The sequence below is a fragment of the Variovorax sp. P2_H12 genome (assembly GCF_056403395.1).
This window is the reverse complement of the sequence record NZ_JBFUFO010000013.1, coordinates 56,733-111,811: the sequence shown is the minus strand read 5'-3', so window position 1 is coordinate 111,811 and position 55,079 is coordinate 56,733. Positions and strand designations below refer to the sequence as shown.

Below are 55,079 nucleotides of genomic sequence, written 5' to 3'. Positions count from 1 at the left end.
CAGCGTCGTCGGCCACGGTGGCGGCGCCCTGGGCACGCTCAACGTGACCCCGCAGGCCGGCGCTCCGGTCGTCGTGCCGTCGGGCGGCCGCGGCTTCGACCAGGACGGCAACGGCGCGATCGACTCCACCGAAGGGGTCAGTGCGGTCGGGTCGTCGACGATCGTGTCCAGCCGCGACGGCCTGCGCCAGACCGTGATCGACCTGATGCAGCTGGTGCGGCAGATCCAGGTCGGCATCGATGTCGACGGCGATGGCTCGATCGACATCGACAAGAGCCGCATCTACTACGCCGGGCAATCCTTCGGCGGCATCTACGGCACGATCTTCCTCGGCGTGGAAGGTGCCGTCAGGGCCGGTGTTCCCAACGTGCCGGGCGGCTCGATCCCCGAGGTCGCGCGCCTGGGCGGGTTCCGGGTGCTGACCGCGATCGCGTTGGCAACGCGCCAGCCGCAACTGCTCAACCTGCCGCCGACGCCGAACGTGCCGCCGCCTTTCAATCTGAACTTCAACGAGAACATCCCGCTGCGCGATGTTCCGCCACTGGTGAACGATGTCGCAGGCGCCAGCGCGATCCAGCAGGTGCTCGAACACAATACGTGGGTACAGCAGTCGGGCAACCCGGTGTCCTATGCCCCGTACATCCGCCGGCAACCCCTGCGCGGCAACGGGGCCAAGCCGGTGATCGTGCAGTTCGCCAAGGGCGACACCACGGTTCCGAATCCGACGACCACCGCGATCCTTCGCGCGGGACAGCTGGCGGACCGCGCCATGTACTTCCGCAACGACCTGGCCCGGGCCGCGACCGGCGGGGCCATTCCCAAGAACCCGCACACCTTTCTCACCAACATCGGCAACCCGGCGGCCGCGCCGATGGCTGTCGCGGCCCAGGCGCAGATCGCGGTGTTCTTCGCGACGGACGGCGCGCAGGTCATCGACCCCGACGGTGCCGGCCCGCTGTTCGAGATGCCGGCCGGCTTGCCGTTGCCCGAAACGCTCAACTACCTGCCCTGAGCCGGTCGGGCCGCGGCGCATCGACTCGCCGGCGATCAGCCGAGCGTGACCTCGATGCTGTACAGCCCCCAGGGGCACAGGGCGAAGCGTTCCTTGAGCGGCTTGTCCTTGAACGCGGCGAGCGTGTCGGCCTCGTAGACGGCCCACTGCGGGCCCAAGCCGCCCAGCGCGAGCGGCGCCCCGTCCATCTCGGTGGCCACGATCATGCGGTAGCTGCGCGCATCGGCCATGCGCAGCGGCACGACATAGCCGTCCACCGCGCGAAGTCCGAGCATCACTTCGCCGGCCGGCGCCACGCCCGCCGACTCGAGCACGCTGGTCAGCAACGGACCCGCGAGCGAATGCATCTTGGCGTCGTACTCGAGTGTCGCCTTGATTCGAACCACCGGCAGGCGGCGCAAGGCCTCGGCATCGAGCACGTACGCCTTGTCGAACTTGACGCCATGCTTGACCAGCAACTGATCGAGCGCCGGATCGACGGGGCCGCGGTTGGTCTTGCCTACCGCTCCGCTGACGGTCAGGAGACCGGGACCCTGGCGCGGCGGGTCGGCGGCCCATGCGCGCGTCGCGGGCACCAGTCCGGCGAGGGTCGCGGTTCCGAGAAAGCGTCGTTTGTTCATCGCGCGATTGTGGAGCGCTACGCTTGCATCCGTCCACCGCCGCCTGCGGCGCCGCCTTCATACTGGCGATGTCGCCAAGCCAACGCCATGTCACTCATCGAGAACTTCTTGCCCGCCTATCAATTTCGAGAGCGCCACACACTGGTCGTGGACTCGCCGCCGGCGGCCCTGCTCGATTCGGTATCGCTGCCCGGCGCAACCGAAGACCCATGGGCCAAGCAGTTCATTCGGCTGCGCGAGCTGCCGGATCGTTTGCTGGGCCATCTCGGCGCCGGCAGCAGGCTGCGACATCGCGCCGGCTTCGGCATCGACGAATTCATGCCGTTGGGACGAGACGGTGATCGCGAGATTGCGTTCGGATTGATCGGCCGGTTCTGGCAACGCGACTACGGCTTGGTGAGACTGGAACAGCCACCGATTCAGTTCGCCAGCTTCTCCGAGCCGGGCTTGGCCAAGCTGGTATTGAACTTCAGCACCGAGGTGCTGCCGGATGGACGCACTCGGCTGGCGACGGAAACGCGCGTGCATTGCGTGGACCGCGCGGCGCAGCGACGCTTCACGCCCTATTGGTGGTTGATCCGCCCGGTCAGTGGGTTGATCCGCCAACGGCTCTTGGCTCGACTTCGCGATGTATCTGCGCGAGAGCAGCGCCCAGGGACCCGATGACTCGATCCGCCCGCCGCCGCGCATGGAGCGGCAAGACGACCTAGCCCAGGAGACCGAACCCCATGAGCCCCATCCTCGTCGGCCTGATCGTATTTGGCTGCACCTTCTGCGGTGCGCTCGCAGGCATCGCGCTCCATCGCAAGCTGCCCTTGCACCACAAGGAAGCCGACTCCAACGACGTCATCAAGCTGGTGCTGGGCCTGATCGCGACCATCTCCGCGCTGGTCATGAGCCTGCTCATCGCCTCGGCCCATACCGCGTATGCCACACAGGAGTCCGAGGTGCAGGCGCTCGGTGTTCACATCGTGCAGCTCGATCGCGTTTTCGCCAGCTATGGCCCGGACGCAGGACAAGCGCGCAAGATCTTTCGCCATCTTGTTGCGGCCAGACTCGAACAAGCGTGGCCGGACAGGGGTGGCGCGAAGCTGGCCTCCAGCACCCTGCGCGTGACGCGCGAATCGGACGAGGAACTGATCGAGCAGGTCGTCAACCTGCAGCCGACGACAGACAGCCAGCGCTTCGCGAAGAGCCGCGCCTTGCAGCTCCTCACCGAAATAGGGGACGCGCGCCAACTCCTGTACGAACAGGCCGGCGGCTCCATTTCCTGGCCGTTCCTCGTGGTGCTGGTGTTCTGGCTGGTCGTGCTCTTCGTCGGGTTCGGCTTTCTCACCCGCAGCAACGGGACCGTCCTGGTGGCACTCTTCATCGGCTCGCTCTCGGTCGCGGGCGCGATCTTCCTCGTCCTGGACATGAATCAACCCTTCAGCGGCCTGATGCACATCTCCAATGCCCCGATTCGCCTGGCCCTGGAGGCGATCAGCCAATAACCGGCTGGCTGCCGGAGCAGGCGGAAGCCGCGAAGTAGGACACTGCTGACATACAGCGCGCGGCAGCGGTGCAAAGTGATGCCTGCGTCTGTCCCAGGGAGTTGCGACCATGTCGGTTGTTTGCCAAGTCTGCGGAAAGTCGAACCGCGCCAAGTCCAAGTACTGCACGGGCTGCGCCCACCCGTTGCCCGGGTCCGGCCTTTCCCGGGTCGACCCGGTGATGGCGTTCCGCCCGTCCTCCGGTGGCCCTCCACGCGCCGACGATGGCCCGCGTGGAGACACTTCCATCGTCGCCCTGCCGGCCGAAGCGGCCTCCTTCTGGTTGCGGGCCGGCTGCGTCGGCCTGGCGATGATTCTCGGCTTCACGCTGTGGTGGATGGAAGTCACGCGCAAGCCGGGGGTGCCGCCGCTGCACACGCGGCTCCTGGCCATGCTGGCGCCGGCGCCGAGCAGGCCGCCGATCCCCTCGGCAGCTCCGGAGCGGCCCACTGAATCGATGCAGGCGGACTCGCCGGATCAGGCACCTCCGACCCCGGCGGCCCCGGCCGCCGTCGCGCAAAGGCCCTCCACGGAGGCACCGACGACGCCCGCCGAGACCCAGGCTTCGCCGACGCCGGGCCCTGAAGCCAAGGTCCGGGCCACGGCCCGACCGGCGGCCCGGCCATCCTCTGCACGCCGACCATGGGTCGAGCCCTCGACCACGGCGGAAGAACGCGCGGCCGCACGGACCGGGCCCGACCTGGGCCCCCCCATCGCGCCCGGACCCGGGCCGCAGTACGGCAGCGCGCACTCGGCCGCGCCGCCCGTCGCCGATCTGGGGCCGCCCATCGCCCCCGGGCCGGGGCCGCGGTACGACTTCTCGCGCGCTCCGGTGCGAGCGCCCTCATCGAGGGCTGCGGAGCCGCCGCCGCCGCGTTGACTCGCGACTTTCAGGCGCCTACGACGCCTTGGCCTGGCCGTCGAGGCGACGGTTGGCGTCCATCGCATAGACGACGTGCTTGTCATCCGCCGACTTCTGATGGCCCCCGCTGTCTCCCGAAGGCAGGGATGCCGAACCGTAGACCTCGCGCTCGAGCCTCTTCGCGCGCTCCGCGTACATGCGGGCCAGAGCGCCGTGGTGCTCGGCGGCGGCCTGATGCTCGATGCGCGCCATCTGCGCTTCCTCGAGCAATGTCATGACACGCCGCAGGTGGCCGTTTCGGCTGGGCTGAAAGATGCTGAACATCCGACCCTCCTTCATTGGAAGCCATTGAAGAACATGCTTTGTACTTCAATCGTGCCGGTTGCGCATGCGCCTTGGGCCAAAGAGGTAGGCTGTCCGGATGACCAGGGCGCGGCGGACGCCCTCGTTCAGAAGCGGTCCGCCAACCCCATCGCCGGATCGCTCACCGAGTGCCGGCCGGTCTCGATCCGGCCGGCGAAGCGCCGGTAGAAGGCGGGATCGGCATCGCAGGTCACCACGAAGTCGTACCACTGGCCGCTGGCGTCCAGGCTCCAGCGCATGCTCTTCTGGTCGCCCCCCTTGACCCGAATGCCCGACGCGCCGTTGCGATCCATGCCGCGGCCCTCGTGGTCGTCGCGATCCTCATGGTCACCGGCCCCATGGGCATCGGGGCGCGCGTAGACCTTGTTGGACTGGACGGTGAAGCGGCAGTCGCGCCGGCCGTCATTGCGCAACTGAAGGTAGAGGTCGCCGCGGCGCTTCTCGTAGCCCACGCGGATTTCGGGCAGCGCCACACCCCCCGCGCGCAACCGGTTCAGGTCGCCCTTGAACTGGCGGTGGAAGCCGTTCGGCCCGAGCACCCACAGGTCGTACAGGCCGGCGTTGTCGGCCATGGCGGCCCAGTGGCCGTCGAGCTGCTTGCCGGGCTCGACCACGTAGCGGCGCGGCAGGCGGTCCGCCAGGTTCAGCTTGTCGTAGACGTGGAACACGGCGGCGGCCTGGCCGCTGTTGGCGAACAGCAGCTGCACGCGGCCGTTGACCGAGTCCGTGCGCGCGCTGGTGTGGAGCTCGTAGGGCAGCGCGCGCGAGGGACGCACGCCGGTGGCCTGCGCCGGCAGCGGGAGGTCGGCCGTCGGGATGATCTTCGGCAGCGCCTGTTGGGCGGCGGTCAGCGCATCGACCTCGCCCTTGGTCCTGTGTCCGGCCAGGGTGGGCAGCGGCTCGTTGTTCGGGCGCTCGAAGTTGAAGGCGCTGGTGAGGTCGCCGCAGACGGCGCGGCGGTACTTGCTGATCTGCGGCTCGGCCACGCCGAAGCACTTTTCGAGGAACAGCAGCGTCGAGGTGTGGTCGCAGACCTGCGAGTTGACCCAGCCGCCGCGGCTCCAGGGCGAGACCACCCACATCGGCACGCGCGGGCCGGGGCCGTAGGGCCGGCCGTCGATCGCGGGCTGGTTCGAGGTCGCCGGCGCGTAGTTGTGGTATTCGACGGCCACGTCGGCGTCGGCCAGCGTGCAGCCGCCGGCCAGCGTCCCGTCGGCATTGCGCGACGGCACCGCCGGCGACGGCAGGTGGTCGAAGAAGCCGTCGTTCTCGTCGAAGTTGATCAGCAGCACCGTCTTGCTCCAGACCTCCGGGTTGGAGGTCAGCGCGTCCAGCACTTCCTGCACGTACCAGCCGCCCTTGGCCGGACTCGACGGTCCGGGGTGCTCGCTGTAGGCGGACGGAGAAATGATCCACGACACCGCGGGCAGGTTGCCGTTCTTGATGTCTTCGCGGAATGTTTCCAGGAAGCCTTGCGGCATGGTGTTGCCGAAACCCTTGGCCAGCGGGCTGAGCGCGTCGTCGATGACCGGGTCGTAGAGCGGGCCGGCGGCAGTGACCGGCTGCGTGATGTCCGTGGCCGCGACATAGACCGGACGCCGGGCCACCGGCATCTGCTCGATGGCAGCGCGCCAATGGCGGAAGCCCATCATCTCGTTGCAGCCGAAGTTGTCGATCAGGCTCTGGTAGACCTTCCACTTCACGCCGGCCTGCTCCAGCCGGTCGGCATAGGTGGTCCAGGTCCAGCCCTGGGTGGACGGGCCGATGTCGTTGCCGCCGTTGAACTGATTGTTCAAGCCCGCCACCTCGACCCTGCTGCCGTCGACCGGGCTGATGCCGTTCGGCCCGTTGGTGCCGCTCCAGTAGAACAGGCGGTTCGCGATGGTGCCCGTGTGCATGCCGCAGTGGTAGTGGTCGCACAGCGTGAAGGCGTCGGCCAGCGCGCGCTGGAACGGGACTTCCGCGGTGTCGTAGTAGCCCATCGACAGCAGGTTCTTGGCGTCCGGCCACTTGAACATGCGGCCGTGATCCCACGCCGCCTGCGAATCGGACCAGCTGTGGGGCGTGCTGCCGGCGCGTTGCGCGTTGCCCTTGCTCTCGTCGAGGCGGTAAGGCACGTAGGTGCTGGGCGGCGTCGTCTTGGTGTAGGTCTGATGGAAGATGTTCTTGCCGTTGGGCGCGGGTACGGTGAAACGGTCGCCATAGCCGCGCACGCCCCTGAAGGTGCCGAAATAGCTGTCGAAGGAGCGGTTCTCCTGCATCAGCAGCACCACGTGCTTGACGTCCTTGATGGTGCCGGTGTCGTGGTGGGCGGGGATGGCCAGCGCGCGGCGGATGCTGGGGGGAAAGGCGGCCAGCGTGGCGGCGGCGATGCCGGTGCCGGTGGAGCTCTGGAGAAACTTGCGACGTGTGGTCATGGCAGGGTCGGTTTCGAGGATTGGAACAGGCGTCAGGGGGCGTAGCTCACGCTGGGCTCGCCGCTCGCGTCGGACGCGGCCGGGGCGGGCTGGGTGGTCTTGCTGGCCGTGCCGGCACCGGCGGTGCCGGTGGCAGCGTTGGCTCCACCAAGGCCGCCGCCTTCGCCGCCACCACAGGCGGCCAAGGCGCAGGCCAGGATCGACAGCGCGACCGGCGCGCGCAGGATGGACCAGGAATACATGGGGGCAACACTCCGTTTCTTGGAATCGTGGGTGCTCGACGAACGGCGGTGTCGCCGGCGCGTCGAGGCATTCCAAGACTAGGCAGTCGCCGTGACGTCGCGATGAAGCGACGATGACATCGCGCGCGAGGCGCGCGTGCATGGGCTGCCGTACGAGCGGTCGGCAGGGTGAGCCCGGTGCGCCGACCTATGGGTGCGCAAGGCTGGCGTCAGGACGGCCAGCGGCCGTCGCGCGACAGCTCCCGAGCAGGCGAGGCACTCCGAGGTCCGAGAGAAAAGCACATTTCGGCGTGGTCGACTTCGCCCTGGATGACGCGGCAGCGCGTTCCGGGCGACAGGATCTTCGCGTCCTTGAGTGCTTGCACTTCGGCCCGCAATTCGGCTTCGAGCCGTGACAGAAAGCTCTGGATCCGCGCCAGTTGTTCATCGGACAAGCGGGTCACGCGTGGCTCCTGCGGCACTGCCTCAAGGGGTTGTCACGGCACGCGCCAGCTTGTGTTCGCAGCCGGCCCGCATGGTGATGCGCTCCATGTCCTGCTCGAAAGGCTCGCCCGTGCACGCGACCAAGGCCAGCACCGAGCCCGCCAATGCGACCAGCAGGCAGGCTCCGACGAGGGATTTCTCTCGCCGCAGTGCCTTGGCCTGCGCGGGCGTCTGCTCGGGAAAGGCAGCCGGCAACTCCGGGGCGTTCCCGGTTCGCGACGCATCGAACCACTCGCTGTCGAGCCACTGCGCCTCGCCCGACGAGCGCTCGAAGTCCATCCTGGATGGCATCTCGCAGTTCCTCCCTGAAAGGCTCGGCAGCCGTCACCCCACGACCTGCGACACCTGCGCCTGGAGACTGCTGGCTTCCACGCGCGCGGTCGATGGACCGGACCTTAAAAGCCCAAGGACTTTCGGTCTGTTCGATACCGCACTTAGCAGCCTGGCGCGCGGGCGCGAGGCGGACTGCGAGGAAGCAGCCGGTCGTATTCCTTCCTGACCACCTCGTAGCATTCGCAGGATCGCTTCTCCAGGCCAGGCCGGTCGAGCACCGTGATGCGGCCACGCGCGTAGCGAATCAGTCCCGCGGCCTGCAGCTGAACCGCGGCTCCGGTCACCCCTTCGCGACGAACCCCAAGCATGTTGGAGATCAGTTCCTGGGTCATCGCCAGAACGTCACCCGGCAGACGATCCAGGCTCAGCAGCAGCCAGCGGCACAGCTGCTGGTCGAGGGAATGGTGGCGGTTGCAAACGGCCGTCTGCGACATCTGCGTGATGAGTGCCTGCGTATAGCGCAGCAGCAGGTGCAGCACGGAGCCGCCCCGATTGAACTCGTCCTGCAGCGCCTTGGCGCCGAGCCGCAAGCCCTTGCCGGCACTCTGGACGACGGCGCGGCTCGGCGTGGAGCCGCCCCCCATGAAGAGCGATATCCCGACGATGCCATCCTTCCCCACGACGGCGAGCTCCGCGGAGGCGCCATTCTCCAGCACGTACAACAGGGAGATGATGGCGCTGGTCGGAAAGTACACATGGCTGAGCTTCGCCCCGGGCTCGTAAAGCACGTGGCCGAGCGGCAAGTCGATGAATTCGATCAATGGCAGCCAGCGCGCCAATTCGGCGTCGGGCAGCGCCGCGAGCAAGTCGTTCAATCGCGCATCGGTGGCGGTCACCATGGCAAGACTCCCGCGCTTCGACCACCGGAGAACACCTGAAAACGGCCCCGCGACAGGCGCGAGTTTCAGCACCGGCGTCCGTACGGTATTGAACATAAAACGCCTGCGGCGCGAGAGTCAAGAGGCAGTTCCCCCTAGGCCGCCACGCCCCTCTGCACATCTGCCTTGGCACCCGATTCCTCGCTGTGAGCGCCGGGCGGCGGCGCCGGCGCGAGATGCAGGCTTGTCGAACGAGCCCGACATTTCCGGGGCCGGCCGAGGTCATTTGTCCCCTGCATCCCGGGCTTTGGGGGGCGTCAATAGAATCCGTGCCGACGCGCCCCCGCCAAGACTTTCCCAGTTCGCCCAACCCGTGATCCCCTATGCCCGAGCTTGAATATTCCGCGCAGACAGCAGCGGTTCACAACGTTCTTGCCACCCATGGGATTCGCCCTGCGTTGGCGCTGCTCAATGACAGGACGGACTACAGATACACGGCCATCTACAAGTTGAGCGGCGACGCGATGCGCGCGGAGCACGTCTTCGACCGCAATTCCGAATACCGCACCTGGTTGAAAGCGGTTCCTCTGGACAAGAGCTTTTGCAAGCACGCGATGGAACAGGGCGAATTCGTGACCGGCCACGTCTCCAAGGACGAGGCCCTGATGAGCTACCGCCCCTATGTCGGTCTCGTCGAGTCGTACTACGGGCGGCTGCTGACGCGCGAGTGCGGGACGCCCTATGGCACGTTCATTCATTTCGACCTGGAACCCCGAAGCATCGCCGCGACGGAGATTTCTTTTCTCCAGGAAGTGACGCCGCTGTTTCTCGACTACCTGGACTGACTTGCGAATTCACGGGGGCCATGCGCTCTTTGGCTCCGCAGCGGAATGCCGCAGCAGGATCATTTCATCGGTTGGCGAATGACCGTTTTCCATTTCGCGGGATCGGCTCGCCGGATGTCGCTCAGGTAGATCTCGTGATGCTTGCCGGCCCGGCCACTTCGCGCATCGATGAAATCGTGCAGTCGCTCCACCGTGGGGCCTTCATCCGAGAAGGGTCCAAGATGCAGCACCTGGGCGCACGGCCCCTCCGGGAAGCGCTCCAGCCGTAGCTTGTCGATGGCCGGCAGTGCCTTCTTCCGTCGCACTTCGGCCATCGCCGCTTCGATGACTTCGTCGGCGACGAAGTCCGGCTGCATGATCATCATCGTCCAGTTCCATTGCTCCCTGTCGTTGGCGACGAAGGCGGACATGTCATCGGCCCACCAGAGCCCTTCGAGCGGCATGACGGCATAGTCGGTCGCCTGCGGCCCCTTCTTGACCATGAACTTGGCGGTGTAGGCAACGGAGAACAGGGCCTCGACGGCCTGCGCATAGGCCTGCGACGTGCCGGGATCGCCCCGCCCGTCGACCATGAGGAACCTGAAGCTCGGCACATCGACCTGCACCACCGCCTTGGCGGAAGGTTGATAGAGATGCTTCAGTTGTTTCTTGAGATCGATCTTTTCCATGGGGGCTCCAGGCGACGGCCGGCCATGATGCCGGATTGCAGCGGCTTCGACGCCAGGTCAAGCCGCCGCAGAGTCATCAGACGGGCGTACCGAACAGGCGGCCAACGCCTGCGGTAACCCCCATCGCCAGCGCTCCCCAAAAGGCAACGCGCCAAGCCCCCCGGAGAACGCCTGCCCCGCCTGCACGCGCGGCAATGGCGCCCAGCAACGCGAGGAAGGCCATCGAAGTGCCCGCCGCCCAGGGAATCAGGCTGCGTTCGGGCGCCAGCATCGCGACGACCAGCGGCAGCGCGGCACCCACCGCGAAGCTGGCGGCCGAGGCCAAGGCAGCCTGCACCGGATTCGCCCCGAGACCCGAGGAGATGCCGAGTTCGTCCCGTGCATGGGCACCCAGGGCATCATGGTTCATCAGATCGACGGCCACCTGCCGCGCCAGGGCAGGCTCGAGCCCTCGCTTGACGTAGATGGCAGTCAGTTCGCGCTGCTCGGCGGCAGGGTCCGTATCCAGCTCCATGCGTTCGCGGGCCAGATCGGCCCGCTCGGTATCAGCCTGCGAGTAGACCGACACATATTCGCCCGCAGCCATCGACATGGCGCCAGCCACGAGGCCCGCCACACCGGTCATCACGACAGTGGCATGGCTCGCGCCGGCCGCCCCTACGCCGACGACGAGACTGGCCGTCGAAACGATGCCGTCGTTGGCACCGAGCACGGCGGCGCGCAGCCAGCCGATCCGATGATTGCGGTGACGTTCTGAATGGCGCGGCATGGATCAAGTCTAAGCGAGTGAACTCGCCTCGGCGCGTTGGACGTCGGCGCTGCCATCAGCCCAGCGCGAAGCCTTCGTAGCCCCGACCGGCCACCGCCGCGCAGCGTTCCGCATAGGCCGGAAATCCGCCGGCCAGCGGCATGAACATGCGCGGCTTGCCCGGGATGTTCGCGCCCAGGTACCAGGAGTTGCAGCTCAGGAACACCGTGTGGGCAGCGATCGCGTTGACCTGCGCGACCCAGGCGCCCTCGGCCTCGCCGGTGGCCTCGATCGTGGCGTGGCCCTGTGCGTCGAGCCAGGCGATGCACTCGGCGATCCAGTCCACGTGGTGCTCGATCGAGAGGATGACGCTCGTGAAGGCCGCGGGGCTGCCCGCGCCGGCGATGTTGAAGAGATTCGGGAAGCCGGCCACCGTCAGGCCCAGGTAGTTCAGCGGCCCGTCGCGCCACTTGTCCTGGATGCGCAGGCCGCCGCGGCCGCGCAGGTCCATCCGCATCAGCGTGCCGGTGACGGCGTCGAAGCCGGTGGCCAGCACCAGCGTGTCGAAGGCGTGCTCGCGCCCGCCGGTGCGCAGTCCGCCCGGCGTGATGGCCTCGATCGGCTGCGCGCCGACGTCCACCAGGTGCACGTTCGGCCGGTTGAAGGTCTCGTAGTAATCGTCGGCCACGCACATGCGCTTGCAGCCGATGGGCTGCTGCGGCGAGAGCAGCGCCGCCGTCGCCGGGTCGCGGACCTTCTCGCGGATCTTGCCGCGCACGAACTCGGCCGCCAGTGCGTTGGCCCGCAGATCCGTCATCAGGTCGGCGAAGGCACTGAGCATGGAGAACCCGCCGAAGCGCCAGCGGGCCTCGAACGCCGCTGCGCGCTCTTCGGGGCTCGCCGCCAGCGCCGAGTCCGGGTTCGAGGGCAGCTCGCAGCCGAAGCCGGTGCGCATCTGGCGATTGCGGGCCCGGAAGCCCGGGTAGTCGGCTTTCACGCGGGCCTCGTGCGCCGGATCGAGCGGTCCGTTGTGGGCCGGCACCACGTAGGCGGCGGTACGCTGGAACACGGTCACCGACGCCGCCTGTTGCGCGATGCGCGGGATCACCTGGACCGCCGAGGAACCCGTGCCGATCACGCCCACACGGCGGCCGCCGAAATCGACCGGCGCATGCGGCCAGTCGGCCGTGTGCAGGACCGGCCCGGCGAAGCTCTCCAGGCCGGGAAAGGCCGGCGTGTTCGGTGTCGACAGCGGCCCGCTGGCCAGCACGACGAAGCGCGCGTGCCAGGCCTGCGCCGAGCCATCCGCGTCCGTGCCGCCGATCTGCCAGCGCTGCCCGTCGTCGTCGAAGCGGGCCGACGTCACGCGCGTGTTCAGGCGGATGTCGTCGCGCAGCTCGAAGCGGTCCGCCACGTGGTTGGCGTAGCGCAGCAGTTCGGGCTGCGAGGCATAGCGCTCGCTCCACTGCCATTCCTGCTGCAGGGCCTCGCTGAACGAGAACGAGTACTCCAGACTCTGGATGTCGACGCGGGCACCGGGGTAGCGGTTGGCGTACCAGGTGCCGCCCACGCTGGGCGCGGCCTCGAGCACCAGCGCCGACAGGCCCATCGCGCGCGCCTTGCGCAGCATGCAGAGGCCACCGAAGCCGGCACCGACGATCAGCAGGTCCAGCGCCTGCGGCGCATGCGATTCGGTGAAGCCTTGCGTGGTCATGCGGATCTCCAGTACCGTGGGGCGTTGACGACTCCGGTGCCACCGGAACGAACTCCCCCTGAGGCGATGGCCAGGCCCGCGCCAGTATGCTGCGCGGCCCAACGGCTGTCGAGGTCCGCCGGCCCCGCGACCGAAGCGATCGACGTCAGCCGTCACAATCGCCATCCGGCGGCGGCAACCCTTGGCCCGCGAAGCCAGTCGAATTTCTTTCAGCGATCCATGTTCACCCTGACCCGCCTGACATTCCAACGCGCCAGGAAAGAGCGCCTGCCCCAGGTCGCCGGCAGCCTGACCTTCACGACCCTGCTGTCCATCGTGCCCTTGCTGGCCGCGAGCTTCGCGCTGTTCACGCACTTTCCGATCTTCAGGCGCTTCAAGGACGCGCTTCAGGAGATCCTGTTGAGCCGGCTGCTTCCGGCGGACATCGCGCGCACGGTGTTGAAGTACCTGAACCAGTTCGCCGCCAACGCCAGCGGCCTGACCTGGGTCGGCTCCCTCTTCCTGCTGGGCGCGGCCATCGCGATGCTGCTGACCGTGGAGAACGCACTGAACCAGATGTGGCAGGTCCGCAAGAATCGGCCGTTGTTCAGGCGGGTCGGCCTGTACCTGCTGATGCTGGCGGTCGGGCCGCCCGTGCTGGGTCTGAGCCTCTGGGCCACGTCTTACTTGCTGGGCAGCTCCATGGGGCTGATCGGCGCGCTGCCGCGATCGCTCGCCTTCGTGCTCGACCTCGGGCCGTTCATGCTCGGCGTGATCGCACTGACCAGCATGTTCTACCTCGTTCCGAACACCCAGGTACGGCTGCGCGACGCCATCGCGGGCGGCCTGATCGCCAGCGTGGCCTTCGAGCTGGGCAAGCGCGGCTTCACCGCCTACCTCGCCAAGGTACCCACGTACAAGGCGCTGTATGGGGCGTTCGCCGCGCTCCCCATGTTTTTGCTGTGGGTGTACTTCTCGTGGCTGGTCACGCTGATCGCGGCCATGATGACGGCCAACCTGGCGCTCACCCGAAGGCGAACAGGCGGCAAGGCCGCTCGGGCCTAGGCATTCATCACAGTGCGCGCAATGAGCCCCAGCTGAACCTCCGCCGCCCCGCCGAAGATGGTGTAGGCGCGGCTGTTGCAGTACTCCGGCACCAGCGTCGCCGCGGCGTTGCGGCCATCGGCGGGGTCGCTGCGCCAGCGCAGGCTGTCACTGCCGAGGGCTTCCACGCCCAGTTCGCCGATCGCCTGCTTGAGCCGGCTGGCCCGCAGCTTGAGGATCGACGACACCGGTCCGGGGTTGGCGCCCGGCGCCAGGCCGCCCATGGTGCGCAGCTCCAGCCACTCGAAGGTGTCGACATCGGACGCCACCTCGCCGAAGCGGCGCAGCAATTCGTCGTTCGCAGCGCCGGGCACGCGCAGCGCCTCGGCCACGCGCTTCAACTGCGAACGCAGCCGCGGGCTGAAGATGCCGGCGCCGCGCTCGAACTCGAGCAGGTACTTGGCGCAATCCCAGCCCGCGTTCTCCTCCCCGATGCGGTCGGCCTGCGACACCCGGACGCCGTCGAAGTGCACCTCGTTCACCTCGTGGTCGCCACCGATCGTGGCGATCGGCCGCACCGAGATGCCCGGCAGGTTCATGTCGACCAGCAGGAAACTGATGCCCTGCTGCTTCTTGCCTTCGGTGCTGGTGCGCACCAGCGCGAACATGCGGTTGGCCTTGTGCGCGTAGCTGGTCCAGATCTTGGTGCCGTCGAGCACATAGTCGCTGCCGTCCGCCCGCGCACTCAGCGACAGCGACGCGAGGTCCGACCCGGCATTCGGCTCCGAGAAGCCCTGGCACCAGTAGTCCTCGCTCGACAGGATGCGCGGCAGGTAGCGGCGCTTCTGCGCCTCGGTGCCGTAGCGCAGGATCACCGGCCCCACCAGGCGCACGCCCATCGGATGCACCAGCGGCGCGCCGGCCAGTGCGCATTCGGTCTCGAAGATGAAGCGCTGCAGTGCGCTCCAGCCGGTGCCGCCCCACGCCACGGGCCAGAGCGGCACGAGCCAGCCCTTGGCCTGCAGCGCCTTCTGCCACGGCGTCGAGACTTCGGGCGCCGGGTACATCGACGTGGTGCTGCGCTGTCCGTCCCGCAGGGCAGCCGTCAGGTTGGCGGCGAGAAAGTCGCGCACTTCTTCGCGAAAGGCCCGGTCGGCGGGTTCGAGTTCGAGATTCATGCGCTGTGTCCTTCCATCGTCGTCGCGCGATCGTGGAGCGTCTGGCTGCAGCCGAAGGCACCGTTGGCCATGAGTTCCCGACCGTGCCGCAACGCATGCGACGCCGCATCGCCGCCCTGCTGCCCGAAGGCCAGCAGCAGCCGGAAGGTCGCGGCGATCGGCAGCTCCTCGCACACGCCCATCGCGCCGTGCAACTGCACCGCCTCCTGCGCGACGAAGCGTGCGGCGCGGCCGACCTTGTTCTTCACCAGGGCCGCCAGCTCGGGGCCCGCGTCGGGCGACAGCGCGAGCCGCATCGATGCCAGCTCGCAGACCGCTTGCGCCTCCGCACAGTGCACCGCCATCTCTGCCAGCCGATGCTGCACCACCTGGAACTGCGACAGGCTCTGGCCGAACTGCCTGCGTTGCTGCGTGTGCGCGGTGGTCTGCGCCAGCGCCGCCTGCATGGCGCCCGTGGCCTCCCACCCGAGCGCGACCAGGCCTTCGGCCAGCACCCGGTTCAGCCGTGCATCCATGTCGCTGTCGCCTTCGTCGCCCAGCAGGATCGCCGGCGTGCCGGCGAAGACGATGTCGGCCGCGCGTCCGCCCGCGCTGGTGTCGTAGGCGTCTGCCTGCACCCCGTCCGCAGACGGCTCGACCATGAACAGCCGCGTGCCGCCGTCGACCGTGGCCGAGACGATCCAAGCCGCAGCGCCGGGCGCAGCCATCGATGGGCGCTTCGCACCGTCGAGGCGCCAGCCGGACGAGGTCCGCGCCGCCGTCGTGCGCCGCTGCGCCCATGGCAGCCGATCGCCGGGCTCGGCGTGCGCCAGGGCCAGCCGCCGCTCGCCCGCCATGAGCGACGGCAGCCATTCGGCTTGCTGTGCCGCCGTGCCCGCGAGGGCCAGGAGCCGCGCGGCCTGCAGCACGCACGCATGCCACGGCTCGACCACCAGGTGCCTGCCGAAGGCCTGCATCAGCAAGCCCGCCTCGAGCGGCCCCAGGCCCAGCCCGCCGGCGTCTTCCGGAATCGGCAGGCCCAGCCAGCCCATCTCCGCGAACGCAGCCCAGGCCACGGGCGAGCCGCCGTCGCGATGCAGGCCGGCCTCGCGCTGGCGGAAGTCATATCGGCCCGCCAGCCAGTCGAGCGCGCTGGACTGGATCAGCGTCTGTTCTTCGGTGAGCGCGAGCCTCATGTGCGGCGCTCCGCTTCGCAAGACTCCTGCATCAGTCGGCCTTGATCCTGGCGCTGGCGATCACGCGCGCCCACTGGTCGATGTCGCGGCGCAGGAAGCTGGCGAATTCGGCGGGCGTGTTGCCGATGATGTCCAGGCCCCAGCCCTTGAAGCGCTCGCGCAGCTCGGGCTCTTTCAGGACTTCGACGATCTCGCGATGGAGGCGGTCGATCACCGGCTGGGGCGTGCCGGCCGGCGCCACCAGGCCCAGCCAGGGCATCGCCTCGTAGCCGGGCAGGCCGGATTCGGCGACGGTCGGCAGTTCGGGAATCGACTGCGAGCGCTTGGCCGTCGTCACCGCCAGCGCACGCAGCTTGCCGGACTTGATGAACGGCCCCGAGGAGCCGAGCGCATCGATCATGACGCCGACCTGGCCGCCCACCACATCGGTCAACGCCGGGCCGCTGCCCTTGTACGGAATGTGCACCATGAAAGTCTTGGCCATGCTCTTGAAGAGCTCGCCTTCGAGATGGGTGGAGGTGCCCATGCCCGTCGAAGCGTAGTTGAGCTTGCCGGGGTTCTGCTTCGCGTACGCCACGAGCTCGGCCACCGACTTGACCGGAAGCTGCGGGTTGACGACGAGCACGTGCACCACGGACGCGACCTGCGTCACCGGCGCGAAGCTCTTGATGGCGTCGTAGCCGACCTTGTCGTAGAGCAGCGGCGCGGTGCCGAGCGACGAGGCGGCCAGCAGCAGCGTGTACCCGTCGGCCGGCGCACGCGCGACGAAGTCGGACGCCAGCACCGTGCCGGCGCCCGGCTTGTTGTCGACGATGACCGGCTGGCCCAGGCGCGGCGAGAGCTTCTCGGCGAGCGCGCGCGCCAGGAGGTCGGTCACGCCGCCGGGCGGGAACGGCAGCACCATGCGGATCGGCTTGTCGGGATAGGCCTGCGCGAGCGCGGCCGCCGGCGCCAGCAGCGATGCCGCGACAGCCAGCACCGCGGCGGACACGGTCTTCATCAAGGACGTTTTCATCGGGGGTCTCCTGGAGTGATTTTCAAAGAGCGGGGCGAACCAGAACCAGCGCATCGAGCGCCACTGCACCGGCGCCACGCGCGCGCACCTGCAGCGGATTGATCTCGACGTCCTCGGCCTGCGCACCGAGCGCCGTGGCGGCATCGGACAGCGCGGCGATGCCGGCGCAGGCGGCCTCGACGTCGGCCAGCGGCCGACCGCGAAAGCCGTCGAGCAGCGGCCAGGCCTTCAGCGCGCGCAGCATGTCGCCGACCATGCCCGCGTCGACCGGCAGCAGCCGGTGGCTGGCGTCGCGGTAGAGCTCGGTCAGCACGCCGCCGAGCCCGACGGTGAGCGCGGGGCCGAAGACCGGATCGTGCGTGACGCCCGCGATCAGCTCGGCCACGCCGCCGCGCGCCATCGGCTGCACCAGCAGGCCATCGATGCGCGCGGACGGGTCGTACGCTTGCGCGGCGGCGAGCACCTCGGCGCAGGCCGTGCGCAGCGAGGCCGCATCGCCGATGTCCAGGCGCACGCCGCCGGCCTCGGTCTTGTGCGCGATGTCGGCACTGAGGATCTTCAGGGCCACCGGCCAGCCGATCTGCCCGGCCGCCCGCACGGCAGCGTCGGCATCGGCGCAGACATGCTCCGGCAGCGAAGGCACGCCGTAGCGCGCGAGCAGCGCCTTCGTGTCGTGTTCGTTGAGCCGGGCGGGCAGCGCCGGCGCGGCGTCGTGCCGCGGCGGTGCGGCGCGCAAGGCGGCCCAGCGCGCCACGGCCGAACGGCGCGCCAGCCAGAGGCAGTACGGCGCCAGCGCCTGCGTGGCGCGGCCGAGGTCGTCGAACACCGGCACGCCGGCATCGGCCAGCCGCGCGCGGCACTGTGCGGCGCCCGTGTCGATGGCCACGAACAGCCGCGGGAAGCGCGCGCAGACGTCGACCAGCGTGTCGGCCATGCGGTCGAGCAGGTAGCCCGGCGCATAGACGATCACGGTGTCGATCGCGTCGCTTTCCGCCAGCGCGGTGAAGATGGTCCGCACGAAGTCGGGCTGGTTCACCACGTTGCCGGTCACGTCGACCGGGTTCGACACCATGCCGTAGTCGGGGATGCCGTCGCGCAGCGCCTGCTGCAGCGCGGGCGGCAGCGTCGGCACGTCCAGGCCCGCGCCGATCAGCTTGTCGGCCAGGATGGCGCCCAGCGCGCCCGACATCGTCACGATGGCGACGCGGCGGCCACCCTCGCGCCGGCGGAAGCCGCTGAGGTAGGCCAGGTCGGCCATCTGCGCGAAGTCGGTGCCGCGGATCACGTTGAGCTGCTCGAAGCCCGCCTGGTAGAGCGCCAGGTCGCCGGCCAGCGCCGAGGTGTGCGAGCGCACGGCCTCCGAGCCCTTCTCGGTTTCGCCCGCCTTGTAGATCACCAGCGGTTTGCCCTGCGCGGCGAGAGACAGCGCGGCGTCGATGAAGCGCCGGCCGTTGCGCAGCTGCTCGACGTAGCCGATCACGCAATCGGTCTCCTCGTCCTGCGCCAGGAACTCGAGGTACTCGGCAAACTCCAGCGTCGCCTCGTTGCCGGTGTTGATGAACTGGCTGACCGGCACGCCGAGCCGCCGGATCAGCGCGAACACCGCCGAGCAGACATTGCCGCTCTGCGTGAGCACGCTCACCCGGCCGGGCTGCGTTTGCGGCGGCACGTTGCGGAACACCGAGGCGAAGGCCGTGTGCGCCTGCAGGTTCAGGTTGGCGAAGCCCATGCAGTTGGGCCCGGCCACCACCATCCCGCTGCGCGCGACGAAGTCCTCCAGCGTGCGCTGCAGGGCTTCGCCGGCCGCGCCCGCCTCGGCGAAGCCGGCCGCGTAGACGATGGCGGCCGGAATGCCCTTGGCGTGGCAGCGCTCGAGCATGGCGGTGACGTCTTCCGCGCCGATGGCCAGCACGACCAGGTCGGGCGCCTCGGGCAGCGATTCGATGTCGGGATAGCAGGTGTAGCCGAAGACCTCCTGGTACTTGGGGTTGACCGGGAACACCTGGCCCGCATAGCCGAAATGACGCAGCAGATCGAGCGGCATGCCGCCGATCCGGCCGGCCTGGTTGCTGGCGCCGACCATGGCGATCGAGCGCGGCTGAAGCAGCGGGCCGAGGCGGTGACGCGCGGAAACGCTCATGCCCGCGCTCCCTTGATGATCGCGTTGGCCAGGCCCGCTTCCTTGGTCTGCCGGTACTCCTCGCTCACATGGCTCAGCTGGTGCACGTCGAAATGCGCCGACAGCGCGTGGCGCATGCCCTGCACGTCCACCGAGCGGTTGAGCGACTTCTTCAGGATCTGCAGCGCGAAGGGCGGCGCCTTGGCAATGCGCTGCGCCAGCGCCATCGTCTCCTCGTCCAGGCGGTCGTTGGCAGCCACCCGGTTCACCATGCCGAGCGCCTTGGCCTCCGCCGCCGACAGGCGCTCGCCGGTGAAGAGCAGCTCCTTCGCCTGGCGCAAGCCCAGGACCCAGGGATGGATCAGCACTTCCGTCGCCGCCGCGCCCATGGTGTGCGTCACCGGGTCCGAGAAGAAGGCGTCTTCCGACGCGACCAGCAGGTCGCACATGTTGGCCAGCATGAAGCCCGCCGCCACGCAGGCGCCCTGCACCTGCGCGATGGTCGGCTTGGGGAAGTCCCAGATGCGCATGCAGTAGTTGAAGTAGCGCTGCTCCTCATAGGCCCAGCGTTCCTCCACCGTGAACTCGGCGCGCTCCGCCTGCGCCTGCTTCAGGTCGTGCCCGGCCGAGAAGTGCGCGCCCCTGGCGGCGAGCACCACCACGCGGGTTGCCTCGTCGGTGCGCGCGGACTCGAAGGCAGCGTCGAGTTCGTCGAGCATCTGCTGGCTCTGGGCATTGCGCGCCTGCGGGCGATTGAGCCAGATGCGGCGCACCGCGCCGGTCTGCTCGATCAGGAGAAGGGGTTCAGTCATCGAAGTTCCTGCATACGGGGAAGCGCCGATGGTCGGACGGGTATGCTCATCCTGCGATCAACAACTGCGAGAAATCCCACATCGTGAGCAAACCTATGGAAACCCCGGGGGCCCAGAACATGCGGCGTTCGCTCCAGGTCCTGCGGGTGCTGGGCGCGCACCACGAGGAAGGCCTGGCGGTGAACGAAGTGGTCGCCCTCACCCAGCTCGAGCGATCGACGGCGCACCGCCTGCTCACCTGCCTGGTCGAGGAACAGTTCGCCGAGCGCGACGCCGCCACGCGCCGCTATCGGCTCGGCCTCGAAGCGATGCGACTGGGCTTTGCGTCGCTCAAGCGCGCGCCGCTGCTGGGGTCGTACCAGCCGATGCTGCAGCGCCTGGCACGCATCTCCGAAGACACCGTGTTCCTGCTGGCGCGCCAGGGCGACTACACCGTCTGCCTCGCGCGCGAAGACGGCGCCTTCCCGGTGAAGATCTTCAGCACCCGCGTCGGCGACATCCGCCCCCTGGGCATCGGCGTGGGCGGACTGGCGATGCTGTCGGCCGCGCCCGACGACGAGATCGCGCGAATCCGCACCCAGCACGCGCCGGCCTTCGATGCCGCGGGGCTGACCCCGTCGCAGATCAGCAAGGTGATCGCGCGCACGCGCCGGACCGGCTACGCGGAGCTGGTGGACACCGTGACGCAGGGCGTGGGCGGCGTCGGCGCAGTGATTCCGAATGCGGGCGCGCCGTTCGCCGCCATCTCGATTGCGGCGATCAAGCCGCGCATGGGAGCGGCGCGGCGCGCCGAATTGGGGCAGCTGCTGGTGAACACCCTCGACGGCGGCGGCTGAACGCACTGCCGGCGAACCCCGTCAATCTGCGAACCGGTCCGAGCGCGGCAGGCCTCTCGCCAGCGGGTAATCTCCGTCTCGATGAGCCCCTCAGAACCTCGCCCCGCATCCGTCTGGAATCGCTTCTGGTCCCCGAAAAGTTTCCTTGAGCAGGTGGCGCCCGAGGCGTCTGCAGAAGAGGCCGAAGCCATCGCACGGAGGAACGACGTCTGGCTCAAGACCTACATGGACCTGTACATCCTCAGGTGGGGCGGGCTGTGGGCGGCTTCGCTGGCGGTGGCGCTTCTCATGGCGGATGTGGCGGGCCTCCTGTTCGCGCTCGCCCTGGCGGCGAACCTGGCGGCTCTCGTCGGCCTGGTCGCCATGGTCCTGATCTATCGCCGGGCGTCCCGGGCGCTTCGAGATCAGCCCCGGAACAATGGCAGGCGATGACGCGTTGGCGCGACGCTTGAGGGATCGACTGGCGCTCAGGGCAGTGCAGGGGCCACCCAGCGCATCGCCACCCCGTAGGCCAGGGCACCCACCAGCGTGGGCCATGCGATGCCACCGATCCAGCGCTTGCTCGCGGCGACCGCCGCCAGCGCAAGGATCAGCCCGGCGGCTCGCGCCGGTGCCAGCGCCTGCGGGAAATAGCCAGCCAGCGAGACCGCGAGCAATGCGGCGATGGCCGCCGGCCCCACCCCTTCGAAGAGCCGGCGCCATCTCCCGGCGCGGGTCGACGCACGGTCGGCCGCGCGACGCGCATGCCATAGCGGCAGCCAGCGCAGCAGGAAGGTGCCCAGGCCACACAGAAGAATGATCGAGACGACGGACTTGTTCATGCCCTTGGCCTTGCAATGGCATGGGCCAGCGCGCCGGCCACGATGCCCAGCGCGAGGGCATGGTGGGCCGGCAACACCGCCAGCAAGACTGCGGCCGACGCTGCGGCGACGAGGATCGGCATCTTCCAGCGCGCGACGCCGATTTCGAGCAGCAGCGAAAGGAACAAGGCCGGCAGCACGAAGCCGAGCGCATCACGCGCAAAGTCGGGCAACAGGTCGATCCGGCCCGACAGGCGCGTCCCCAGCCAGGTGCCGAGCAACCAGGCGCTGTAGGCCCCCAGTTGCAGCCCGACCAGCCACGTCTCGCGCTCCGCCGCAGGCACGCGGTCGACCTTGCTCAAGGCGGTCGCGAAGACTTCGTCGGTCAACCCGAATGCCAGCAATGGAGCAGGCAGCGGCGCCGTCCGCGCCGGCAATCGATTCACCAGTGCGGGTCCATAGAACAGATGGCGCGCATTCATCAACAGCACCGTGGGAACCGCGGTCCACCACGCGGCGCCCGAGACCAGCAGCGCGATCAACAGGAACTGGCTGGCCCCCGCGAACACGGCCGCCGAGATCAGTAGCGTGGCATTCGGCGACAGGCCGGCCTCGACCGCAGCCAGACCGAATGAGAAGGCGATGGGCAGATAGCCGACGGCGATGGAGAGGCTGGCGACGAGGCCTCGCAGAAGGGCGCGGATCACATCAGGCATCAAAGAGGAAGTGGCCGGCGAAACGCGAGCACATGGGTGCCCCCACCCCAGTGATCGGCTCGCACGGTGGCGAACACACGGCGATGTCGCAGCAACTCCAATCCGGCCAGGCGCCCCAGTTCCACGAACCGGCGAGCGAATGTCTTGCGCTCGACCTCGTAGTCGAAGCCAGCGACCATCGCCTGCAATTCCAGCCAGAAGAAGCGCGTGAACGCGCCGACGGCATGTGCAGGCTGTTTGTCCAGCGCAGACTGCCGCAACTCCGCATACAGACTTCTGCAGCGCTTGGCGGCCCTCGTCGCTTGGCCGCACTCGGCGTCGATCACTGCCATTGCAAGCGCATGGCGGAAGGCGTGGAAGATGCTGCCATCGTCGTCTTCGGGAACCCGAACTCCGGTACGTTCGATCGATGCCACTGCCGAAAGAATGTAGGCACTGTGGTGACGCACCAGCGCGCCGTCTCGTTCGCTCGCGCTGCCGAACTCGGGCAGGAATTCATCGGCGATGCAGAGAATTCCGCCGGGTCGCAACAGCCGCATGGCTTTCTGCAGCATGAGCCCGGTATTGAAATGGTGGGATGCACCCACCGAGGTCAACAGCGCCGCGTGTCCCTGCGGGGCGCAAAACTCGAGAAAGCCACCGTGATGGAGCGCAATGCTTGCGACGCCTCGCACGTTCTCCTGCAAGCAAGCGAAGGCCACGTCGTCGGGCTCGATTGCCAGGGTGCGCTGCATCGGAAGCAGTTCATGCAGCATCAGCAGTGGGATTCCCGGTCCGGTACCGATGTCGATCGCATTCCGCGTTGCCTCCCCTTCGCCAAAGGTCAGGATGTCCTGCGCCATGGCGACCACCTGACGCGCATAAGCCGGATGCAGCAGTTCGAAGGCGTCGTAGTGGTCGACGTCGATACGGCTCGAAAAAGACTCATCCTCAGTGTCTGCAGCCGCCTTGCGGTTCTCGCGCCCTGCGAGCGACGCCAGCTGTCGAGGCAAGCGCAACTCGCCTCGCTGCAGCGCGACCTCGCATGCCAAGGCTTCCATCGTCCAGCCCGGCGCGCCGGCCGATGGGTCGTCCCCGGCCGCAATGGCCGCCGGGGACTCCGCGAGGCGGCACAAACGCACCGCCTGAGACATGAAACCGCGCGGGTCATCGACGTCAAGGCGCATGTCGAAAGCATCAGTGAACTGCGAAGACAGTACTGCCAAGTAAGGGCCATGTCGATCCACGCCGACAAACGCGTGAACAGGCCACGTGCCCTGCTGAAGCTCTGCAAGCGCGTGCGCCCGCAGATCGAGCAAGGCGGCTTCCTCGTCTGAATCGCAGTTGCGAAATCGAAGAAGTCGGACCCGGACGCCATTGGCTACTTCGATGAGAAGACGAGAGGCGAGGCTCCTCACGCCCTCCCAGTCCGTGTCGGATCCCGGCCAATCGAGCACGATGGCGTCGCCGCCCTCCGTCGCCGACGACGGAGGGTAGTGCACGAAGACCATCATCTGGGCGCGCCTGTCAATGGCGCCGTACACATGAGGCAGGTCGGCAGCGAATGCGTAGGTTTCACCTGCGCTGAAGCGTTTGGGATGACGCGCATCGCCAACCAGCGCTGCGCCTTCGGTGACGACCACGGTCTCCTTGACGCCAACGGGGTGCGCTGCCGACGACTTGATGCTCCCCGGCTCGATCGACATGCGGTAGGTCTCGATGACCGAACCGTCTTCGCCGATCGATCGCTCCAGGAAACGGGCGCTCGCGCCTGCATGCTTCATCTCGACCGAAGGAGGTGCATCGCCGAGCAACTGGCTGAATGGCACATCGAGGGCGTTGGCGATCGCCCACAACGTCTCGAGCGTTGGATTGCCTTGTCCCAACTCAAGTTGGGACAAGGCAGATCTGGCAATTCCGCAATTTTGTGACAAGCCTGACAACGTCAGACCGCAGATACGGCGGTGGGTGCCGATACTCCGGCCCACGGCATCGATTGCACTCATGACACTCCCTTCGAGAGCTGCGCCCTTGTTTGTTCTCTTATAGAACGGCCGTGTTCGCCATGCAATCCGGCACGACGAGGCAGCGGCTTCCACGAATTTTTCGCGGATGGTTCTGACGCGCGAATTGGCGCATTCACGCGCAAGGGGAGGCGGTTCTTCGATTCGATGTCGTCATCGGCATCCAATCGCTCGGGTGCGCCGGACATGTCGCCCCAGTCTGAGCGAGGCGCTCGGCGTTGGCATTGACAGCGTCGCCGACTTGCCGCGATCCATTCATAAGATTGCACAGCGCCATGGCGACGATCAGACCGTCGCCTGTTCGAAGCGTCGATGACGCTATCGCATCAATTGACGGGAGCGAGCTCGATCACCTGCCAGGCCCCGTTCGGCTGCCCCTTGCTCCGGCAGAAGACATAGCTGCCGGACCTCGCAGCGTCATGATGCCGATGGTTGCGGCGGGGCCGTTCGGTGTGTGAACTCCGCGCCGCAACTCGAGGTCATGGGAAGTCCGCGCTGATAGAACCTCGAGGGCGCGCGTCAGCCGTTGGGGTACGCCTGGGAGATCAGCTTCGCGCGCAGGGTGGCCCACTGAGCGTACAGACTTGGGTCTTGGGCAACATCGAGAAGCGAAGTAGAGGGCTTGTCGATAGACCGAACGGAAGCCGCGGGCTCAGCCGTCCAACGGCACACCGCCCCCGAAACGGGCCACCCATTGGTCCCACAGTTCCTGGTTGGCTGCGACAAAAGGCTGCTGACAGACGCCCAGCATCTGGAGCTGGAAGCTCTGCGCCTTCAGCAAGGTCTCTGCGCAGGCCGCCTGCCAATCGAGGAGCGGCTGCATGTCGCCGTAGAGGGTCGGAATCGGACCTGCAATGGTCATGGTGGTCTCCCTGCTGTTGTGGAGCAAGCCCGGGTGCGGGCGCTCGAGAGATTTCGTCTTCAAGGCAATCGGAGGACGGCTACTTCGCGGCCGCCTGCCGAGCGGCCGTGTCCGCGGTGCCGATCCAGCGGCTGATCTTTCCGCCCTTCAGCGTGAACACGTGGACCCACTCGCTGTCGAACACCGTCCCGTTCGGAAGCGCCCTCGCGCGATTCCAGCCGAGCACCGTCACGTGATCCGGTCCTTCCAGGAACTCACGCGGTTCGAACTGCTGGATGTCATCGTTCTCGGCCAGGGTGGCGAACCAGGCTTCCACGAGTTTCTTGCCGGTGTACCTGCCCCCGTACGGGATACCGGTGCTGGGGCTGGCGTAGAACCGCCAGTCCACATCGTCGGTGAGCATGGCCAGAATTCCCGGGATGTCGCGGCGTCCGAAAGCGGCGTAGGCCTGCTGGACGACTTCGGTCGGGGTGCTCATGTCGCGTCTCCATGCTGAACAGGGAACCTCAAAGTTTAGTCACGCGATTCTTCAATTCAACCCGGCGCGCGATGCGGTCGGGCGGCCCTCCGCGCTGCTTGATGGCTTTTGATGGCTCCGCAAGCACCCCTTCAGCAAAAATGGGGCCGTTTGACTTACAGCCAAGGCGCGAGGACGATTCGAGTTTTTTTCACGCGGACAGGCGCTGGCGCGTTCGCCCAGTTGAAACCACATGTTTATGGAGGTCTCAATGAATGACCAGCAAGCCGAGCGACAAGCGGCCGATTCCGACCCGGCCGCGTCGTCCTCGCTTTCACCTCCTTCCGACAGCGCGGCATTTGCGTTGATCAACGAGCGCCGCGGCCTGTTGCGCCGGATGTGGGCGTTTGCTGCGGTCTGCATGACATCCGGGTTTGCAACGCTCACGTCCTGTGGCGGAGGCTCCGGCGGCCAGACAACACTGGCTGCTCCTTCACCTGCTGCGGCTCCTCCACCTGCAGCGCCTCCACCTCCACCTCCACCTCCACCTCCACCTCCACCTCCACCTGCACCTGCACCTCCCCCTGCGGCTCCCCCCGCCCCTGCGCCTCCATCTGCAACAGCGGCGCCTGCCCTCGGCACCCACGCGCTCGTCTTCAACCGTGATGGCGTGTCGTCCTCATCGCTGTCCACTTCCGGCATGTCCACGCGCACGATCGGAAGCACCCTGTTGGCCTGCATCGGGCGGGGTGTTCTTTCCGCCATCGCACCGATGGACAACGCGGGAAATCTCTTCGTCCAGCTCGCTGCGGCGCACACCTACACCCTCTGGCCAAATTCGGGGACGGTCTTGCATACCTGCCAGAAGGCCCGGGGCATGGTCGGTCACGTGGTCACCGTGGCCAAGCCCACCGTCACCGACGAGACGACCCTGAGCGTTGTCGAGATCACCGATGGTGGCGCCGTGCAGGATGTGCAGTGGCGCGAGGTGCTGTCTGGTCAGCCCTTGACCAGCGCCAGTGTCACCACCACCGGCCCTGCACTGCTCGTCGCATGGTGGTGGGGCGATGCGGGTGTCGACCTGGACAAGACGGCTGTGCCCGGCAACGGGTTCACGGTGATCGATTCGGTACTGGCGTCTGGTGCATTGGTGCAGTGCGCCGTGGCCGTGAGGCAGGTTGGCGCGGCCGGTACTTACAACGTGACCTGGACCTCGACGCCACAACAAGGCGCGCAGCTGTGGCTCGTTGCGGTGCAGGCGGCCTGAGCTGATGCGCGTTTGGCGATGGAGCGGCCCCTTTCAGAGCTTCTTCCAGATTCGACCATCGACCGACCGGTAGGTGCCGCCGGTGGCACAGCATCCCCCGGCGCCAAAGGCCTGGCGACCCAGCGTGACGGTCACTGCGCCTGCCTTGAACGACAGCGACTGGCGCTCGCACGACGTCCAGCTCGGGTAGAAATCCGGCGCCAGCACGCTGGTCCATTTCACGCGACCCAGGTCGCCGCGTTCGACACGAAACACTTCGCAATCGTGAACCAGCAAGAACTGGGACTCCCCAGCAAGCTGGCCCTGGAACACGAGTTCCGGAGGTGCCTCACGCGTGGCGATCGCCTCCTTGCTGAGCAAGGGGTCCGAGGGCTCCGACGTGAGCAGGTCGCAGCCCGACAGGCTGCTTATCGCCAGCAGGGAACACAGTGTCCAGTAATGCTGCTGTCTCATGGATGCCGAGCATGCCACCCAATTGGGTGGACCGCAGCGCGGCAGGACTTCATGGCTCAGGCGGCCTTGCGAGCGGCTTTGCGGGCAGCCTTGGGGACGGCCTTGGGGACCGCCTTGAGGGTTGCCTTTTGGGGCGAGGCGGTGGGCAGGCCCGTGCTGAACAGCTTTTCGACCTGCGCCAGTCGCTGCGCGCGTTCGCCCGTCACCTCGCCGGTGGCCTGGACAGTTCGGCGCAGCGCCTCCAGCATGCGCGTGCGCAGGGCCCGGTCGGCCGGCAACATCTTCGGAATGGCTGCGAGGGCTCCCTCGCAGTCGACGAGCAGATTGAAATACTGTTCGCGCACGATCTGCTTGAACGCCTGCAGCGTCAGCCCTTCGTGTTCGGCGCGAATCTGGCGCAATGTGTTGAACGAGCGTTCGTCGGCGCCCGACCCCGCCAGGCCGATATAGACCAGGGCGCGGATCGCGGCCTCGCGAGGACCACCCTCGGCAATGCGCGCCTTGAGCTCGGCGATGCGCTCCTGGATGCGCGCCACGTGCTCCGGGTCCCGCCCCGGCTTCCGGCGCACGGGCTCGTCCGAGGCGCCCAGCCCCACCATGGCCTGCAGAACCGGCGAGCTGTAGATGGCCAGGAAGGTCTTTTCCATGCGGCGGTCGCGCTGATCGCGATAGCCGTCGAGGGCGGCGATGATCCCGTCCGAGATCCGGGCCTGCCACGCCAGGAACGGGTTGTCGGGCGCCACGGGTTGGCGCTGCTGGCGCACCTGCTCCGCGAGCTGGGCCACCTGCTGCATCAGCGGGTTGCGCTCGGAGAAGATCTCGAACGGCAGCTCGGCGTGGCTCAACTTCTTCATCCACCCGGCCGTCTGTTCGTTGACCGCCGCCCGCACGAAGGGCTGGAACAGGGTGCGGTACAGGCCGAGGTTGATCTCGGAAACCCGCCGAACGGTCGCGAAGCGGCGTTCGTTCGCGGGGTCGGGCCGCACGATGTCGCGCACATCGTTCAGGGTGCGCGGCTCGAAGCGAACGATCCAGTCGCCGACGATCTCTTCCTGGTGGGCCGCATCGGCGGTCTTCGGGGTCAGCACGGCCTCGTACAGCCCGGGGGGCAAGACATCGATCAAATCGATGTTGGAGGCGAACTCCTGGTGTTCCTTCTTGGCGATGCCGCCCGAGACGAAGATGCCGAGATGGCCGACGGTTTCGTGCACGGTATAGACGATGGTCTGGCCGCAGGCCAGGATGTCGTTGTCGCTGCCATAAAGGTCGACGATCCACCCCAGCGCCTGCTGCGGCGGGGTGATGTTGTCGCCCTTGGAGCAGAAGCAGACGATCGGCGAGCGGATCTGGCGCAGGTCGATCCGCTCGCCCTTGCGGGTGACGATCTCGCCGGTGGCCAGCCGGTTGCCGACGAACAACTGGTCGACGATCCACTGGATTTCCTCGCCGTTGAGGTTGACGTGGCCGCCCCACCATTTCTCGAACTCGATGAAGCGTGGCCCCTCGGTGTCCACCTTCGACCAGAGGTCGTAGTTCTTGGTCCACAGCGTGTTGGCGGGATTCAGGTTCTCGAAGTTCTCGACCAGGTGGCCGCCGTCGAACTTGCCATTGCCCAGGTCGCTGGTCAGCGCCGTCATCCAGCTGCCGCCGGCCAGGCCACCGGTGTAGCGCATGGGGTTCTCGCCTTCCACCCCGGCCCAGTACGACAGGGGCGAACCGGGGACGATGATCGGGCCGAACAGCTCAGGCCGAACCGCGGCCACCAGCATCACGGCCCAGCCCGCCTGGCAGTTGCCGATGACGCAGGGCTTGCCCTCTGCCTTGGGATGCAGCTCGATGACGCGTTCCAGGAACACCGCCTCGACGTCCATGATGTCCTCGATGGTCTGGCCCGGCATCGGCTCGGGCGTGAAACCGACGAAGTAGCAGGGATGGCCGGCACGCATGGCCACGCCGATTTCGCTGTCGGCCTTGAAGCCGCCGATGCCCGGCCCGTGTCCGGCTCGCGGATCGACCACCACGAACGGCCGCTTCACGGGATCGATCACCACGCCTTGCGCCGGCTTGATGCGCACGAGCAGATAGTTGACCGGCTTGTCGAAAGTGCGGGCGTCCAGCACCAGTTCGGCGTCGAAGCTCAGCACATGCGGCACTTCCTGCTTCTTCTGCGCGTAGTACTGGGTGCTGCGTTGGCGCAGCGTGTCCCAGAACAGGATGGTGCGCTGCGCAGCGTCGGTCATGTACTCCCCCCAGGCCTGCAGGGCTGGGTTCAGGCCCGTCATGGCGGCCATCGACGGCGGGGTGGCAGCCGGTGGATTGGCGAGCGTGGCACGCGTCGTGGTGCTGCTTGTCTTGGACATGTTGACTTCCTTAAGATGTTGGCTCTTCGCCGCAGAACGAAAGGTGGGAGGCCGTCGCGGCCGCAACGGAGTTTGGGACTTGCCGGTGAATCTGTCGAGCCACTACGCCATGATGTGCACGCCGCCATCGACGTAGACGGTCTCGCCCGAGAGCCGGAGGCGGCGCGGGTCTCTTTCGCTGCGCACGTGTCCTCATTGCCTGCATTGAGTTGATGCAATCAAGAAGGGACAGTTCGACGGCCCTCATGGCCACGACACGTCCGCAGCAGCGAAGTTCTACTCGCTGGCCTTTTGAAAAGCGGACGGCGCCCTGGCTTCATTGGACTCCTTGTCGCTACTGCGACAGAACCACTGGGCCCCAAGGGCATCCGCTGCACCCCGTCTCGCCGGGACCACTGATGTAGGTTTCGTCCATCCGCCAACTTGCGCCCACCGGGCGTTCGCGCCGCCGGAGCGCGGCTGTCAGGACCGGCAGGATCTTGATTGCCCAGCGATGGACTGTTGCGTGATCGTGATTGCCGGTCAGACGTTACTGCGACAGAACCCGTTCAGTGGCATTCTTCCTGCAGTTGTGTCAGCGCGCGCGCCAGTTGTCTTGCATGCCAACGCGCCTGTGCATCGGTCAGTGCGGTGTAGCCGATGACCAGCGCTGGTTTGGGTGGCGGCTGTGCTCCATGCCAGAACGCGCGCAGGCCTTGCAGCCCTATGCCCTGCTCTGCGGCGCGAGCGATGGCTGTGTCTTCGGTGATGCCTTCGGGCAGGCGCAGCACGAAGTGAAAACCGGCGTGCAGGCCTTGGCATAGGTCGTCGTCCAGTCCGGCTGTGCGCAGTTCTGCCAGCACCAGGTCGCGGCGGTGCTGGTGGCGCAGGCGGGCACGTTTGAGATGGCGGGTGAATGCGCCTGTGCGCATGAAGTCGGTCAGGGCCAGTTGGTCCAGCACGGAGTTGGCACGGCCCGTGGCGGCGCGCAGGCGGGTCAGGGTGTCCAGGTGGGCGGGGGGCGCGACGATGTAGCCGATGCGCAGCGCGGGGAACAGGGACTTGTTGAAGCTGCCGCAGAAGATGACGCGGCCCGCGTGGTCCTGGCTTTTGAGGGCGGGCAGCGGGGCGGTTTCGTAGCTGAAGTCGCTGTCGTAGTCGTCTTCGATGAGGGTGGCGTCGCGCTCGCTGGCCCATTGCAGCAGATCGGCGCGGCGCCGGAGCGAGAGCGCCACGCCTGTGGGGGCCTGGTGGGCGGGGGTGACGTAGGTCACGCGCGCGGTGCTGCGGCGCAGGGCGTCCACATCGATGCCTTCGGTATCGACGGGCACGGGCACCGTGGGGCAGCCGCGCAGCGCGAAGAGTTCGGCGGCACCGGGATAGCCGGGGTCCTCGATGGCGACGGCCATCCGGCTGCTCGCCATGGCCTGGGCGCAGAGGTCTATGGCGTGGCGTATGCCGGTGACGATCAGCACCTGCCCAGGCGTGCAGGCCACGCCGCGCGACAGGGCCAGGTGGCGGCAGATTTCCTCGCGCAGCGCGGGCAGGCCGCGCGGGTCGGGGGCGTGGAGCATGGCGGGCTCCAGCGCCTGGGCGGCGCGGGCCACGCTGGCGCGCCAGGGCTTGAGGTCGAAGGCGGCGGTATCGGGCAGTCGCGCCACAAAGGGCTTGCCCGCGCGCACGGCGGGGGCCATGGGGTCCGGGTCGGCTGTGTTGTTCTCAGGGGGCGTTGCTGCTGCGGCGGTGAACATGGGTGCGGCCTGCAGATAGCCCTCTGGCAGCGTCTCGCTGACGCGCGTGCCCCGGCCCACTGTGGCTTGAAGGTAGCCCTCCTGCGCCAGCCGCTCGAAGGCCAGTTCCACCACGCCGCGCGAGACACGCCAGCGCGCGGCCAGTGCGCGCGTGGAGGGCACGGGCTGGCCCGGCAGCAGCAGGCGCGCGGCAATGGCGCTGGCGATCTGGCGGTGAACCCAGGCCTGCTTGGCCTCGCCGGGTTGCACAGGCAGGGCGGGCAAGTCGGGCGTGTTGCGGGGTGAGCGGGGTGGCGATGTGTCTGGCATGGGGCGGCGAAGGCGGCGAGAGGGCCCGGAGATTGCCAATGATGCGGCCAGAAGGCTTTGTCCGCGCGGCCATGGCAAGTGGCCCAGTGGCGCAAGGCCCAACTGGCCCTTGGGTGCGCGGAAGGCCGCTTCTAGACTGAAAAAAACGTTTCAGCAGAAGGATTTCCGTGCAGCCCTTTCCCTCCGTTCAAGACCTTCACGCGCCCATCGGCGTGTTCGACGCCGGCATTGGCAGCTACGGCATGGTGCAGGTGATTCGCCAGCATTTCCCGCGCCAGGACATCCTGTATCTGGCCGACCGCGCGAGCTTTCCCTACGGGAGCAAGACCCGGGGCGAACTGGCCCGCGTGGTGGGCCAGGCCATCGAGGCGCTGGCCGCGCGCGGCGCGCAGGCCGTGGTGCTGGCGTCGAATGCGCCGTCCGTGGTGGTGCTGGACAAGATCGCGCCCCGGCAAAGTCTGCCGGTGTTGGGCGTCTATCCGCCCGTGGCCCAGGCGCTGCGGCGCACGCGCAGCGGCCAGGTGGCCGTGCTGGGGGTGCAGTCGCTGGTGCAAAGCCCTGAAATCCTCGCCTATGTGCAGCGAGAGGCACAGGGCCGACCCGTGGCTCTGGTCAATGCCTCGCCACTGGTGGCCCTGGTGGAGGACGGCAGCTTTCTGTCGCGGCCCGCGGCCACGCAGGCCCAGGTCAGCGCTTTTATGGACCAGCTGCTGCGCGATCAGCCAGGCACCGATGTGTGCACGTTGTCTTCCACCCATCTGCCCTGGCTGCTGCGCTATTTCGAGGCGGCGGCGCCGGGCATGCAGTTCCTCGATCCGGCGCAGGAACTGGTACCGCAGCTGCAGGCCCATGTGTCCGATGGCAGCGGGACCACGGTCTGCCTTGCTACGGCCAGCGCCGCGCTACCGCTGGAGGGCCTGACGCAGATGCTGGGCCTGCTGGGCGTGGATCTGCAGCCGCAGCTAATCACCATTGACTAGGAGACATATCCCATGAAAAAAGCACCGCGCTTGTCGCTGGCCCTGGCTCTGACCTTGGCCGCCCCCGTGATGGCCTGGGCCCAGGTCTATCCCAGCCGGCCCATCAACTGGATCGTGCCGTTTCCATCTGGAGGCACCACGGACGTGGTGGCGCGCATCGTGGCCCAGGGCCTGAGCCGCGAGTTGGGGCAGCCCGTGATGGTGGAGAACAAGGCCGGCGCGGGTGGCAGCATAGGCACGCAGCAGCTGGTGCGCGCACCGGCCGACGGCTACACCATCGCCATGGCCACGGTGAGCACGCATGCGGTCAACCCGGCCTGTAATGCCCGGCTGGGCTATGACCCGCTCAAGGACTTCACGCCGATCACCAACCTCGCACGCACGGCCAATGTGCTGACCGTGAACAACCGCTTCGCGGCCAGAAACCATGCCGAGTTCCTGGCGGCCCTCAAGGCCCAGCCCGGCAAGTACAGCTATGCCAGCACCGGCCATTGCGGCGGCATGCACATGATGGGCGAGATGTACAAGGTGGGCGCCAAGGTGTCCATGGTCCATGTGCCCTATCGCGGCGCAGGGCCCGCGCTCAATGACCTGATGGGCGGGCAGGTGCCGGTGATGTTCGACAACCTGCCCTCGTCCATGGGCCACATCAAGTCCGGCAGCATCCGTGCGCTGGCCGTGGCATCGCCCGGGCGCCTTGCCTCTCTGCCCGATGTGCCCACCTTCAAGGAGCTGGGCCTGGCCGAGGTCAACGAGCCCGCCTGGTACGGCGTGGTGGCACCGGCACGCACGCCGGATGCCGTGGTGCAGCGCCTCAACCATGCCCTGGTCACCGTGTTGTCCGACCCGGCCGTGCGCGCCCGCCTGGAAGCCAGCGGCGCCGAGCCCGTGGGCAACTCACCGCAGGCCTTCGCCTCCGAGATCCGCACCGAGTTGGACAAGATGCGCCGCGTGGCAAAGCAGCAGGGAATTACGTTCGAGCAATAGATGGGGATGTGGCCAGGAGCTGGCGAACTACCCCACCGCTGGCGGCACGGGCGGTGTTTAGCGCCTGGCTGGACGAGATCGAGGCCGGCCCGACCTGTAGATCAAAGCCCGCTGGAATTTGTGGCGCATTTTTCGCGCCCGCCATGGGCGCTTGGCGAATCAAATCTGTGGCCACGATCAACCGCGAAGTCGCCCGCGTCGCCCCCACGTAGAACAACCGCATCTCCTCCAACGGATCGCCCTCCTCCGCCGCGCCAACCTCCCCACCCGCCACGGCCTGCCGCGCTCCCATCACCGCCACCACCGGAGACTCCAGCCCCTTGCTCGCATGCAGGGTCATCACCTTGATGGTGTCGGCCAGCGGGTCGAAGTCGTGCGTGCCCTTGCGCACCTTGTGCGGCAGGCGGCGGCGGGCCAAGGCCTTCGCGCATTCGTCCGGCCTACGCGACAAGGCGCAGACACGCGCCATCAGCCTCTCCTATGCCGAGCGCAAGTTCTTGAGCATGGCGCGCGTCATGGCTTCCGACGCGACGATCTGGCTGCCGGACGAACCGGCCTCGGGTCTGGACCGCGGCTCCTACGACCGCTTCCTGGAACTTCTGCGCAGCGAGGTTGCAAAGGGCGTCACGGTTTGCATCATCGAGCACAACCTCGACATCGTGGTGGGCATCTCGGACCGCATCGCATTCCTCGATCAGGGGCATTTGCTGGCGGATGGTGAACCTGCCGTCGTGCTTGGAGATCCGCAACTCGCTGCCATCTACTTCGGCGAACAAACCACATGAACAGTTCTTTCTGGCTGGCCCAAGGCCTGGTCGTCGGCTATGGCGGAAGACCCGTGCTCGACGGTCTTGATTTTCAACTGCGCAGGACCGAGCGCCTCGATTGGGTCCTGTCGATCTTGCCGGTGGTGCGCGACTTCTACCAGCGCCAGCAGCAAATGGTGTCGATCTGTCGCGCCTCGTTGAGTCGGCCGCGCTGCCTGCTGATGGACGAGCCCTCCATCGGTCTGGCGCCCAAGCTTTTCCAGGACCTGATGCGCCCCATTCGCCAGTTGCAACAGCAAACAGGCATGTCGATCCTGTTGGTGGAACAGAACGTCAAGGAAGCGCTCAAGATTTCGGATCGCGTCATCGTCATGAAGTCCGGTGCCATCATCCACGAGACACATCCGGAAGAACTGAGCGACAACGCCAAATTGATGGAGCTTTACTGAGATGCCCCCATTGCCGACATTTTCGGAACTGCTGGCAAGCCATGTCGCCATGCGGCTGAACGCGATCGCCTTCATCGAGGAAGATCGGGAGATCCGGTTTTCTGACTTCGACGGCCTGTGCCGCCAAACCGCCTCATGGCTGTCCGCGCAAGGCATCGGCCAAGGAGATCGCATCGCGGTCTGGCTGGTCAATCGTGTCGAGTGGCTCGCGCTGGTTTTTGCTGCGGCGCGCATCGGTGCGAGTGTGGTGGCGGTCAACACGCGCTACCGCGCCAGCGAGCTCGAGCGCATCCTGCAGAAGTCCGGCGCGCGCATGCTGGTGCTCGAACTCGGCTTCAGAAAAATCGACTTCCCCTTGGTGCTCCGGGACGTCAATCCCGACGCGGTTCGCTCGCTGCAACGCGTTGCCATTCTGGGGGACGCGCTCGATCTGCCGCCGCTGATTCTCGGCAAACCGACCGTCGCCTTCGACCCTGCGCGGCACAGCAGCGATGCGGCTCCACCCGCCCAGCTCGACCCCGATGCGCTGGCCATGCTGTTCACCACCTCGGGGACCACCAGCGGCCCGAAGCTCGTGATGCACACGCAGCGCACCCTCCTGCTGCACAGCCGGCGTGCAGCAGGCGCCTACGGCTTCGACGAACCGGACGCTCGACTGCTGGGCGCCTTGCCCTTTTGCGGCGTGTTCGGTTTCAACGCGGCCATGGCGGCATTTGCCGCCGGCGCGCCAACCTGCGTCATGGACACATTCGACGCCCCGCTTGCCGTCGAGTTGATACGGCGGCATCGGTTGACGCATGTGTTTGGCAGCGACGAGATGTACGCGCGCATCTTCGATCACGTTGCCGACCATCGCTCGCTGCCGTCGATCCGCACGCTCGGCTTCAGTTCATTCAGCTATAGCGCCGAGGAGTTCGCGTTGCCAGCCCGGGAGCGGGACTTTCCGCTGGCCGGCCTGTATGGATCGAGCGAAGTGCAGGCCCTCTTTGCGATGCAGCCGACGACATTGCCGCCCGAGCAACAGATACAAGGCGGGGGCCGTCCGGCTTCCGGCGAGGGTGCACAGGTCCGGATTCGCGATGTCGACACCTCCGAGTTGTTGGCGCCGGGAGCCTGCGGAGAGATTGAAATACGCGCCGACACCCGCTTTGTCGGCTATTTCAACGACGACGAAGCGACCCGAAGCGCCATCGACGCAGAAGGTTTTTTTCGCACGGGGAACATCGGCTATCTGCGCACGGACGGAACATTCGTCTACCAGACGCGAAGGGGCGATGCGATCCGATTGGCAGGGTTCCTCGTCAGTCCGCCCGAGATCGAAGCGACGTTGGCAGCGTGCCCGGGCGTGGCCGTCGCGCAGGTGGTCGCCGCGCGCATCGATGGCCAGGTCCGCTGCGTCGCCTTCGTGCTTGCGCAAGCAAGCACGGCGGTGACCGAAGCCGAGGTCATCGCCCACGCGGCGGGCTGCATGGCCGCGTTCAAGGTTCCTGCTCGCGTCTGGGTGGTCGACGAATTTCCGACCACCGAGGGAGCCAACGGGACAAAGATTCAACGCGCCGCGCTGAGGGCGATGGCTGAAGAGCGCCTTGCTGAAACGGCACGGCTTGGCTGACACGAAGGGAGCGCATCGGCCGCGGCCTTGAATCCAAGGCGCTGGATTGCTCGCGCTGAGAGTTCCAGACCCGACGACGAAACGAGGCATCCCCTCCTCGACGAGGGGGAGCGCTTGCGGCATTCAAGGTACACCATCGGATCATTGATACGTACGAAACGGGCCCATGAGCTACATCTCGGTCAACGGCTACTCCTCATCCCGACCTGTTGAAGAGCCCCACGCATGAATTCCATCATTCGCCCGGGCATGAGCGCCACGGCTCTTTCCGTCGAGGTCAGCTTCGACCTGATCTGTCCCTGGTGCCTGATCGGCAAGCGGCATCTGGACACCGCGATCGGCATGCTGCGCGCGCGGCACCCGGAAGTGGTGCCTGAAGTCACCTGGCGCTCGCATCCGTTGATGCCTCACGTTCCGAAGCAGGGGCTGCCTTTCGCCGAGTTCTACCTGCAGAGGCTCGGCACTGCGGACGCCGTGGCGTTGCGCCAGGCCCAAGTGCGCGAATCGGCCCGCGCCGCCGGGGTCGAGATTGCGTTCGACCGCATCGAGGTGTTCCCCAATAGCCTGGACGCGCACCAGTTGGTGGCCCGGGCACAAGAACAGGGTGGCCCGGACCTTGGCAGCGCGGTCATCGACGCCCTGTTCGACCGCTACTTCGTTCGAGGCGAGAACATTGGGGACGCCGGCGTGCTTGCCGAGGTGGGAGCCGAACAGGGGATCTCGCCACGTGATGTGGCCGGATTTCCCGTTCCGACGGCGGCGCGCGGCATGCACGGCGTGCCGCACTTTCAGTTTAACGACAGCGTCGTCGTCGAAGGCGCGCAACGCCCCGGCTTGCTGGTGGAAGCGATGCTTCGCGCACTGACGCCTTCGCTCCGACAGGGCGAAGGCCCGGAGCGTTACTGGGGCTGATTCAACTGCGCATAGGGCACGAAGGCGGCGCCGCCCCAGTTGGCCTGCAGCAACATCATCCAGGCGAGACGTTTTTTCATGTCGAAATCTGTTTGAGCGAGCCAGGGGGGCGACGCCGGCGCCGGCGAGGCGCCGCCATTGTGCGCCATCAGCTGCCCGACGTGATGCCGGTGCAGCCGCCGGTCATGGGCAGGGGGGAGACGCGAAGGGGCGATGGATCGCAAACCATCAAGTGCGCGGCCCCAGTGATCCTTTGAGCAAAAGAAAAGGCCGCAGCCAGACTCGGTGGCTGCGGCCTCGCGAAAGCGCCGATTCAGTCGATCAGGCCGAACTGGATATAGCCGCCTTGCGTCCCGCGTGCGCCGACCGCGACGGCAATCTTGCCGCTCTGCACGATGAAGTACGCATTGCTGCTGCCGCCGAGCGGCGCGACGCGGATGTTGATGTCGGCGGGCGCGCCGATCAGGCTGATTGCGGGGCTCTGCGAACCCGTGCTGCCATCCGGGCGCGTAAAGCCGACCGAGTACGTGCTTGCGTCCAGGGACAGTGCGCCCCAGGTGCCATTCGTGTCGGTTACCAGCGCCGTCGACGATGGCCACGCGGCTTGCTGCTGCACGCCGACTCGGAACACGACTTCGCCGGGCTGATTGAGGGTGGCACCGGCCGCAAGATAGACCTTCTCGCCACCGATCTGTGCGATCGAAAAGCCGCCGACATCCGTAGGGTTGGCGGCGTTGGTGATGATCCAGTTCGACGCGTTCGAACCGGCGCTGACGTTGTATGTCAACACCGACGCGGCGGGACAGTTTGCGACCGCCGTGATCGCCACCTCGTTGCACATCAGCACCTGGGTGCCCCCAGCGGTGACTTCGACCTGGCGGATGTTCGAGTCGCGGATCGTCGGCTTCAGGTTGAGGCCGAGGCGGTTGTAGGTTCCGGCGAGATTGGCCTGAGTCGTCACCAGCGCGTTCGAAGCAATGAAGGGCTGCACCGCGTAGGCAGTAGTGCTCCCCACCTGGGTGAACGGGAACGAGCCGACCACCGTGTTGGCTGTCAGTCGGAAGCGCGCCGTATTGAACGTCGACGTGATGCGCGAGCTCTTGAAGAGATAGCCGTTGGTCGGGGTCGGGTCGGCCGCGAAGGCGTCAGAGGCCACGCCGCCGGCGGCGTCCGTCATTGTGTAGCTCATGGTGTCGAAGTTGAGCGCCAGCGTCTGCTGGCTGCCGTTGGTCGCATACACCCGGTACTGCGCATTGCGCGCATCGCCGCCGACAACCTTGAAGACAGCGTCTTTGGTGAGCGCGGCGTTCGCGGTTGCCTTCGCAGTCACCGTGAAGTTCGACTGCGCAATTGTCGTGTTGACGATCTGCGCCTTCCACTTAGTGGCCGAGATGTCGGGGTTGCGAACGTCGATTGCTCCTGTGGTCGCGCTGGCGCTGGTCCAATCGGCGTTCTGATTGGGCGTCACCTCGACCGTGTCGCCGGGCTTCACGGCATAGAGACCGTCCGTTCCAGCGGTCGCAGCGGCACCATTGACGTTGATCGTGACCGCCATCGGGGTGGTCACGGCAATCGGGAACCCTCCGCCTCCTCCCCCTCCTCCACCTCCACCGCATCCCGCAAGACCACCTATCAAGATCGCCATCCCGGCGAATGCACTCCAAGCCCTCATCGCTGATATTCCTGTTGTTGTGGTTGTGTCGGTCACGGTCGGACTGACTGCGCCTTGACCCTGAAATAGTAACTAATGGTTACTTATGTCGCCAAGGGGTTCCCCCTCATTTCTCGCAAGCGCAGCCATTTTTACAACGATGCCCTCCATGGCTGGATCGGTGATTGGCCGCTTTGTAGAGCCGGGCCAGGGCTCCGCCCTCGTTGGGTCCGATCCGAGTCACTGCTTCACCGCATTTGCCACGATCAACCGCGCCGTCGCCCGCGTCGCCCTGATCGGTCATGCGTCATGAAGCACGTCCTGCGGCATCGCAACCGCGCGCAGCACCTGCATCGGCCCTATGGCGTGGACGCGGTCCAGTTCCTCTTGCGAACGCAAGAACAATGAGCCAGCGAAGCCGAGCCCGTTCACCGGGATCGATTCGAAGCATGCGCGCGAACGCGGCACGACGAGCATCCAGCCTCGGCGAACCAGCAGGTTGTAAGGTGCCGACTGGACTTCGCCCTCTTCGGCGGCGACAGCGGAAATGCCGCACCGATGAAGCAACTCGCGATAGAGGGCATGCAAATCGGGAGCCGTCGCTTGCGGCGCCAGACGTGCGAACGCATGCCTGAACGGCAGCCGCGAGCCGCTGGCGAACACTCGCTCCATCGGGACTTCATCCGGGCTTTCGCGTGTGAGCGGGAGCGGCACAAGCTGCAGGTGCTTGTGCCGTTGGCTGGCCCCGGCTTCGACGCCCCCGTTGTAGAAGGCGAGCCCATCGACTTCACTCAGGCAAGTGATGAGCGCCGCGAAATCCTCAACGGTAAGGAGGCGCTCCTGGCGTTCGAAGCTCCGGGTGACGAGCAGCACATGGCCGGCGAGCAGTTGGAACTTGTTCAGCAGGACGTAGTGCGAAGGCGCGAGGTCGCCGACGAACAGAGAACGGTCGTAGTCGCCGAGTGGATCGCTGGCCGCCGCGACATGGCGCGCCTTGTCCTTGCGCGCGAGGCTCGATACCGTGCGCAAGACGAACCGGACGCCATCGCTGTCGAGGAGGATGGCTTGAGTCTCGATCGGCTGCAGTGCACCGTCTGCCAGGGCACGCCGCATGGCATCTTGGACGATGGACAGCGAAAACACGCCGTCATTCTCGACCCGTTGCGGGCAACCGTGAATGACCACGTGGGACCCAGCGGTATCAACCGCTTCCCAACAGGACGGACTTGCCTGTCAAGCCGCTTCCTTGCGACCCTCGAAATACGCAGCCAGGCGCATCCGTTCCTGCTCGAAGGCCGACATGCCGGCGAGAACCGCCTTCCAGTCGCCGCTGCGGCTGGCGCGGTCGATGCGCTCGCACGCGGCTGCGAACGCGAGCGCGCCGACCATCTTGCTGGCACCCGCCATGCGGTGGGCGAACTGGGTGACCTGGGCGACGTCGGCGGCGGCCACCGCCTGGCTGAGTCCGGCCGAGTCGTCCTCGCACGTTCGCCGGAAGGCCGCCAGAACCTCGGCCAACATCGATGCGTCGCCAGTGCATTGCGCCATCAGGTGCGCCTCGTCGATCGGGCCGATGGAAGGGGCGGCCTCGGGACCCGGGCTGGCCGCAGCGGCGGGCGGCGAGGAGGCCTGGGGCAGCGGCAGCCATCGATCGAGCTTTTCGGTCAGCTGCGCCAGTTCCACCGGCTTGACCAGGAAGTCGTCCATGCCGGCGGCCAAGCACGTCTCGGCCTCCCCCTGCAGCGCGTTGGCTGTGCAAGCGATGATCGGCACCCGCTCGCGCCCCGCGTCGGATTCCAGCTGGCGGATGCTGCGCGTCAGGTCGTAGCCGTCCATGTGGGGCATCTGGCAGTCGGTGATGACCAGCCCGAAGCGACCCGACTTCCACATCTCCAGGGCCTGGACGCCGTCGTCGGCGGTCTGGCCGGCATAGCCCAGCGCTCGCACCTGGCGCATGAGCAGCATGCGGTTGATGGGGTGGTCGTCCACCAGCAACACCAGCGTTCCTTCCGTCTCCGCCTGCGCGGTGCCGGGCGCCGTGCGGCGCATGGCCATGGCCGTCGGGAGCGCGCGTGCGTTGTCGGCACCGCTGCCTGGCAGGGTCTCGGCGACAGGCAGGGACAATTCCAGGGTGATCGTCGTGCCCTTCCCCGCCTCGCTTTCCAGGCGGATCGAGCCCCCCATCATCTGCGCCAGTTGCCGAGAGATGACCAGCCCCAGTCCGGTGCCGCCCGGCCGCCGCCGTGCCTCGTCACCGTCCGCCTGGCTGAACGGCTGAAACAGACGCTGCTGGTCCTCGGGGGCGATGCCGATGCCGGTGTCCTTCACCTCGAACCGCAGGCTTTCCTGTCCCTGCGCGCGTCCCAGCCATTGCACGTTGATGTCGATCCAGCCCTCGGAGGTGAACTTGATCGCGTTGCTGACGAAGTTGTTGAGGATCTGGCGCAGGCGCACCGGATCGACCCGCAGCGCGGGACTGACGCGTGGGTCGACCATCCGCCGGACGATCAGGCCCTTGCTGCTGGCATTGCCCAGGTAGATGCTCTGCACCTCCTCGATCAGGCGCTTCATCGAGACGATTTCCGGTCGGATCTCCAGCTTGCCGGCCTCAATCTTCGAAAAGTCGAGGATGTCGTCGATGATGCGCAGCAGCGACCGGCTCGATTCCCGCACCAGCCCGAGCGTCTCGCGCTGCTCGGCGTCCAGCTCGGTCAGGCTCAGGAGCTCCAGCATGCCCAGCATGCCGTGCATGGGCGTCCTGATCTCGTGGCTCATGGTGGCCAGGAAGGTGCTCTTGGCGCGGTTGGCGGCTTCCACCTCGGCGCTGCGCTGCGCCAGGGCCGCATTCAGCTGCTCGATTTCATGCTCCTTCTTCTTTCTCTCCGTCACGTCTTCCGCCATGGTCAGCAGGTAGCGCGGCTGACCGGCCTCGTCGAGGATCGGAATCTTCTTCGCGTGGAGGACGTGCACGCTGCCATCGTATGCATGCAGGGTCTCCTCGGGGATGTCCACCTCCCGGCCCAGCGCCAGCGCTTCCTTGTCCTTGGCCGTGAAGAAATCGGCTTCCTCCGGGGAACTGACGAAATCGCGAATCGTCTTGCCGAGCAACTCCTCCTGGCTGCGCCCCGTCAATTGCTCGAGCGCGCGGTTGGCGCGGACGAGCTTCAGGTCATCGGCGTTCTTGACCATGACGGTATAGGGGATGTGGTGAATCACCGAGTTCAGGAACGCATTGGCTGTTTCCAGTTCGGCCGTACGCAGGCGCACGCGCGCCTCCAGGTCGGCGTTCAGGGCACGCAGGTTCTCTTCCGCCCCGCGCAGCGCCACCTTCTGCCGTTGTTCGTCGAGCGCTCGCCGCACCGCGAAACCCAGCCGCTGCACCCGCTCCCTGAGGACGTAGTCCGTGGCACCGGCCTTCATGCAATCCACCGCCTCTTCCTCGGTCATCAACCTTTTGGAAATCACGATCAGCAGAAGCTCCGGGTGCTGCTGCCGCACGTGCCGCAGCATCTCCAGGCCGCCGACTTCGTAGTCGGACAGCACGAGGTCGAAGTCTTGCCTCTGGAGGGCGGAGACGAAGTCCTCCCTGGTTTGCACCCACACGATGTCGCAGGCAAGATCCCCGTCCTGCAGCCTGTCCCGGATGCGCTGCGCATCGGCCGGGTCGTCCTCGAGATGCAGCACTCGGATGGTCATCTGGGCGCGTCCTGCTCGCCACGGAGCGACTCGACGACACCCTTGAACTCCTCGCGGTTGCGTTCGCTCAGCGCGGAGAGGGCCTCGTGCGCCTGCAGGATCCGCTTGCGCATCGCGCCCTGGCCGCCCCCCGTACCCAGCGCGTAGAGCTCGGGCGCGGCGGGATGGTCCTCGCGGATCGCGGCCAGCACCTGCTGCATGCTCAGTTCCTCGAACAGGGCGCGCACGGCCGGCGTCACCCCCGCGAGCACCACGCCGCCCCGGGCGACCAGCTCGTGCACCGTGCCGAGGCAGGTGCTGTCCATGTACTCGCAGCCGGAGAGGTCCAGCACCAGGGGGCGTCCTCCGTCCAGCACGGCCAGGGCCGTTTCATGGAAGGCGTCGCAATGCATCCAGGTGGCCCGGCCACGCAGCGCAAGGTAGGCGGCATGGTCTGTTTCGCCATAGAACACCACCTCACTCCCGGGCCGCGGCGCGCCGGACGCGGCGGCCGCAGGGAGTTCGGCGCCATTGTCGAACCAGGAGGCGCCCGCGTGCGCGTCGATGAGCAGGATGGTCACGTCATCCCGGTCCGCTCCCTCCGGTGCGCCACCGTGAAGGTGGGCCATCGCTTCCTGCGCACTGGAGAGCGGCTTGGCCAGCACCTGCTTGAGCAGTTCCAGCTCGCGCTCCGACCCGGAGGGCAGCAACCCGTCGGTGTAGAGGAGGATCCGGTCGCCCGCCAGGAGATGAAGACGCACCTGTTGGAAGTGCGCGTCCGGCGCCAGCCCGAGCGCGGGTCCCGTGCGACGGACCAGGCGCGTTTCCCGGCCGTGACGTGCGTGCAGCACGGGCGGATGGCCCGCCGATGCCAGCGTGAGGCTCGCGTCCGAGGTATCCAGCAGGCCAAAGACGGCCGTCAGGAAAAGTCCCGGCGCGGCGTGCGCCTCGCAGATCGATCGGTTCACCGCGGCCAGTACCTCCGCCGGCGGCAGCGCGAGGCCCGTCGCCGGGTCCACCAGGACCAGCCGCTGCTTGAACAGCACCGAGAGCATCGCCGAGGTCACCCCGTGGCCGGTGGCGTCGGCCAGGTAGAAGGCGAGGTGCTGCTCGCCCAGCCGGACCACGTCGTAGAGGTCGCCGCCCACATGCTGTCCCGGGCGGTAGACCGCCTGGATGCAATAGCCCTCCATCGGGGGCGGGCTGCGCGGCAGCAAGGCGCGCTGGATCACCTCCGCCCGCTCGAGATCGCGGCGCAGCACTTCGGACGTCTGCTCAAGTTCGCAGACCTTGCGCTGCAGCTCCCGGTGCAAGCCCTCGCGTTCAGCCAGCAGCTGCCGCCGCTCGAGCGCGTTGCGCACCGCGACCCCCATCTCCTCCGAGTGCGGCGATTTCGACAGGAAGTCGAACGCCCCCAGCCGGATCGCGGCCACCGCCGAGTCGAAGGTTTCCAGCCCCGAGAGGACGATCCACATGGCGTCCGGCACCGCCTGGCGTCCCCAGCGCAGCAGTTCCAGGCCGTCCATGCGCGGCATCATGATGTCCGTCAGCACCAGGGCGACGTCCGGGTGCTGGCGCAGGACCTCCTGCGCAGCGATTCCGTCGGCAGCCTCCAGGACCGGCGCGCAGCCGAGGGTTTCCAGTGCCCGCTTCACCATCAGGCGGGTCACCGGCTCATCGTCCACCACCAGCGCGACAGGAGGGGCAGGGTCGAAGTTCATCACATCCTCTAGCAGCTAGAGTGCTGTGCAGACAAGAATTCTCGGATTCGGCGGGCGCGATGGCAAGCCACTGGCACAACAAGCCGCAGCGCCGATACGCCCACTGCCCCATTGGGTGTATCGAAGGGCTATATTGAACGTGCCGCACCGACGTTCCATCGGAGAGGACGCATGAGGAGACAATCATGCCGAAAACATCCGCCATGACACTCCTGCCGACCGCGGGCGCCTGCGCCCTGCTGTTGATGACGGCAGCGAAGGGCGCCGACAAGGTCGAAGCCGATTCCATCGTTCTCGGCGCGGCGGTGTCGATCACCGGCAAGTATTCCGTCAACGGCAAGAACACGAAGGACGGCTACGATCTTGCGGTCAAGCGCGCCAACGAAAGCGGCGGCGTCAAGGTGGGCGACAAGAGCTACAAATTCAAGATCGTCTACTACGACGATGAATCCACGCCGGCGCGCGGGGCGCAGCTCGCCGAGCGCCTGATTGCCCAGGACGGAGTGAAGTTCGTGCTCGGCGCCTACAGCTCGGGATTGACCAAGGCGATCGCGCCGGTGACCGAGAAATACAAGGTTCCGCATGTCGAAGGCAACGGCGCGGCGCGCGAATTGTTCACCCAAGGCTATCGCTACCTCTTTGCCGTCCTGTCCACTTCGGACTACTACTTGCGCGATGCGGTGAATCTGGCGGCCGAAGTCGCCAGGCAGAACGGTCGCGACCCGAAGACGCTCAAGGTCGCGATGGCTTTCGAGAACGATCCGTTCAGCCTGGACGTGCGCGACGGCGTCGTGGAGGACGCCGCGCGTCAGGGCATGAAGATCGTCATCGACGACAAGCTGCCGCCCGACCTGAACGACATGGCGGCGACGCTCGCCAAGGTCAGGGCCCTCAAGCCCGATCTGCTCATCGTGTCCGGGCACGAGAAGGGCGCGACCCTCGTGGTGCGACAGACGGCGGAGATGAAGGTGGACGTCCCGATGATCGCCACGACGCACTGCGACTCGGCCCAGGTTGCGGAGACGCTGGGCAAGCTCGCCGAGTCGGTCCTGTGCGCTTCGCAATGGGACCGCAGCCTGAACTATCGGGACAAGTGGTTCGGCACCGCCGAGCAGTATGCGCAGCTCTTCAAGAAGGAGTTCGGCTACGAAGCACCGTACCAGGCGGCCGAGTCGACGGCGTCGGTATTGGTCTATGTGGACGCCTTCGAACGCTCCCAGTCCTTCGATCCCGAGAAGGTGCGCGATGCCATCGCCAGCACCGACATGATGACCTTCTACGGGCCGATCAAGTTCGACCCGAGCGGAAAGAACACCGCCAAGCCCATGGTGCTCTACCAGGTGCAGAACGGACACTACAAGGTGGTGGCCCCGACCCGATGGGCCGAGGCCAAGCTGGTCTGGCCGCGAAAGGTCGCGCCGTAGCGGCGGCGTCCCGTTCCCCGGTCCGGCGGCCCGGGACTGGGAGAGGTGAATGGCGAGATGAACAACCTCCAGTTGCTGTTCGACGCGCCCGTGCTGTCGGTGCAGTTGCTGCTCGACGGTATCTGGATCGGAGCGATCTTTGCGCTTCCGGCCTACGGCATGGCGCTCGTCTGGGGCGTGATGAACCTGATCAATATCGCCCAGGGCGAGTTGGTCATGCTCGGGGGGTACGTCGCGTTCTTCCTGTATGCCGCCGGCATCCACCCGTTGTTCGGCATTCCGCTGGCCGCGCTGCTGATGTTCCTTTTCGGCTGGGCGCTGTACCGCAGCGTCATCTTCCGCGTCGTGGACAAGGATCTTTTCGTCTCCATCCTCGCCACCTTCGGCCTCAGCGTTCTCTTGCAGCAACTCGCCAACGGCCTGTTCGGCGCGAATCTGCGCACGGCCGAGTCCGGTTTCGGAACCTTGTTCCTGTTCGGCGGGCTGGTCACTGTCGCCGAGATCAAGCTGGTTTCATTCGTGGCAGCCCTGGTGGTCGGGGCTGCGTTGATGGGGTTTCTCAAGCGTTCGCGCATGGGACGGGCGATCCGGGCCACGGCCCAGAACGCGCGTGCCGCGCGCATCATGGGCGTCGATACAGACGCCGTGTACGCCTGGACCTTCGGCATCAACGCGGCGATCTGCGGGGCGGCCGGGGCCTTGGTGGCGATGACCTGGGTGGTGCATCCGTACCTGGGCCTGCCGTACACGGTGCGCTCGTTCATGATCGTGATCCTCGCCGGACCCGGCAATGTGATGGCCGTGTTCGTCGCAGCGCTCGGGCTCGGCGCGGCCGAGAATTTCGCCGGGTTCATCCTCGGTGCTGAATACCAGGCGGCATTTGTCTATGGCCTGCTGGTCGTCATTCTCGTGTGGCGGCGATTCTCGCTCGGTCGCCAGCGGAGGGTCCTGCGATGAACTCGGCGTTCACGCGTGCGGCCCTCTATGCCGGCGTGGCGGTCCTGGCGCTGCTGGCGCCGATCCTGGTGCCCGACTACCGCACGCAGCTGGCGTTCCTTTGGGTGATGATCGTGTTCGCGCTCACCTGGGACCTGCAAGGCGGCCAGATGGGCTACAACTCTTTCGGCAACATCCTGTTCTTCGGCATCGGCATGTACGCCTGTGCCGTGGTGCAGCGGGACTCGGGTCTCGGCTATTTTCCGGCGCTGTTCCTTGGCATGGGTGCGGGCGCCGTGCTTGCAGTCGCCGTGGCCGCACTGCTCGGGTCCGGCATGCTCGGCTTGCGCGGACACTACTTCGCCATCGGCACGCTGGGTCTTGGCATTGCCGCGGGCGAACTTGCCGGCGGCTGGGATTTCATCGGCGCCGGCGCGGGCATGGTCCCGCCGCTGTTCCCTGGCGCGATCGGCGGGCGCGAGAGCTTCTTCTACTACCTCTGCCTGGCACTTGCGGCCATCACCTTTGCGTTCCTGCGCTGGTTGTACGCCGGACGCTTCGGCCTTGCGATCAACGCCATCCGCGACGATGAAGACAAGGCCGAAGCGATGGGCCTGCGCACGACGCGGTACAAGACCACGGCGTGGTGCATCTCGGCATTGTTTCTGGCACTTTCCGGCGCTGCCGTGGGCAACATGATCGGCTTCATCGATGCGCGCGAGGTCGCGTTCGCCGGCACGACCTTCGGCGTGTGGATGGTGCTGATGGCGATCCTGGGCGGGAAGGGAACGCTTTGGGGCCCCGTGATCGGCGCGGTGATCTTCCATCTGACCAAGGAGGTGTTCTGGACCTACCTGCTCGGCTGGCAGCGCGTGGCGCTCGGCTTGCTGATCGTGATCATCGTGGTGTTCTTCCCGCGCGGGATTCTCGGGTGGGTGCACGAGCGCTGGCCGGAGCGCTTCGGTCACCGGATCGAAGGATCGGAGGTCCATCAGTGACGGCGATCCTCAGCATCCGCGGCGTGCGCAAGACATTCGGCGGCGTGGTCGCCAACAACGGGATCGGTCTCGACGTGCCCGAGGGCAAGATCGTCGGGTTGATCGGCCCCAACGGCTCCGGCAAGACCACGCTGTTCAATTCGATCGTCGGCTATCACCCGATCGACGCCGGCTCGATCCGCTTTCAGGCGCGCGAGATCTCCCGTTTGCGTGTGCCCGAAATCGCCCGTCTGGGTCTGTTGCGCACCTTTCAGCAGACGCGCATCTACGGCAGGATGACCTGCATGCAAAACATGATCATCAGCGTGCCGCAGTCCGGCGATCGATGGCGCTCGATGTTTCGCCGCGTTTCGCCCGCCGAGACCGGCAAGGCCGAGGATCTGCTCAAGTTCGTCGGCCTGTACGCCAAACGCCAGCTTCAAGCGGGCGAGCTTTCCTTCGGACAGCAGAAGCTGCTCGAGTTCGCCATGGCGCTCATGAGCGAACCCAGGATGCTGCTGCTCGACGAGCCCACGGCCGGCATCAATCCGACACTGATCAACGGCCTGATCAGCCAGCTGCGCCGAGTGAACCGCGAGTTCGGGGTCACGCTGTTCGTCATCGAACACAACATGCGGGTGATCATGCGGCTGGCCGAATACATCTACTGCCTCGCGCATGGCGAGTTGCTTGCGCAGGGACAGCCCGACGCCATCCAGAATGATCAGCGGGTGATAGACGCCTACCTGGGGGCGCGCTGATGGCGACCCGGAAGCACGGGCAACGCGACGACGCCGATCTGGACCAAGACTGGCTCTCGGTCGATGAGGTCGCGCGCGAGGCCGCGCTCCTGGTCGGCGAGGGGCCTTCGCGCGAGCGCATCGCCGAGCTGGCCGGCGGCGAGCCGCAGTTGTCTGTCGAGAGCCTCCATGCGGGCTACGGCAAGATGGAGGTTCTCCACGGCGTGAATCTGCAGGTCGCCGCCGGTCAATCGCTGTGCATGATCGGCCCCAACGGCGCCGGTAAATCCACGGTGCTGCATTCCATCTACGGCTTCACGCGCATCACCGGCGGCAGCATCCGCGCCAACGGCGAGGACATCACGCGCTTGCCGCCGAACCAGAAGCTCAAGCATTCCGGCATCGCCTACGTCCTTCAGGACAACTCGGTGTTCCCCGACATGTCGGTGGAGGAAAACCTCCTGATGGGAGGCTTTCTGCTGGCGCATCCCGACCAGGCCAGGGAAGCCGTCGAACGCGTGTTTGCGAAGTACCCCAACCTGGCCCATCGCCGCCGCCAGCCGGCGCGCGTGCTATCGGGCGGAGAGCGGCGCCTGCTCGAAATCTCGCGTGCGCTGGTGATGAATCCGCGCATCTTGTTGGTGGACGAGCCTTCGATCGGGCTGGAGCCGCGCTTCATCGACATGGTGTTTGAAATCCTGTCCGACCTGCAACGCAACGAAGGCAAAGCCATCATCATCGTCGAGCAGAACGCGAAGAAGGGCCTGCAATTCGCCGACATCGGCTACGCGCTGGTTTCGGGGTCGGTGGCCATGGCGGGCACGGGCGCCGAACTGCTCGAAAATCCGGACATCGGACGCCTGTTTCTCGGCGCCCGGTCGACCGATTCCTGATTTCAAGCGCAAGGCACGGGCAGCCGGACCTGCGGGCGCAGCGACAATGCACCCATGACTCAAGGCAAGCGCATATCGGCAGACATCGGCGTCAGGCTGCAACAGCCGGAAGGCCGCTGAGCCATGGTCCAACTGCAGGCGGAGCGCACCACCACGGCCCTCCACACGCTTCCAAACGGGGTGAGGCTGCTCGCCATTCACATTCCCCATGTGCAGAGCGCCAGTGTGGGCGTGTTCCTGCGTGTCGGCTGCCGGGACGAGACGCCGGCCAACAACGGCATCGGCCATGTGCTGGAGCACATGGCGTTCAAGGGGACCACCACCCGCTCCGTTCAGGCCATCAACATGGATGCGGAGCGGCTGGGAGCGGATGTCAACGCGTTCACTGGCAAGGACACCACTGGCTACTTCATGACCGGCCTGGGCCGGCACGCGCAGCAGCTGCTGCGCATGACGGCCGACATCGTCTTGAACAGCACATTTCCCGACAGTGAACTGCAGCGCGAGCTGGAAGTGATCCGCCAGGAGGCCATCGAGTACGAGGAGGATCCGCTGGATTGCTCCAGCGAATTGCTCGACCGCGCGATCTGGGGCGACGACCCGATGGGCATGCCGGTGATCGGCACCGTCGGCAACATCGAAGGCTTTACCCGGCAAGACCTGGTCCGCCACGTGCAGTCCCACTACGTCGCGGAAAAGACCGTCGTCGCGGCGGCCGGGAACTTCGACGTCGACGCCTGGGTGGCGCTCGCCGGGGAACTCTTTGCAGCGATGCCCGCGTCGGCCGACCTGCCCGTGTCGCGACAGCCGGCGCCCGCGAAGTACGTCGGTCAAGCCATGGCCCGGCGCTTCACGCAGGTGTCGCAGGTGTTCCTGAACATCGCCTACCCGCTGGCGCCCGCGCAGCAGGAGGAGATGTCGCAGCAGCGCTGGCGCCTTGCGGCAACGCTGGCGGCCAACCTGTTTGGAGGCGGGATGTCGGCGCCCCTGGTCGACACCGTCCGGGAGCGGCTCGGCCTGGCCTACACGGCCGATTCCACGATGGACAGCGGGGACGTCTGGGCCACTTTCGTGGTGCATGCGGTCACGACCCCGGACAAGCTGGACGCGCTGGTGACGGCGACGGGCGGCCTGCTGCGTGCGCAGGCCACCACCATCGATCCGGTGCACCTGGAGCGGGCGAAGAATCAGCTGATCGTGTCCCGCGTGCGCGCAGCGGAGGGGACCTACGCAACGATGGAGCAGGCCGTCGAAGAACTCTTCGCCAGCGGGACCGTGACGCCGACGGCCGATGCGATTGCGATGATCGATGACATCGGAGCGGAAGAAGTGCGGGCAGTCTTCGAGCGGATGCTGGCCAACCCCCCGGCGCTGGCGATGACCGGCAAGGGCGCCAGCGCGCGAACCGCGCGGCAGCTGGCAGCGCGCCTGGCTGCCTGACGCCGTTCTGCCTGCGGTCAACTGAACGGCATCGCGCCCACAGAATTGGGGATTCGGGCATCGGCGCTCGGGCCTAGGCTACTCGGCGCTGGCAACAACCCGCCCAGGCGCGCCTGGGGGCCATTTCCATAGAGGAGCAAGTCGATGTCCACGAACCCGAACTGGAGTGCCTTCGATTCCTGGCGCCAGTGGCTGCCACCATCGCCTGGCACTTTGGTCCAGCCCATATTGCCCGGCTGGTCGCTGAACATCAACAGCAACAACTCCACGGCGCCCGAGACCGAGGTCGACATCGTTGCAAAGCACAGTTACGGTCGTCAGATCGGCCGCATTTCGGATGCTCTGCGCGAGCTGATCCTTGAGGCGCACCCCAAGCCGCCCGAGACCGGCGCGCTGGGGGAATTCATGACCATGTGGGACGAAATCGAGAAAGTGAAGCTCGACGGCGCGGCGGAACGACTCGGGCGGATTGCGTCCGACCTCGCGTTGCTGAAAGACAAGGACCACGCTGAATACCTGCAGCTGCGGGATGCCTTGCGGCGGGCGTTGAAGCAAACGGATTGAACGGCTCCGGCGGCGCGCCGACAAAAGCTAGTGGTAATCGTCTTCACGCTGGTGGCGGATCGCGGCAACCACGATTTCCTTGTCGCTGACGATTCGAAACAGGGCCACATACCCCGACGCTCCAAATGGAATGACCAGTTCTCGCTCGAGTCGGTCTTCGTCAGCGATGCGGCAGGTGAAGGGATTGGTCTCCAGGATTCTGATTTCCGCGCGAATCGCGGCGACAGCGCGACGCGGCAGATCGAAGTCTCCGTATTGCAGCGCTGCCTCAATGAGAAAGTCCTCAAGACGCATGAGGTCCTCGAGGGCCTCATGCGTGAGGGCGACGGTGTAGGTCACGAGCGAGAGGCCGTGCCGCGCTTGTCCTGCGCGAGGTCAGCGACTCGCGCATCGAGGCGTGCCTGCATGGCGTCGAGCGCATCCTTCGCCGAGTAATACTCGCCGCTCTTGCTCGCGCGCTTCAAGGAAGCGCGGCCTCTCTCGAGAAAATCCTGCTGCGATCTGCGCCGCTGTGCGGCTTGCACTGCTGCGTTCTCCACAAACTGCGACAGCGTTTCTCCCGGTCGCAGGACGCTTTCAATTTCTTCGCGCACGGAAGGCTCCACACGCACGGGCGGCAACTGGGCGGTTTTCATGGCTCAACTGTAGAGCAAATGCTATGCAGAGCCAAGCCCGTTTCTCATGGAACTGAACCTCACACCGCCCGAATCACCCGACGGGGTCGCGTGGGATGCGTCCCGCCGATTCGCTGGATCGCTGGCGCGGCGGCGTGGGCTCTTCCAAGCGCTCTCAGCCGGCCTTGAACTCCTCCGCGGCTTGGACGTAGCTCAGGGTGCCATCGACGACCTCGATCACGTCCATGGTCTCCAGCTCGGCAATCACGCAAGCCACCTTGTCGGGCTCCGGCTGCTGGCCGATGCGCGACTGGATGCGTGTCCTCAACGCTGCCAGGTTGCGCGGTCTGCTGGAGCCGCGAATGTCCTTCAGCATGCCGTCGCAAACGATTTCCACTGACCTCTGCTTCCCGCCCTTGGGTCCGCACTTCAGTGCGGGTGCGATGGCCACGGGAACGACATCCAGGCTGTCCAAACGCTTGACCGCCACCCCTTTCGATCGGGCATGCGCAACCGCGGGGTCATAGTCACCGTCGCCGGCGACGATCAAGAATCGTGCGTTGCCCTCGCGCCTGCCAACCAGGTAGCCGAGATACAGCACGAGGTGGAAATCGAGCGAATTCTTGCCGGGCCTGGAGATGTCGACGATGGATACCTGCACGCCCAACTCCTGGTACTGCGGAAGCATGTTGATTTCATGCTCGCCGAAGAAGATCCAGGCTTCGCCGTTGGTGCCCATCCACGACGCCACGCACTCCGGCGACGGCTTCTGGTTCTGCAGATCGATCAGCAGATAGGTCTTGTTCATTGCCGCACGCATGGGCAACTTTCAACCGAGACGACTGAAAAGCTCAGCCGCATCCTCGTGTGCCTTCGCATCCTCGAGCGGATCAAGAGGTTCGAGGCGGACGCCCTCGATGCCGTCGACGTACAGAGGCCCTCCTTGGTCGTCGTCGTAGAGCTGGCCGCCATAAAGGCCGCCATCGTGATAGGCCTTCAGGTTGTCCTTGGTCAGATCAGTGCCCAGCAAACGGGCGAAGTAGACCCATTTCCAGCATGCCCGCAGATCGCGGTCGTCGAACTGCTCGATCAGCGTGCGCATCGCCCAGCCGTCGCCTGATTCGGCAGCGCGAGTCAGCCAGTACTCGACATTCGGCTGATCGAAGCGATAGGCGAGATCGACGAGGCGGCTGGAATCGCCGCCCGCTTCGGCGGCCCGATGGAAGCAGGTCGCGTCCTCTCTCTGTTCTGCCAGATCCATCAGCGCGTCAGGATTGCCGAGTTCGGCGGCTCGTTCGAGATGCTGCTGGGCCACTCGCTCAGGGCGCTGAGGCGATTCGCTTCGGCGCAAGGCAGCCGCGTAGGCGTCGGCCCATTCCTTCTCCACGCCGTGAAGCTCCGTCCCCTCTTGCTGAACGCGGTACCAATGGGCACTTCCCTCCGCCTCGAATTCGTCGAAGTCATCGACGCGCGAGGCCGCGATCCGCGCCAACGCATAATGCGCGCGGTGCTCGCCTGCTGCAGCCGCACGGTCGAGGCTTTCCAGCAGCACGACCGAGTACGCTTCCCGGCCCGAAGTGTCGTCGTCGTCGAAATCCTCATGCTCGTCATCCGAGTAGAGGTCGTTGACGAAGCCGTAGCCTTCCCGCGCCGACACCACCACGTCGTCGAGTTCGCGCACGCGAATTCCTCTTTCTTCGACCGCGCGCCTGATCGTGGTGGCCGCAAGAAGCGCCACTTCCTGCGTGTGCCCGAGCCCAAGGGCTCGTGCGTTGCCGTCGCCGAAGGTTCGCTTGTGCGAGCGAGTTCGATAGTGGGGGTCTTCGTCGAAGACATGGTTGGCACGCAGCGAGGCGTCCGAGTCAAAACCCAGCGTCGCGGCCAGAACCTGGTAGACGTGTCCGAGCGAGAACGAGGAACCCGACGCCGCCTGGATGGCGCGTTGCGCCTCAAATGCAAGCTTCTTGATAGTCATGGCAATCCTTTCGTGGTGGCAACACCGCGACGAAGCGAACGCACACGTTTAAAGCCTCGACGCGGCAGCGCCAAAAGGAAATTGCTGATGACTGAGAAGTGGGAGAGCCTTGTTCTACTCGTGTGCAAGTACGGTGGGCACCGGCGCAAAGTTTAGCGATTTGGCCGCTGGTTGGCACTTCTGCGTTGCAGTTTCGCAACCGATGCGTGGCATGAGAAGACCCGCTGGCCGACACTATCAAGGTAATGACCCTGCACGCGAGCAAGGGGCCGGCTTGGCGGCGTCGGCGTTGCCTAAGGCCTTGGCCGCACGAGCGGCGTAGCATTGCTGCTTTCATGGGCTGACCCCCGAGGAGGTAACGTGCGGCGGAAAACGGTGCTTGCGCTTGGCCTCGTTCTTGGCGTCGGGTCGATCACGCTGACGCCTCCCGTAGGGGCTCAGCAGGCAGGCAGGATCTACAGGATCGGCGTTCTCAGCCTTACCTCGTTCGAGGGCACCACGCTTGGCAAGGTGATGGCAGAGGGACTCGGTCGGCGCGGCTACGTTGTCGGGCGAAACACTGTCATCGAGGACAAGTTCGCCGATGGAAACGCGGATCGGCTGCCGGCGTTGGCCGCGGAGCTTGTGGGCCTCAAAGTCGATCTCATTGTTGCGGGCTCTGCAGTGGCCATTCGGGCTGCTCACGGCGCGACAACGACGATCCCGATCGTCATGGCATTCAGTGGCGAGGACCCCGTCAAGGGCGGGTTCGTGACCAGCCTGGGGCGGCCCGGCGGCAATGTCACCGGGGTGACTGCAATCGCACGCGACTTGACTCCGAAAACGCTGGAGTTGCTCCGCGATGCCGTCCCTGGGCTTGCCCGGGTCGCGATCCTGACCAATCCCGCCAGGCCAGAGCACGCCGAATATTTGCGCATCATCCAGGCGGTACGGCCGCAGGGCATGCAGCTGCAGGTGCTGGAAGCCGATAGGCCCGATCAGTACGGTGCA

56 protein-coding genes and 1 pseudogene (2 of these 57 cut by a window edge) are annotated in these 55,079 nt (G+C 66.6%); 23 read left to right on the top strand and 34 right to left on the bottom strand.

Going from position 1 to position 55,079, the window contains the following annotated elements; genetic code table 11:
* Positions 1–1,012 carry the end of an Ig-like domain-containing protein gene (locus tag AC1DYK_RS11465; RefSeq protein WP_478166410.1) on the top strand. 1,190 nt of this gene lie to the left of the window's left edge, so only the last 1,012 of its 2,202 coding nucleotides appear in the window; its start codon lies beyond the left edge, outside the window; it ends in the stop codon at positions 1,010–1,012.
* Between the two features lie 35 nt (positions 1,013–1,047).
* On the opposite strand, the gene AC1DYK_RS11460 is transcribed toward AC1DYK_RS11465, so the two are convergent.
* Complete coding sequence (locus AC1DYK_RS11460) at positions 1,048–1,632, bottom strand: putative pterin-binding protein (protein WP_478166409.1); 585 nt, start codon at positions 1,630–1,632, stop codon at positions 1,048–1,050.
* 87 nt (positions 1,633–1,719) lie between these two features.
* Between AC1DYK_RS11460 and AC1DYK_RS11455 the strand changes: the two genes are divergently transcribed.
* From AC1DYK_RS11455 to AC1DYK_RS11445, 3 genes are all read left to right on the top strand, one after another.
* Positions 1,720–2,298, top strand: coding sequence for a hypothetical protein (locus AC1DYK_RS11455; protein WP_478166408.1), 579 nt, complete (start codon positions 1,720–1,722; stop codon positions 2,296–2,298).
* A gap of 62 nt (positions 2,299–2,360) precedes the next feature.
* Positions 2,361–3,125, top strand: coding sequence for a bestrophin-like domain (locus AC1DYK_RS11450; RefSeq protein ID WP_478166407.1), 765 nt, complete (start codon positions 2,361–2,363; stop codon positions 3,123–3,125).
* 109 nt (positions 3,126–3,234) lie between these two features.
* A complete protein-coding gene (locus tag AC1DYK_RS11445; protein ID WP_478166406.1) occupies positions 3,235–4,044 on the top strand; it encodes a hypothetical protein in 810 nt (269 codons plus the stop codon).
* 18 nt (positions 4,045–4,062) lie between these two features.
* Here AC1DYK_RS11445 and AC1DYK_RS11440 read toward each other — a convergent pair whose 3' ends face one another.
* The 6 genes from AC1DYK_RS11440 to AC1DYK_RS11415 all read right to left on the bottom strand — a co-directional run bounded on the left by AC1DYK_RS11440 (position 4,063) and on the right by AC1DYK_RS11415 (position 8,703).
* Positions 4,063–4,350: a hypothetical protein gene (locus tag AC1DYK_RS11440; RefSeq protein WP_478087487.1), complete on the bottom strand. Its 288-nt coding sequence runs from the start codon at positions 4,348–4,350 to the stop codon at positions 4,063–4,065.
* Between the two features lie 125 nt (positions 4,351–4,475).
* Complete coding sequence (locus tag AC1DYK_RS11435; protein ID WP_478166405.1) at positions 4,476–6,806, bottom strand: phosphocholine-specific phospholipase C; 2,331 nt, start codon at positions 6,804–6,806, stop codon at positions 4,476–4,478.
* Positions 6,807–6,838: 32 nt separating this feature from the next.
* Positions 6,839–7,048, bottom strand: a complete 210-nt coding sequence (locus AC1DYK_RS11430) for a hypothetical protein (protein ID WP_478166404.1) — start codon at positions 7,046–7,048, stop codon at positions 6,839–6,841.
* 209 nt (positions 7,049–7,257) lie between these two features.
* A complete protein-coding gene (locus AC1DYK_RS11425; RefSeq protein WP_478166403.1) occupies positions 7,258–7,491 on the bottom strand; it encodes a hypothetical protein in 234 nt (77 codons plus the stop codon).
* 22 nt (positions 7,492–7,513) lie between these two features.
* Positions 7,514–7,822, bottom strand: a complete 309-nt coding sequence (locus AC1DYK_RS11420; RefSeq protein ID WP_478166402.1) for a hypothetical protein — start codon at positions 7,820–7,822, stop codon at positions 7,514–7,516.
* A 143-nt stretch (positions 7,823–7,965) separates the two neighbouring features.
* Positions 7,966–8,703, bottom strand: a complete 738-nt coding sequence (locus AC1DYK_RS11415) for a Crp/Fnr family transcriptional regulator (protein WP_478166401.1) — start codon at positions 8,701–8,703, stop codon at positions 7,966–7,968.
* A 362-nt stretch (positions 8,704–9,065) separates the two neighbouring features.
* Between AC1DYK_RS11415 and AC1DYK_RS11410 the strand changes: the two genes are divergently transcribed.
* The gene (locus AC1DYK_RS11410; protein ID WP_478166400.1) at positions 9,066–9,527 is read left to right on the top strand and encodes a hypothetical protein; all 462 of its coding nucleotides are present in this window, start codon (positions 9,066–9,068) and stop codon (positions 9,525–9,527) included.
* A 59-nt stretch (positions 9,528–9,586) separates the two neighbouring features.
* Here the strand turns inward: AC1DYK_RS11410 and AC1DYK_RS11405 are convergent, their stop codons facing one another.
* The 3 genes from AC1DYK_RS11405 to AC1DYK_RS11395 all read right to left on the bottom strand — a co-directional run bounded on the left by AC1DYK_RS11405 (position 9,587) and on the right by AC1DYK_RS11395 (position 12,657).
* The gene (locus AC1DYK_RS11405) at positions 9,587–10,195 is read right to left on the bottom strand and encodes a GyrI-like domain-containing protein (protein ID WP_478166399.1); all 609 of its coding nucleotides are present in this window, start codon (positions 10,193–10,195) and stop codon (positions 9,587–9,589) included.
* A gap of 76 nt (positions 10,196–10,271) precedes the next feature.
* Positions 10,272–10,964 (bottom strand): VIT1/CCC1 transporter family protein, encoded by a 693-nt coding sequence (locus tag AC1DYK_RS11400; RefSeq protein ID WP_478087501.1) that lies wholly within the window; start codon positions 10,962–10,964, stop codon positions 10,272–10,274.
* 55 nt (positions 10,965–11,019) lie between these two features.
* Complete coding sequence (locus AC1DYK_RS11395) at positions 11,020–12,657, bottom strand: flavin-containing monooxygenase (RefSeq protein ID WP_478166398.1); 1,638 nt, start codon at positions 12,655–12,657, stop codon at positions 11,020–11,022.
* A 219-nt stretch (positions 12,658–12,876) separates the two neighbouring features.
* Between AC1DYK_RS11395 and AC1DYK_RS11390 the strand changes: the two genes are divergently transcribed.
* A complete protein-coding gene (locus tag AC1DYK_RS11390) occupies positions 12,877–13,701 on the top strand; it encodes a YihY family inner membrane protein (protein ID WP_478166397.1) in 825 nt (274 codons plus the stop codon).
* Here AC1DYK_RS11390 and AC1DYK_RS11385 read toward each other — a convergent pair.
* Genes AC1DYK_RS11385 through AC1DYK_RS11365 form a run of 5 tightly spaced genes read right to left on the bottom strand, consistent with a single transcriptional unit; the run spans position 13,698 to position 19,979 of the window.
* Positions 13,698–14,858 (bottom strand): acyl-CoA dehydrogenase family protein, encoded by a 1,161-nt coding sequence (locus AC1DYK_RS11385; RefSeq protein WP_478166396.1) that lies wholly within the window; start codon positions 14,856–14,858, stop codon positions 13,698–13,700. The genes AC1DYK_RS11390 and AC1DYK_RS11385 overlap by 4 nt on opposite strands.
* Positions 14,855–16,033, bottom strand: coding sequence for an acyl-CoA dehydrogenase family protein (locus tag AC1DYK_RS11380; RefSeq protein ID WP_478166395.1), 1,179 nt, complete (start codon positions 16,031–16,033; stop codon positions 14,855–14,857). Before AC1DYK_RS11380 ends, AC1DYK_RS11385 begins: the two co-directional genes overlap by 4 nt.
* A 31-nt stretch (positions 16,034–16,064) precedes the next feature.
* Positions 16,065–17,048 (bottom strand): tripartite tricarboxylate transporter substrate binding protein, encoded by a 984-nt coding sequence (locus AC1DYK_RS11375; protein ID WP_478166394.1) that lies wholly within the window; start codon positions 17,046–17,048, stop codon positions 16,065–16,067.
* Positions 17,049–17,070: 22 nt separating this feature from the next.
* Positions 17,071–19,188 carry an acetate--CoA ligase family protein gene (locus AC1DYK_RS11370; protein ID WP_478166393.1) on the bottom strand — a complete coding sequence of 706 codons (2,118 nt, stop codon included), beginning with the start codon at positions 19,186–19,188 and terminating at the stop codon, positions 17,071–17,073.
* Complete coding sequence (locus tag AC1DYK_RS11365) at positions 19,185–19,979, bottom strand: enoyl-CoA hydratase (RefSeq protein WP_478166392.1); 795 nt, start codon at positions 19,977–19,979, stop codon at positions 19,185–19,187. Before AC1DYK_RS11365 ends, AC1DYK_RS11370 begins: the two co-directional genes overlap by 4 nt.
* Positions 19,980–20,062: 83 nt before the next feature.
* Between AC1DYK_RS11365 and AC1DYK_RS11360 the strand changes: the two genes are divergently transcribed.
* Entirely contained in the window at positions 20,063–20,815 is a 753-nt protein-coding gene (locus tag AC1DYK_RS11360) for an IclR family transcriptional regulator (RefSeq protein ID WP_478166391.1), read from the top strand.
* Positions 20,816–21,040: 225 nt separating this feature from the next.
* Entirely contained in the window at positions 21,041–21,247 is a 207-nt protein-coding gene (locus AC1DYK_RS11355; RefSeq protein ID WP_478166390.1) for a hypothetical protein, read from the top strand.
* A gap of 35 nt (positions 21,248–21,282) precedes the next feature.
* Here the strand turns inward: AC1DYK_RS11355 and AC1DYK_RS11350 are convergent, their stop codons facing one another.
* From AC1DYK_RS11350 to AC1DYK_RS11325, 6 genes are all read right to left on the bottom strand, one after another.
* Positions 21,283–21,636: an AzlD domain-containing protein gene (locus AC1DYK_RS11350; RefSeq protein WP_478166389.1), complete on the bottom strand. Its 354-nt coding sequence runs from the start codon at positions 21,634–21,636 to the stop codon at positions 21,283–21,285.
* Positions 21,633–22,322, bottom strand: a complete 690-nt coding sequence (locus AC1DYK_RS11345; protein ID WP_478166388.1) for an AzlC family ABC transporter permease — start codon at positions 22,320–22,322, stop codon at positions 21,633–21,635. The genes AC1DYK_RS11350 and AC1DYK_RS11345 overlap by 4 nt, the downstream gene beginning before the upstream one ends.
* Positions 22,323–22,330: 8 nt before the next feature.
* Positions 22,331–24,316: a helix-turn-helix domain-containing protein gene (locus tag AC1DYK_RS11340; RefSeq protein WP_478166387.1), complete on the bottom strand. Its 1,986-nt coding sequence runs from the start codon at positions 24,314–24,316 to the stop codon at positions 22,331–22,333.
* A 670-nt stretch (positions 24,317–24,986) separates the two neighbouring features.
* The gene (locus tag AC1DYK_RS11335; protein WP_478089166.1) at positions 24,987–25,196 is read right to left on the bottom strand and encodes a hypothetical protein; all 210 of its coding nucleotides are present in this window, start codon (positions 25,194–25,196) and stop codon (positions 24,987–24,989) included.
* A 79-nt stretch (positions 25,197–25,275) separates the two neighbouring features.
* Complete coding sequence (locus tag AC1DYK_RS11330) at positions 25,276–25,674, bottom strand: nuclear transport factor 2 family protein (RefSeq protein WP_478166386.1); 399 nt, start codon at positions 25,672–25,674, stop codon at positions 25,276–25,278.
* A 422-nt stretch (positions 25,675–26,096) separates the two neighbouring features.
* Positions 26,097–26,273, bottom strand: coding sequence for a hypothetical protein (locus AC1DYK_RS11325; protein WP_478166385.1), 177 nt, complete (start codon positions 26,271–26,273; stop codon positions 26,097–26,099).
* An 80-nt stretch (positions 26,274–26,353) separates the two neighbouring features.
* Between AC1DYK_RS11325 and AC1DYK_RS11320 the strand changes: the two genes are divergently transcribed.
* The gene (locus tag AC1DYK_RS11320) at positions 26,354–26,920 is read left to right on the top strand and encodes a hypothetical protein (RefSeq protein ID WP_478166384.1); all 567 of its coding nucleotides are present in this window, start codon (positions 26,354–26,356) and stop codon (positions 26,918–26,920) included.
* A gap of 33 nt (positions 26,921–26,953) precedes the next feature.
* Here AC1DYK_RS11320 and AC1DYK_RS11315 read toward each other — a convergent pair whose 3' ends face one another.
* The 4 genes and pseudogenes from AC1DYK_RS11315 to pdxR all read right to left on the bottom strand — a co-directional run bounded on the left by AC1DYK_RS11315 (position 26,954) and on the right by pdxR (position 31,727).
* A complete protein-coding gene (locus AC1DYK_RS11315; RefSeq protein ID WP_478166383.1) occupies positions 26,954–27,373 on the bottom strand; it encodes a hypothetical protein in 420 nt (139 codons plus the stop codon).
* 56 nt (positions 27,374–27,429) lie between these two features.
* The gene (locus AC1DYK_RS11310; RefSeq protein WP_478166382.1) at positions 27,430–29,733 is read right to left on the bottom strand and encodes a DUF3141 domain-containing protein; all 2,304 of its coding nucleotides are present in this window, start codon (positions 29,731–29,733) and stop codon (positions 27,430–27,432) included.
* A gap of 382 nt (positions 29,734–30,115) precedes the next feature.
* Positions 30,116–30,244: pseudogene (locus tag AC1DYK_RS11305) on the bottom strand (IS6 family transposase); the annotation flags it as partial.
* Between the two features lie 37 nt (positions 30,245–30,281).
* A complete protein-coding gene (gene pdxR, locus AC1DYK_RS11300) occupies positions 30,282–31,727 on the bottom strand; it encodes a MocR-like pyridoxine biosynthesis transcription factor PdxR (RefSeq protein WP_478166381.1) in 1,446 nt (481 codons plus the stop codon).
* Positions 31,728–31,939: 212 nt separating this feature from the next.
* Between pdxR and AC1DYK_RS11295 the strand changes: the two genes are divergently transcribed.
* Positions 31,940–32,752: a glutamate racemase gene (locus tag AC1DYK_RS11295; protein WP_478166380.1), complete on the top strand. Its 813-nt coding sequence runs from the start codon at positions 31,940–31,942 to the stop codon at positions 32,750–32,752.
* Positions 32,753–32,764: 12 nt separating this feature from the next.
* Positions 32,765–33,739, top strand: a complete 975-nt coding sequence (locus AC1DYK_RS11290) for a Bug family tripartite tricarboxylate transporter substrate binding protein (protein ID WP_478166379.1) — start codon at positions 32,765–32,767, stop codon at positions 33,737–33,739.
* Here the strand turns inward: AC1DYK_RS11290 and AC1DYK_RS11285 are convergent.
* Positions 33,723–34,130, bottom strand: coding sequence for a 3'-5' exonuclease (locus AC1DYK_RS11285; RefSeq protein WP_478166378.1), 408 nt, complete (start codon positions 34,128–34,130; stop codon positions 33,723–33,725). The two genes, AC1DYK_RS11290 and AC1DYK_RS11285, sit on opposite strands and share 17 nt — an antisense overlap.
* Here AC1DYK_RS11285 and AC1DYK_RS11280 point away from each other — a divergent pair.
* The 4 genes from AC1DYK_RS11280 to AC1DYK_RS11265 all read left to right on the top strand — a co-directional run bounded on the left by AC1DYK_RS11280 (position 34,117) and on the right by AC1DYK_RS11265 (position 37,479).
* Positions 34,117–34,524 carry an ATP-binding cassette domain-containing protein gene (locus AC1DYK_RS11280; RefSeq protein WP_478166377.1) on the top strand — a complete coding sequence of 136 codons (408 nt, stop codon included), beginning with the start codon at positions 34,117–34,119 and terminating at the stop codon, positions 34,522–34,524. The two genes, AC1DYK_RS11285 and AC1DYK_RS11280, sit on opposite strands and share 14 nt — an antisense overlap.
* Positions 34,521–34,955: an ATP-binding cassette domain-containing protein gene (locus AC1DYK_RS11275; RefSeq protein ID WP_478166376.1), complete on the top strand. Its 435-nt coding sequence runs from the start codon at positions 34,521–34,523 to the stop codon at positions 34,953–34,955. The genes AC1DYK_RS11280 and AC1DYK_RS11275 overlap by 4 nt, the downstream gene beginning before the upstream one ends.
* A gap of 1 nt (position 34,956) precedes the next feature.
* The gene (locus AC1DYK_RS11270) at positions 34,957–36,567 is read left to right on the top strand and encodes an AMP-binding protein (RefSeq protein ID WP_478166375.1); all 1,611 of its coding nucleotides are present in this window, start codon (positions 34,957–34,959) and stop codon (positions 36,565–36,567) included.
* Positions 36,568–36,792: 225 nt separating this feature from the next.
* Positions 36,793–37,479, top strand: coding sequence for a DsbA family oxidoreductase (locus tag AC1DYK_RS11265; protein WP_478166374.1), 687 nt, complete (start codon positions 36,793–36,795; stop codon positions 37,477–37,479).
* Between the two features lie 313 nt (positions 37,480–37,792).
* On the opposite strand, the gene AC1DYK_RS11260 is transcribed toward AC1DYK_RS11265, so the two are convergent.
* The 4 genes from AC1DYK_RS11260 to AC1DYK_RS11245 all read right to left on the bottom strand — a co-directional run bounded on the left by AC1DYK_RS11260 (position 37,793) and on the right by AC1DYK_RS11245 (position 44,526).
* Complete coding sequence (locus AC1DYK_RS11260) at positions 37,793–39,046, bottom strand: hypothetical protein (RefSeq protein ID WP_478166373.1); 1,254 nt, start codon at positions 39,044–39,046, stop codon at positions 37,793–37,795.
* Positions 39,047–39,430: 384 nt separating this feature from the next.
* A complete protein-coding gene (locus AC1DYK_RS11255; RefSeq protein ID WP_478166372.1) occupies positions 39,431–40,273 on the bottom strand; it encodes an ATP adenylyltransferase family protein in 843 nt (280 codons plus the stop codon).
* A 90-nt stretch (positions 40,274–40,363) separates the two neighbouring features.
* Complete coding sequence (locus tag AC1DYK_RS11250) at positions 40,364–42,826, bottom strand: response regulator (RefSeq protein WP_478166371.1); 2,463 nt, start codon at positions 42,824–42,826, stop codon at positions 40,364–40,366.
* Positions 42,823–44,526, bottom strand: coding sequence for a SpoIIE family protein phosphatase (locus tag AC1DYK_RS11245; RefSeq protein ID WP_478166370.1), 1,704 nt, complete (start codon positions 44,524–44,526; stop codon positions 42,823–42,825). Before AC1DYK_RS11245 ends, AC1DYK_RS11250 begins: the two co-directional genes overlap by 4 nt.
* 185 nt (positions 44,527–44,711) lie before the next feature.
* On the opposite strand from AC1DYK_RS11245, the gene AC1DYK_RS11240 reads away from it, so the two are divergent.
* The 7 genes from AC1DYK_RS11240 to AC1DYK_RS11210 all read left to right on the top strand — a co-directional run bounded on the left by AC1DYK_RS11240 (position 44,712) and on the right by AC1DYK_RS11210 (position 51,500).
* Positions 44,712–45,950, top strand: a complete 1,239-nt coding sequence (locus tag AC1DYK_RS11240) for an amino acid ABC transporter substrate-binding protein (protein ID WP_478166369.1) — start codon at positions 44,712–44,714, stop codon at positions 45,948–45,950.
* A 72-nt stretch (positions 45,951–46,022) separates the two neighbouring features.
* Positions 46,023–46,907 carry a branched-chain amino acid ABC transporter permease gene (locus tag AC1DYK_RS11235; protein WP_478166368.1) on the top strand — a complete coding sequence of 295 codons (885 nt, stop codon included), beginning with the start codon at positions 46,023–46,025 and terminating at the stop codon, positions 46,905–46,907.
* Positions 46,904–47,884: a branched-chain amino acid ABC transporter permease gene (locus AC1DYK_RS11230; protein ID WP_478166367.1), complete on the top strand. Its 981-nt coding sequence runs from the start codon at positions 46,904–46,906 to the stop codon at positions 47,882–47,884. Before AC1DYK_RS11235 ends, AC1DYK_RS11230 begins: the two co-directional genes overlap by 4 nt.
* The gene (locus tag AC1DYK_RS11225; protein ID WP_478166366.1) at positions 47,881–48,624 is read left to right on the top strand and encodes an ABC transporter ATP-binding protein; all 744 of its coding nucleotides are present in this window, start codon (positions 47,881–47,883) and stop codon (positions 48,622–48,624) included. Before AC1DYK_RS11230 ends, AC1DYK_RS11225 begins: the two co-directional genes overlap by 4 nt.
* Positions 48,624–49,496, top strand: a complete 873-nt coding sequence (locus AC1DYK_RS11220) for an ABC transporter ATP-binding protein (RefSeq protein WP_478166365.1) — start codon at positions 48,624–48,626, stop codon at positions 49,494–49,496. The genes AC1DYK_RS11225 and AC1DYK_RS11220 overlap by 1 nt, the downstream gene beginning before the upstream one ends.
* 123 nt (positions 49,497–49,619) lie before the next feature.
* The gene (locus AC1DYK_RS11215; RefSeq protein ID WP_478166364.1) at positions 49,620–50,936 is read left to right on the top strand and encodes a M16 family metallopeptidase; all 1,317 of its coding nucleotides are present in this window, start codon (positions 49,620–49,622) and stop codon (positions 50,934–50,936) included.
* A gap of 144 nt (positions 50,937–51,080) precedes the next feature.
* Positions 51,081–51,500 carry a hypothetical protein gene (locus tag AC1DYK_RS11210; protein WP_478166363.1) on the top strand — a complete coding sequence of 140 codons (420 nt, stop codon included), beginning with the start codon at positions 51,081–51,083 and terminating at the stop codon, positions 51,498–51,500.
* A gap of 27 nt (positions 51,501–51,527) precedes the next feature.
* On the opposite strand, the gene AC1DYK_RS11205 is transcribed toward AC1DYK_RS11210, so the two are convergent.
* The 4 genes from AC1DYK_RS11205 to AC1DYK_RS11190 form a co-directional block, all read right to left on the bottom strand.
* Positions 51,528–51,839: a type II toxin-antitoxin system RelE/ParE family toxin gene (locus AC1DYK_RS11205; RefSeq protein WP_478166362.1), complete on the bottom strand. Its 312-nt coding sequence runs from the start codon at positions 51,837–51,839 to the stop codon at positions 51,528–51,530.
* Entirely contained in the window at positions 51,836–52,135 is a 300-nt protein-coding gene (locus tag AC1DYK_RS11200; protein WP_478166361.1) for a YlcI/YnfO family protein, read from the bottom strand. The genes AC1DYK_RS11205 and AC1DYK_RS11200 overlap by 4 nt, the downstream gene beginning before the upstream one ends.
* 154 nt (positions 52,136–52,289) lie before the next feature.
* Positions 52,290–52,934 (bottom strand): PIN domain-containing protein, encoded by a 645-nt coding sequence (locus tag AC1DYK_RS11195; protein WP_478166447.1) that lies wholly within the window; start codon positions 52,932–52,934, stop codon positions 52,290–52,292.
* 9 nt (positions 52,935–52,943) lie between these two features.
* A complete protein-coding gene (locus tag AC1DYK_RS11190) occupies positions 52,944–54,089 on the bottom strand; it encodes a hypothetical protein (protein ID WP_478166360.1) in 1,146 nt (381 codons plus the stop codon).
* A 360-nt stretch (positions 54,090–54,449) separates the two neighbouring features.
* On the opposite strand from AC1DYK_RS11190, the gene AC1DYK_RS11185 reads away from it, so the two are divergent.
* Positions 54,450–55,079: the 5' portion of an ABC transporter substrate-binding protein gene (locus AC1DYK_RS11185; RefSeq protein ID WP_478166359.1), read on the top strand. The gene runs 360 nt beyond the window's last position; the window shows 630 of its 990 coding nt (coding positions 1–630); its start codon is at positions 54,450–54,452; its stop codon lies beyond the right edge, outside the window.

Excerpts from the sequence above, each read along its gene's own strand:
- AC1DYK_RS11460 (WP_478166409.1), bottom strand. The coding sequence starts at position 1,632 with ATGAACAAACGACGCTTTCTCGGAACCGCGACCCTCGCCGGACTGGTG.
- AC1DYK_RS11455 (WP_478166408.1), top strand. The coding sequence starts at position 1,720 with ATGTCACTCATCGAGAACTTCTTGCCCGCCTATCAATTTCGAGAGCGC.
- AC1DYK_RS11450 (WP_478166407.1), top strand. The coding sequence starts at position 2,361 with ATGAGCCCCATCCTCGTCGGCCTGATCGTATTTGGCTGCACCTTCTGC.
- AC1DYK_RS11445 (WP_478166406.1), top strand. The coding sequence starts at position 3,235 with ATGTCGGTTGTTTGCCAAGTCTGCGGAAAGTCGAACCGCGCCAAGTCC.
- AC1DYK_RS11440 (WP_478087487.1), bottom strand. The coding sequence starts at position 4,350 with ATGTTCAGCATCTTTCAGCCCAGCCGAAACGGCCACCTGCGGCGTGTC.
- AC1DYK_RS11435 (WP_478166405.1), bottom strand. The coding sequence starts at position 6,806 with ATGACCACACGTCGCAAGTTTCTCCAGAGCTCCACCGGCACCGGCATC.
- AC1DYK_RS11430 (WP_478166404.1), bottom strand. The coding sequence starts at position 7,048 with ATGTATTCCTGGTCCATCCTGCGCGCGCCGGTCGCGCTGTCGATCCTG.
- AC1DYK_RS11420 (WP_478166402.1), bottom strand. The coding sequence starts at position 7,822 with ATGCCATCCAGGATGGACTTCGAGCGCTCGTCGGGCGAGGCGCAGTGG.
- AC1DYK_RS11415 (WP_478166401.1), bottom strand. The coding sequence starts at position 8,703 with ATGGTGACCGCCACCGATGCGCGATTGAACGACTTGCTCGCGGCGCTG.
- AC1DYK_RS11410 (WP_478166400.1), top strand. The coding sequence starts at position 9,066 with ATGCCCGAGCTTGAATATTCCGCGCAGACAGCAGCGGTTCACAACGTT.
- AC1DYK_RS11405 (WP_478166399.1), bottom strand. The coding sequence starts at position 10,195 with ATGGAAAAGATCGATCTCAAGAAACAACTGAAGCATCTCTATCAACCT.
- AC1DYK_RS11400 (WP_478087501.1), bottom strand. The coding sequence starts at position 10,964 with ATGCCGCGCCATTCAGAACGTCACCGCAATCATCGGATCGGCTGGCTG.
- AC1DYK_RS11395 (WP_478166398.1), bottom strand. The coding sequence starts at position 12,657 with ATGACCACGCAAGGCTTCACCGAATCGCATGCGCCGCAGGCGCTGGAC.
- AC1DYK_RS11390 (WP_478166397.1), top strand. The coding sequence starts at position 12,877 with ATGTTCACCCTGACCCGCCTGACATTCCAACGCGCCAGGAAAGAGCGC.
- AC1DYK_RS11385 (WP_478166396.1), bottom strand. The coding sequence starts at position 14,858 with ATGAATCTCGAACTCGAACCCGCCGACCGGGCCTTTCGCGAAGAAGTG.
- AC1DYK_RS11380 (WP_478166395.1), bottom strand. The coding sequence starts at position 16,033 with ATGAGGCTCGCGCTCACCGAAGAACAGACGCTGATCCAGTCCAGCGCG.
- AC1DYK_RS11375 (WP_478166394.1), bottom strand. The coding sequence starts at position 17,048 with ATGAAAACGTCCTTGATGAAGACCGTGTCCGCCGCGGTGCTGGCTGTC.
- AC1DYK_RS11370 (WP_478166393.1), bottom strand. The coding sequence starts at position 19,188 with ATGAGCGTTTCCGCGCGTCACCGCCTCGGCCCGCTGCTTCAGCCGCGC.
- AC1DYK_RS11365 (WP_478166392.1), bottom strand. The coding sequence starts at position 19,979 with ATGACTGAACCCCTTCTCCTGATCGAGCAGACCGGCGCGGTGCGCCGC.
- AC1DYK_RS11355 (WP_478166390.1), top strand. The coding sequence starts at position 21,041 with ATGGACCTGTACATCCTCAGGTGGGGCGGGCTGTGGGCGGCTTCGCTG.
- AC1DYK_RS11350 (WP_478166389.1), bottom strand. The coding sequence starts at position 21,636 with ATGAACAAGTCCGTCGTCTCGATCATTCTTCTGTGTGGCCTGGGCACC.
- AC1DYK_RS11340 (WP_478166387.1), bottom strand. The coding sequence starts at position 24,316 with ATGAGTGCAATCGATGCCGTGGGCCGGAGTATCGGCACCCACCGCCGT.
- AC1DYK_RS11335 (WP_478089166.1), bottom strand. The coding sequence starts at position 25,196 with ATGACCATTGCAGGTCCGATTCCGACCCTCTACGGCGACATGCAGCCG.
- AC1DYK_RS11330 (WP_478166386.1), bottom strand. The coding sequence starts at position 25,674 with ATGAGCACCCCGACCGAAGTCGTCCAGCAGGCCTACGCCGCTTTCGGA.
- AC1DYK_RS11320 (WP_478166384.1), top strand. The coding sequence starts at position 26,354 with ATGTCCACGCGCACGATCGGAAGCACCCTGTTGGCCTGCATCGGGCGG.
- AC1DYK_RS11315 (WP_478166383.1), bottom strand. The coding sequence starts at position 27,373 with ATGAGACAGCAGCATTACTGGACACTGTGTTCCCTGCTGGCGATAAGC.
- AC1DYK_RS11310 (WP_478166382.1), bottom strand. The coding sequence starts at position 29,733 with ATGTCCAAGACAAGCAGCACCACGACGCGTGCCACGCTCGCCAATCCA.
- AC1DYK_RS11290 (WP_478166379.1), top strand. The coding sequence starts at position 32,765 with ATGAAAAAAGCACCGCGCTTGTCGCTGGCCCTGGCTCTGACCTTGGCC.
- AC1DYK_RS11275 (WP_478166376.1), top strand. The coding sequence starts at position 34,521 with ATGAACAGTTCTTTCTGGCTGGCCCAAGGCCTGGTCGTCGGCTATGGC.
- AC1DYK_RS11270 (WP_478166375.1), top strand. The coding sequence starts at position 34,957 with ATGCCCCCATTGCCGACATTTTCGGAACTGCTGGCAAGCCATGTCGCC.
- AC1DYK_RS11265 (WP_478166374.1), top strand. The coding sequence starts at position 36,793 with ATGAATTCCATCATTCGCCCGGGCATGAGCGCCACGGCTCTTTCCGTC.
- AC1DYK_RS11250 (WP_478166371.1), bottom strand. The coding sequence starts at position 42,826 with ATGACCATCCGAGTGCTGCATCTCGAGGACGACCCGGCCGATGCGCAG.
- AC1DYK_RS11245 (WP_478166370.1), bottom strand. The coding sequence starts at position 44,526 with ATGAACTTCGACCCTGCCCCTCCTGTCGCGCTGGTGGTGGACGATGAG.
- AC1DYK_RS11240 (WP_478166369.1), top strand. The coding sequence starts at position 44,712 with ATGCCGAAAACATCCGCCATGACACTCCTGCCGACCGCGGGCGCCTGC.
- AC1DYK_RS11230 (WP_478166367.1), top strand. The coding sequence starts at position 46,904 with ATGAACTCGGCGTTCACGCGTGCGGCCCTCTATGCCGGCGTGGCGGTC.
- AC1DYK_RS11220 (WP_478166365.1), top strand. The coding sequence starts at position 48,624 with ATGGCGACCCGGAAGCACGGGCAACGCGACGACGCCGATCTGGACCAA.
- AC1DYK_RS11215 (WP_478166364.1), top strand. The coding sequence starts at position 49,620 with ATGGTCCAACTGCAGGCGGAGCGCACCACCACGGCCCTCCACACGCTT.
- AC1DYK_RS11210 (WP_478166363.1), top strand. The coding sequence starts at position 51,081 with ATGTCCACGAACCCGAACTGGAGTGCCTTCGATTCCTGGCGCCAGTGG.
- AC1DYK_RS11200 (WP_478166361.1), bottom strand. The coding sequence starts at position 52,135 with ATGAAAACCGCCCAGTTGCCGCCCGTGCGTGTGGAGCCTTCCGTGCGC.
- AC1DYK_RS11195 (WP_478166447.1), bottom strand. The coding sequence starts at position 52,934 with ATGCGTGCGGCAATGAACAAGACCTATCTGCTGATCGATCTGCAGAAC.
- AC1DYK_RS11190 (WP_478166360.1), bottom strand. The coding sequence starts at position 54,089 with ATGACTATCAAGAAGCTTGCATTTGAGGCGCAACGCGCCATCCAGGCG.